Raw genomic sequence first — 57,671 nt, forward strand, 5'->3', positions numbered from 1 at the left:
TGTACCACAGCGATATTAATCTTTCTTACTTCAATGCAGATGAAGGAAGAATGCACTTTAGAGCGGATATGGGATACGGCACCTCTACGCAAAACTCTAGCTATATTCGCTCTGAGCTCAGAGAGCTATACCAAAGCAGTGATCAACCAGATTGCAGTACCAGCGATGAAGATACAAGTTGGTACTTAGACGACACCAGAACCAACACAACCAGTCACGAGTTAACCGCAACCCTGCGAATCGAGGACTATCCGAACATTAATAACCAGGCCCCGAAAGTAGTGCTTGGGCAAATACACGGCTGGAAGATCAATCAAGCCCTAGTGAAGTTACTTTGGGAGGGTGAGGGTAAACCAGTACGAGTGATTTTGAACTCAAACTTTGAACGTAACAACCAAGATTGCGATTATTGCGAACCGTTCAGTGTTGAGTTAGGTACTTATTCGGCAAGTGAAGAGTGGCGATATACGATACGTGCCAACCAAGACGGAGTGTACTTAGCAACTCATGACTTAGATGGAACCAACACTGTTTCCCATTCAATTCTTTGGGGACAAGATTATACAGACAAAGATGGCGACACGGTGTCGTTAACATCAGATTGGACATCGGCAGATATTGCTTTCTATTTCAAAGCGGGTATTTACCCTCAATTTAAACCTGATAGCGGCTATGCTGGTGAGGTGTTCGATGTGAGCTTTAGCTCTCTTAGAGCGGCACACTATTGAGTTTCCTGGGACTTGAATGCGATCACTGATGCTTGAATAGCTAGAACGGTGACTTAAAAGACCACATTGGTTTCCAACAATGTGGTCTTTTTACGTTCCGAGAGGAGGGAGGCAATCGTTGGATCTTATCGTTGAACAGAACGGATTCACTGGATTCAAAACTTGTTATTTCAGTTGGGTTATTTTGGTATTGCTAGTCTATTTCGCATTCAATTTTTTTATATATTGTTTTTATCAATAGGAAGTGTGATCCAGTTAAAGTATGGAAAAATCGGAAAGTGTTCCCAGTCTCATTTATTCAACGAAACGTTTTATTTGTATTATAAGATTACGTAATATTTTCATGTTATCGCAAATACTGAGAGGGGAATCGCCTTATAGCTCGTGTTTGCTGATTTAGCTTTCACTTACGAACGCTGTCTTTGTATTATAATAATGGATTAAATATGAAACAAATTACTCTAAAAACCTTACTCGCTTCTTCTATTCTACTTGCGGTTGGTTGTGCGAGCACCAGCACGACGACTGCTGATTTTCCAAATAACAAAGAAACGGGTGAAGCGCTTCTTACTCCGGTTGCTGCTACCGCTAGCAGCCACGATGGAAATGGCCCAGATCGCCTCATTGATCAAGATCTAACAACACGTTGGTCGTCAGCGGGTGACGGTGAGTGGGCAATGCTAGATTATGGTTCAGTACAAGAGTTTGATGCTGTTCAAGCATCCTTCAGTAAAGGTAATGAGCGCCAATCTAAGTTTGATATTCAAGTGAGTGTCGATGGTGAAAATTGGACGACGGTACTTGAGAACCAACTCAGTTCTGGTAAAGCTATCGGCTTAGAGCGCTTTCAGTTTGAGCCAGCAGTAAAAGCTCGTTACGTAAGATATGTTGGTCACGGTAACACCAAAAACGGTTGGAACAGTGTGACTGGATTAGCCGCAGTTAACTGTAGCATTAACGCATGTCCTGCTAGCCATATCATCACTTCAGATGTAGTAGCTGCAGAAGCAGTAATTATCGCTGAAATGAAAGCGGCAGAAAAAGCACGTAAAGCTGCACGTAAAGATCTACGCTCTGGTAACTTCGGCGTAGCAGCGGTTTACCCTTGTGAGACTTCTGTTAAATGTGATACGCGCAGCGCACTACCAGTTCCGACAGGCCTACCAGCAACACCCGTTGCAGGTAATGCACCGAGCCAAAACTTCGACATGACTCATTGGTACCTGTCTCAACCATTCGACCATGACAAAAACGGCAAGCCTGATGACGTGTCTGAGTGGAACCTTGCAAACGGTTACCAGCACCCTGAAATCTTCTACACAGCAGACGATGGCGGTCTAGTATTCAAGGCTTACGTCAAAGGTGTACGTACCTCTAAAAACACTAAGTACGCACGTACTGAGCTTCGTGAAATGATGCGTCGTGGTGACCAGTCTATTAGCACTAAAGGTGTTAACAAGAACAACTGGGTATTCTCAAGCGCACCTGAATCTGATTTAGAAGCAGCGGCTGGTATTGATGGCGTTCTAGAAGCGACATTGAAAATCGACCACGCGACAACAACGGGTAATGCGAATGAAGTAGGTCGCTTTATCATTGGTCAGATTCACGATCAAAACGATGAGCCGATTCGTTTGTACTACCGTAAATTGCCAAACCAACCAACGGGTGCAGTTTACTTTGCACACGAAAGCCAAGATGCAACAAAAGAGGATTTCTACCCTCTAGTGGGCGATATGACAGCAGAAGTGGGTGAAGATGGTATCGCGCTTGGCGAAGTGTTCAGCTACCGCATTGACGTTAAAGGCAACACTATGACGGTTACACTAATGCGTGAAGGCAAAGACGACGTTGTACAAGTGGTTGACATGAGCAACAGCGGCTACGACGTAGGCGGCAAGTACATGTACTTCAAAGCAGGTGTTTACAACCAAAACATCAGCGGTGACCTAGACGATTACTCACAAGCTACGTTCTACCAGTTAGACGTATCGCACGATCAATACCAAAAGTAATCGAACCGAATAACACTTAATATTTAAGTTATCGCAATAGCCTCCAGCCTCAGGGTTTGGAGGCTTTTTTGTGCCTGTCGATTGGGTATGGGAAATAACAGGTAGCTCAATGGTTCGGCTCAAGAGCTGGTGGTTAGCCTTGTTGTCAGTTCTATATTATGTATCGAAACTCTTCGCTCAGTCTTCAACAGCGCTTCTTATTCGCCCTATGTGACTGCATTTGTAAGCCTTGGCTCAAGCTGTTGTTACTGAGAACGATAGGCTTAGGTCGCTCGTACGAGCTTGTACTTACATATTAAGTATTCTCAACCACTCATGGCTAGGTGTTTAAGGTTGGTTTTATATCGTGATTAAATCCTAAGCCCTACGCAAACAGGCTAGTTTTCGTGGTTTTGATGTAGGGAGGAGCTTGAAGTTGCAACATGATTTATACAGAGCTATTTCTAGCCTGGTTAAAAGTGATATGTGTCAAAGCAATATAAATAATTGATGGCGTAGGGGAATTGAAGGGTGGATTGGTGAACTTTCGAGGTTCGAATTTGATATTGAATGAAAGTCTCTTAATGGAGAGAGTAAGTGGGCTATCTGCGAGTTAGTTTTTGCCAAATGAACGATTTGGTTAAGTCGAATAAAAATGCCGTCACTAGGACGGCATTTTTGACAGAGTTTTGGGTTAACTTTACTTACTACTCGTCGTTCAGAGGATCTTCAGCAACAACCGCAGAGAATGTACTTGAGTTGTATGGCGATGCACTTAAATCTGCGCCAATACTGTAGTTCTCGTAGTCATCAGAAAAGATCTCAGTCGTGCCTGCTGTATCGGAATAAACCTTATAGTCGTCGACGTATAAAGTTGTATCTGCTGTTCCACCGTTTGATGAGAATTTAATGGTTGTCGCAGTGACTTCCACACCTGGAGTAGTGTTTTGTGACGTATAAGGACCATACTCTGTACCATTGACCTTAACGGTGTAAGTACCAGCAGCGCTCAAGCTTGATGTGTCCCAAGACATCTCAAGGTCAATCCATGTGCCTGGAGTGAATGTCGTGACTTGAGTGCTTTCGCCACGGAGTGTGATTTTCCCTTCATCAATTTTGAATTCTCCGATCAACGAGCTGGTAGAGTTAGCTGTATCAAATAAAGAGACATACGCAGACTCGGTTTCAGCAGCGTCATAGTACATCGAAACTTTATGTGTCCCCGTCGTCATGCCTGAATCAAACTTGTAACGCAACTCTCCGGTGTCACTTGTATCTTGGTCGGTAATTGCGGCCACTTGGTTGTCGGTAGGCTCAGATGGATCTGGATCGACAGGATCCTCTCCAGTCAAACTAATAACCGTAGCTTCAGAAGTGCTACTGTTATACGGGTTGTTGTTCAAGTCATATCCAACGGAGTAGTCATTGAAAGTGTCTTTGAACTCTTCAACATACTCTCCCGTCGATTCATCAAGTGAGTATACTTTTAGGTTGTCGGCAATCAGTTCATATGGCGTTACGCCACTGTTTGTACCTAGACGAAGGGCTATAACTTGAACTTCACCTGAACTATTTGATGATACCGCTCCAGTATAGGTTTCACCATTGATGGTAAAGGTATGTGACGTTGGCGTCCAAACCACCTCGACAGTTGCATCAAACGTGCTGTTTGCATCGAAGGTACCGCCAGTCGCAGTTAGTGAACCAGAAGCGTCGCGGAATTGAATAATACCGTCACCGATCGCTATGTCACCGTGATGATAAGCGTTGCTTACTTTATCGTTCTCATCATTGGTTGAATAAAGCGAAATATAAGAGTTGTTCTGACCTTCATCAATTTGAGTGCTATCTGGATTAAGTTGATAGGTTAGATCAACAGTTAACTTACCTGAAGAAATCGTTTTGCCGACCGTAGAGCTCGTGTTTAAGATCTTCAGTCTCAACTCACCAGTATCATCGGTTAACGTATCTAAAATTTGAGCGGCATTATTAACGCCTGAAGCTTCATCTGCTGTGTCTGCAGAGCTGGTAACTTCAGTATTATCGCTGTGGTCAGTACCTGAGACCGGAATGTTACCGTCGATAGCAAGACTACCGTCAGCAGCGGAGTAGTCGCCATCTACAGATACCGTACTTACCGTACCGTCATCATTGAATAGCGTGAACGCAACTTGACCTGAAGTATCATCTTCAATTGTCTCTTCATAAGTGGTTTCAAATCGTTCGTATTCACCGAGTGTGGTATCAGCTGAATTGTCAGTGTAGTAATAAAGTGTCTCACCATCTGCTGAGAAGCGATATACGTTGGGTAAATCAGTACTACTCGATGATGAATAGGCTGCTGAGAATGCTGAAGTATCAGAAAATTCCCAATAACCATTTAATAATGCTGAGGTAGGTGTTGCAGGATCGGTAGACCCATCCGTCGGAATAGGTAAACCATCACTGTTACAACCAAATAATAAGCCTGTCGAAAGGGCGACAGCAGTAGCGACTTTAGAAATCTGCATAAAATATTCTCTTTATGATATTAAATCCATATGTAAATCACATAAGAAATAGATAATGAATAGTCGTTAAATATTTATTAGGATGAAACTAACGTTAATTAGAACATCCTATTATTGCCCCAAAAATTTACAAGAGGAGAGGGGTATTTTATAAATTGACTATTTCTAATTAGAATGAGTAAGCAACACCAACACGGTATTTTGCTTCGCGATCTTTAGAAGATGAGCTGATATCAGAAGACCAAATCTCAGCAAAAGGTTTCCAAGAACCGAACTTGTAGTTTACTTTTAAGCCAGCATCCCATTCCCAGTCATCACTATTATAAAGAAGTACGTTATCCAAAGATTTTACATAGTTTGCTTCGTAAGAAAGACCAAGCTCCGGTAGAGACTCAATTTTATATGCACCTGTTAGCGTTATTTTGGATTTTTGAGCTGATTCTAAACGTTCGCCAGTTTCTGAATCCTTATCACCAAACTGTGTATGGTTGCGGAAATCAGCATATTCATGACGGTAACGAATAGCGGTTGTTAAACCCATGTCTGCTTTGTAGCCAACGCGGAATTGTGGTTTGTAAGTGACTTTTTTCATTTTCCAGTCACCATCGTTAGAATTAGGCTCATCCCAATCCCAAGCAATAGGCATACCCACTTGTAGATACCAATTGTTATCTATTTTGTATGTCGCAGTGTTATCGATTTCCATACCATAGATGTACCAATTGCCACCGTAAAAACTCTGGCTGTTCGCTGATTTAACTTCGCCAGAATCTGCGTCGTAGTAAGAATCGTCAGTATGGAATTTAACTTCAAGGCCCGTTGAGTGCTTCCACTTATCTGACAGTTTAAAGCTTTCGCCTAGCTTCACTCGGTGTTGATGGCGAGCGTCTACGTGAGCCGTGTCGCCATTTGTTTTTGTATAATCCGTCGCAGCACGATACTCGTAACGATAATCAAGAGATGCACCAGTAGCTGTGCCCGCTAAAAGAGTACATGCAACAGCTGCAGCAATTTTTGTAACAGAATTCATACCTTTGTCTCACTATTATTTTTTTATTCTGGATACATCCAATGTACCCGTGGCTCACAAACCAATACCTTACGTGGTATTAAATTAATGTATGACAAATATGGTATTTATTATTGAGTCAGATTTCTGTGAGATCTATCAAAAAGTTCTGACTAATGGCCCAAATATATAGCTAAATGTTATGAATATCTCAATTTAGGGCTTGTGTATTAAATCAATCATGACGTACTTCTCATATTCACAAACCTTAGAAACCCACTTTTTTGCATGTGTTAAAATAATACAAATATTAAGTGTTTCTATATGTTAATAATGATGATTTTAACCATCGTGGCTTAAACATAGGGAGCATGTTGAGAGGCATAAATATAAACCATAGCCAGATGTTTAATAAAAGTTAAAAAATGGCTAAATGTAAATTCTATTTATCGGTTGGCTTATTTAAGTCGAAGAGAAAATATTTAGTACTAATTCGTGTTCAAAAGTGGTTTCTGTACTGAGTGTGTACTCGGTATCTGTTAACAATAAAGGATGAGTCATGTTTAAGAAAAACATATTAGCAGTGGCGCTATTAGCGACTGTACCAATGGTTACTTTCGCAAATAACGGTGTTTCTTACCCCGTACCTGCCGATAAATTCGATATGCACAATTGGAAAATAACTATACCTTCAGATATCAATGAAGATGGTCGTGTTGATGAAATAGAAGGGGTGGCAATGATGAGCTACTCACACAGCGATTTCTTCCATCTTGATAAAGACGGTAATCTCGTCTTTGAAGTACAAAACCAAGCGATTACCACGAAGAACTCGAAAAACGCACGCTCTGAGTTACGCCAAATGCCACGCGGTGCTGATTTCTCAATCGATACGGCGGACAAAGGAAACCAGTGGGCATTATCGAGCCACCCAGCAGCGAGTGAATACAGTGCGGTTGGTGGAACATTAGAAGCGAGGTTAAAAGTGAATCACGTTGCGATTAACGCTAAGCACCCAGAAAGGTACCCAGCTCACTCGGTGGTTGTTGGTCAGATTCATGCGAAGAAACACGATGCTTTGATCAAAGCAAAAACAGGTTACGGCCACGGTAACGAACCACTAAAGATCTTCTATAAGAAGTTTCCTGATCAAGAGATGGGCTCAGTCTTTTGGAACTATGAACGTAACTTAGAGAAGAAAGATCCTAACCGCGCAGATATTGCTTACCCAGTTTGGGGCAATACTTGGGAAAACCCAGCAGAGCCTGGTGAAGCGGGGATTGCTCTGGGTGAAGAGTTCAGCTACAAAGTGGAAGTGAAGGGTACAATGATGTACCTAACATTTGAAACGGCTCGCCACGATACTGTTAAGTATGAAATCGACTTGAGCAAGGGCATCGATGAGCTTGATTCGCCAACAGGCTATGCGGAAGATGACTTTTACTACAAAGCGGGTGCGTACGGTCAATGTAGTGTGAACGACTCTCACCCCGTCTGGGGCCCAGGTTGTGCAGGCTCTGGCGATTTCGCTGTCGACAAAAAGAACGGTGATTACAACAGTGTAACTTTCTCTGAACTTAAGCTGAACGGCAAGTAGTACATGCCATCACCAGTAGGCTAGCAGGGTTAACCAGAAGCTAACCATGGTAGATGTTTTCTTAAGACCACTTAAACGAATGTTGAGTGGTCTTTTTGTTTTATAGGAGTTTTAAATCAGCGAGGGCGTATTGAAGTTTATCAATGAAAGGTACAGTTAAAACAATACAACCTTGCCAAAGGACAAGGTTGTATTCAGAAAGCTTAGACAGATTTTAGATATCTTTTAGAGATAACTCTGACCCTTCGAGTCAGTTGGAGATGAACGACATACCATCACTAGTCATACATCAACTCATTGGCCTTGTTTGCATCAAACTCTTTAAGCGACTTGCGCGCCAAATGACGGAATGGGAAGGCTTTGACTATTTCTTCGAATGGTTGGATGGCAAACGCCCAAAAGATAGAACCGTCTAACCCAAAGATGATCAATGCACACAATGGGATTGAAATTACCCATTGGCCCGTGAAGTTTATCTTGAAGACTGCGGTCGTTTTTCCTAGTGCTCTTAATACATTCCCATGGACCGTGTTGTAGCCACGAACAATCGGCAAGAATATGTAGAGTGGGGCAATCACTGCCAGTGCTTGATAGGTAGACTCATCTAAGTTCGGATAAATATCACCAATGACCAGACTTAATCCTGCGAATAAGAGTGCACAAACGAAAGAAATGACGACTGCAATATCGATACTGGTATCAACGTTTTTGACAAGGTCATCCATTTTTTTAGAGCCGATCGCTTGGCTGATCGTAATTGCGGAAGAGTGAGCCCAAGCAGTAATAAATTGAGACACAGCCCGGATCCAAGGCATTACCAAAGTAATCGCAACATACGCGTTGATGTTAAGTTGCGAATAGAGCAGCTGATAAATGGTTGCGCCAATTAAGAGCATCGTTACGTTCGCTGCTACGGGGAATATCTCGATAAAGTGACGGCGAACGTTTGTAAAGAACTCAGATCGCTGAGTGTCTAATTTGAGTGAAATCGCTGAGCTTAAATGCACGCACAAAACCAAATACAGCAAGCGGATCGTTATTGCAATAATGCTGCCTAATGCAGCACCTTGTACTCCAATCCCTTCAAAATTAGAGAAGCCATGAATCAGCACATACGAGAGTACAGCATTGATAGGCAGTTCAATTAAGTAACCTTTGAATGGGACTTTGGTTCTGCCTAGCGCATTAAATAAAGCAATGATCACTTGCGTCAATGCTGTGAAAATGACGAGATACTTTGAGATATCAAGGTAGTGACTGATTTCTAAATAAAGGTCTTTATCGTCGGTTAAGGCTTGAATCAAAGGCTGTTCGAAAAGGGTGAGGAAAAACCAAAATATTGTCGCGATCCCCAAGTTGATGAACAGGCCTGCCCAAAACGCCTTGGATAATGAAGCGGTGATGCCAGAGCCCACTGCACGGCTTAATACTAACTGAGTGCCGTTTGCCAGCGCCATTTGAATTCCCAGTACAAATGCAACGATAGTCGTCGCAATCCCCATTGCTGCTAAAGGGATTTCACCGAGAGGAGAGACAAGCAGTGTGTCGATCATCAACATCGACTGCATCAAGATACCGTTTAAGGCTAGGGGCCAGGCGAGAGAGAAGTTTTTCCTTACGTACGATTGCGAAGACACAAACAACACCTTATGTGTATAACCGTAAGCTTTCTCTGAGACGACCCGACTTCAAGGTTTAAAGATGAAACACTACGGTATGGATGGTAAAAAATTGGACGTTAAAATGTGACTGACTCGTGTATTGAAATGCACGAGTCAGTGGGTGAATCTTGGTTATGCGATGGCGAGTTCAACCCGAGACAGCTTTTGGTTTTCATCGTCTAGTAACACTTGTGAGGCTATTCGAGCCTGCTGAGCGTTACCTGACATAATCGCATCGTATATTGCTTTATGTTCTTCTAAACAGAAGCGACCGCCTTCGGCTGAATGGTCGATGAACTGCTTGAAGATTGTCGACAGAATGTTCGCAAACGGGATGTAGAACTGATTGCCTGTCGATAAGAAAATCGTTTGGTGAAACAGGTGATCGTTGGTTGTCCACTCTTCATAATCAAAGCTGTTTGCTGCAATAGTCATCTTTTGGAACAGAATCGAAAGCTCTTTGCGTTGTTCTACCGTTGCGTTGGTTGCTGCTAGCGCACACGCTTCTGGGTCAATAGCTTTTCTTAAGCCTAAGAACTGAGACAAGAAGGGTTTGGTGTCTTCTAAGTCTTGAATCCAGTACAGCAGTTGTGGGTCTAAGAAGTGCCATTGCGTTCTTGGTTTGATACGAGTGCCGACTTTCGGTTTCGACTCAATCAACCCCTTTGCAGAAAGTAGCTTGGTTGATTCTCGGAGGGCAGTTCTGCTTACTCCAAAGATATCGCACAGCTCCATTTCGCTAGGTAACTTTTGATTTTCTTGTAACTCACCAGATAAGATCTTGCGAGCAATTTGTCGCGCCACTTGAACATGAATTCGGCGGCTTGAATCTTCCACCAATGTAAATATTGACATTTAAACCACCTGAAATTGAAACTTTGAAAACAAAAAAAGCCAGACGAATCTGGCGTTTTGATGTCAGTGTATACGTCTAATATAGCGTGAGGTTTTGCCTCATCTATTAAGGTCTTGTGACCTAATGTAATGTGTAACTTAAAGTGCTGCCTTAAAGCTAAGCTTCTGCCTTTAAGCTAGGACATTATTTGCTTAAGCTAAGGCGCTATCTGTCCGCCGTTTACATCCAAGATTTGCCCTGTGATGTAACCGCTGCAAGCATGGGATGCAAAGAAAGCAAAAGTCGGTGCAACTTCTTCGATATTGCCAAAGCGTCCCATTGGGATGTTGCTAGCAATGTTCGATTTTATCTCGTCGCTTTTACCATCGTGAAATGCAGTATCGATAGTGCCCGGAGAAACAATGTTGAAACGGATATTGTCTTTCGCAAACTCTTTCACCCAGTTACGGTGAATGTCGTGTAACCACGCTTTTGAAGCTGCATAGATGCCAGCACCCACACCGCCACCTTCACGAGCAGCAATCGAACCCGTGCTGATAACACACGATGTTTGCCCCGACTCAGCAGCAGAAGCACGTAAGTGGGGGATAGAAAACTTGGTTGTCATTAATGCAGAGCGAACGTTGAGATCCATGACTCGTTCATAAAACTCGTCATCGATGTTCTCTAGATTTGCACGACCGCCTAAGCCACCTGCGTTATTGATCAAGACATCCATGCCACCAAAATGCTCGGTGAACTCTTTAACTAATCTTTCGCACTCTGATGTGTCCATCAGGTTTGCTGGGAAAAACGCAACATCGCCACCCAATGCAGTGAGTTCTGTTAGAACGTCATCCACTTTTGGGCTGAAAGCACGACTATTGATGCCAATCTTTGCACCATACTTTGCAAAAATACGTGCGGTAGCTAAGCCCATACCAGCAGTAGAGCCGGTAATTAGAATGCGTTTGCCTTTTAAATCATTAAACATCAGAGTCGCCTATATTGTAGATTATTTGCGTTAATAAATCATACAATAACACTTGCCATATTCAAGGGTGTTCATCTCAAAACCGATCATTAACGACATAAATAGTGAGAGTAAGAGTGGTTTTGTGAGTTCGCGCATACTCAAAAAGTGTAAATAAGAACTATTTGTATGAATAAATAGATTGAAGAGGTCTAATGTGTTGAATAGGGGTAAGGTGAGTGAAATATTACTCCAGCCTTTATTGGTAGTTACCTCACGTTATTCTGATGCCGAGTTGGTGCAGATATAAATCAGTGCTATAGTCCGCGTTAAATAATACATATCTAATAAATAAGTAGACACATGGCTGGTTCTTTTAATTCGATTTCAGGCTCTAAGCGAAGCCTTCATGTGCAAGTTGCACGTGAAATCGCTCGTGGTATTTTGTCGGGCAATTTGCCTCAAGGTTCTATTATCCCTGGTGAAATGGCTTTGTGTGAGCAATTTGGTATCAGTAGAACAGCATTAAGAGAAGCCGTTAAGCTTCTGACTTCAAAAGGCCTATTAGAATCTCGTCCTAAGATTGGCACGCGTGTGGTTGACCGCGCATTCTGGAACTTCCTCGATCCACAATTGATCGAGTGGATGGATGGCCTAGCAGACACAGACCAATTTTGTCATCAGTTCTTGGGTTTACGCCGCGCGATTGAACCAGAAGCGTGTGCGTTGGCTGCTCAATCTGCGAGCGCTGAGCAACGTATTGAACTATCGGGTATTTTCCAGCAGATGGTAGAAATCTCGAGTGCCGAAGAATTCGACCAAGAGAGTTGGTTAGATATCGACATGAAGTTCCATAGCCTGATTTTTAATGCAACGGGCAACGACTTTTACCTGCCATTCGGTAATATCTTGACGACGATGTTTGTTAACTTTATTTCTCACTCTTCTGAAGAGGGGAGTACGTGTATTAATGAACACCGCCAAATTTATGAAGCAATCATGGCGGGTAACAGTGACAAAGCGCGCCAAGCGTCTGCAAGTCACTTGTTAGAAACGAACCACAGACTACCAGTCGCTAGCTGATTGTTTTAAAAAGCTTTAGTTATACAAAGCTATAGTTTTACAAAGACTTTGGTTTATAAAAAGACAGTGATTTAAAAATCTTAGTTAAAACAAACTGACACCTAAAAAGCACGTTCAACACGTGCTTTTTTTGTCTTAAAATTTGATGAAAACCTGACCAATGTCCAATATTTAATCTATTATTTACCGTTTTATTAAAATCACTAGTAACCAGTATTTTAAGTTATATAATAATACTAATTAAATTATTGTGAGTGTGATTATGCCCCAGTCTCTGCTGCCAAATATTCTTCAATTCATCGGTCAGATAGACCCTTTCGATAAGATCCCTAAACAAGCACTTCGCGAACTGGCCGCTAATGTTCAAATTACTTACCTCGGCAAAGGGGATGTGGTTGACTTATGTGAGTCGGGTAAGGAGAAGTCGCTCTATATCATTCGAACGGGCTCCATGGAGCAGAGAAAATCAGACGGCGTACTTCGTGCGCGTTTAGGCAGTGAAGATTTGTTCGGCTTTACGTTCTTAGATTCTGAAGTTAACGACGAGAAAGGCTATCGAGCCGTCGCCATCGAAAACACCTTACTTTATGTGATTCCACACTCGGCACTTCAAATGCTGTTTAAAGCATTTCCAAGTTGTGCAGAACACTTTGCATCACAGGCTCAAGTTCGCTTGAAGTCGGCGCTTGATGTGGTGTGGTCAAATAAAGAGAAGGGCTTGTTCATTCGTAAGGTTGAAGAGGTGGCAAGCGGGCAGGTGGCCATCGTTAAGTCTGAACAAACCATCCAATCGGTCGCGGTAGAAATGCTGCATCAACGCTCTCCTTGTGCGGTGATCTATGAAGGTGAAACCATTGTTGGCTTGATCACCGACCGTGATATGACCAAACGCGTGATTGCGCACGGTGTTAGCACTGAAAATTTAATCTCTGAGGTAATGACGCATTCTCCACTCACAGTAAAACCGGACGATCTTGTGTTGCATGCTGCGTCTATCATGATGCAATTCAACATTCGTAACCTTCCTGTAGTGAAAGAGAACAAAGTCGTTGGCCTTCTGACGACGTCTCACTTAGTTCAAAACCACCGTGTTCAAGCGATCTTCTTAATCGAGAAAATCAAATACGCGGGTAGTGTGAAAACCATGTCTTCCTTCACTTCAGAGCGACAAGCAATCTTTGAAGCGCTGGTGGAAGGTAAGGTTGCACCGGAAACGGTCGGCAAGGTAATGACCATGATTATGGATGCCTACACGCGCCGATTGATTCAGATAGCAATTGATAAGTTAGGTCCGCCGCCGTGTGATTTCTCATGGATTGTGGCGGGTTCGCACGCTCGTAACGAAGTTCACATGTTGTCCGATCAAGACAGTGCGATCGTACTGGCAGACGATGCAACCGACAGTGACCGTATTTACTTTAAACACTTAGCCATGATGGTGACCAATGGTCTAGCGAGCTGCGACTACCCACTCTGTCCGGGTAAATTCATGGCTGCGACGCCAAAATGGTGTCAACCGCTCAGTGTATGGAAGCATTACTACAAGAAGTGGGTGGCAAACCCGGAGTACGAACGCTTACTTAACATCAGTGTGTTCCTAGAGATTCGTACAATTTACGGCAACAGTGAATTTGAAGGCATTCTTCGTGATGAACTGCATAACAATATTCGCAGCAACCGTGAGTTCTTAAGCACGCTAGTGAAAGATGCAGTGAACACCAACCCACCGTTGGGCATCTTCAATAGCTTGGTACTTGAGAAGTCGGGTGAGAACAAGAAAACACTCAACGTGAAGAAGTACGCTATTAACTTGATCATCGATTTAGCGCGTATTTACGGTTTGGCTGTGGAGTGTGACTTGTCGGCAACGGACGAACGTTTCGCTGCTGCTAATGAAAAAGGCATGTTGAGTGACGATGCGTTCAAGAACATCCTTGGCGCGTATCAGTTCATTCTGTCTTTCCGTTTCGGTCATCAATTAGAAGCCTTGAAGAACGGGGAAGTGCCAGACAACAATATCAATCCAGACAGCTTTGGTAGCTTTGAACGCAAGCACTTGAAAGACGCCTTTAGAATCATTGCCGACCTTCAAGAAGCGGCGAAAATTCGTTTCGGAGCGCGTTAATGAAAGCCTTGTTGAACCACTTTCACCCGCTTGAGCGAATTAAACGTAAGCGTAAGCAATATCTGGGTACGGTTAAGCTGCCAGAAGCGTTGCATGATCTGGTAGAACAGCCTTGTCCTGAAATGACGGATCTGGCCAAAGACAGCGACTATATCGTGTTGGATCTCGAAACCACAGGCTTAGACAGCGAGCAAGATCTTATCTTGTCTATGGGATGGGTTGATGTGGTAAAAGGGCGAATCGATTTGGCTTCGGCCAAGCATATCTACCTGAACAATGATTCTCAGATCAACGCTGAAACCGCGGTGATTAACCACATCACACCACAAATGTTGGAAGAGGGCGCATCAATTCATGATGCGATGCTCACCTTCTTCGAAGCCGCCAAAGGCAAGATCATCGTCGCGCACGCTTGCATGGTAGAAGAGAGGTTCATTAGCCAATATCTTCTTCGTTGCTATGGTTTACGAGCGATTCCTCTGCTTTGGCTAGATACATTGTGTATCGAAAAGAGTATGGAGAAAGCGATCAGCAATCATGAAGAGGTAGACTTAACTCTGGCTGGGACGCGTGCAAGGTATGGGCTTCCGGAGTACAACAGCCACAATGCGTTAGCCGATGCGGTTTCGACAGCGGAATTGTTTTTAGCTCAGCAGAAGCGAGTTGTGCCTAACGATGACGTGACCGTTGCATTTCTCTATCGGATCAGTCACTAGGGCTAGGAGCGTTAAGTACTTGGCTCTTATTTGAATGATTTGAAAGAAGAAAAGCCAGCGATTAAGCTGGCTTTTGTTTAGGTCTTAGAAAATTAGGACAGTAATTATCTTAGATATATTCATATAGCTATCGATTAGAAGCTGTAAGTTAGACCAACACGGCTACGTAGTTCGCGAGTCGCTTTAGTCGATGAAGTGCTCACATCACCAAACTCTACATATGGTGCCCACTGACCCATCATGTGACGAATACTAGCGTTTAACTCGTAGTTGGTATCGTCGTTGTCGTAGATGTCATATCCATCCGCTTTGTAGTAGTTACCTTCTAGACCAAAGCGCCAGTTTTCCATTGAGTAGTTAACGTTTGCCGTTAGACGGTGACGACGTTGATTAGAAACGTTTTTATCAACCGTGATTGGAACACCGTCACTATCAACAATAACATCACCATTGTCATCGAATTGATACTCTGAGCTGCTAGTGTTCTGTCTCATATCGTAACGGTAACGAGCACTTAGGCTTAGACCATCAACGCTATCCACTTTGTATGTTGCACGAACTTGAGGCTTATACGTAACGCCTGATTCACGGCCTTCAATTGGCATACCGTAAGTCATTGTCCAGTTATCGTTGAGTACATGGCGGTAATTTAGACCAAGCTCCCAACCATTGTTCTTTAAATCTTCCATGAATTTACCGTCTTCTCCCTTGAATTTTGCTTCGATATCTACAAGGAAGTTGCCAATGCTATCGCCAAGTTTTACACGAGTAGCGTGTTGATCTGTATGACTTTTGTATTCGTGTCTTACATCGAAAGACGCCGCCGATACAGAGCCAGCACTTAATACAGATGCCACAGCAATCACGATTTTAGTTTTATTCATGGTATTAGTTCCATATTTATAGGTTTAGTATGGCTTTAGTCTCAAGCCAAATAGAGTATTTCTAGCTTTCATTGCATCCAGTGATTGAGGTTATTAAGTTTTTCTCAACTCTAGATTTGCATTTAAATAATACAAATATGGTAACAATCCGAGGCGTGATGATCTGTGAATTAGATCGTGTTGTAGTGACAAAACCACTATTTACAAAGGGTTACAAAGTTAAGGGTCGATATAACATTATGTTTTTATTAATTAATTTATCTTGATAAGTCTGTTTATAAAGTTCTTGTTTATCAATAAATGTGCGCTACAGCAAAAAATTGAATCTTTAGATGTTATTTTTATTTGTAATACATTATTATTTACTAACTTTATGTAGCAACGCTTATCTTTCGTATGTTGAATATATGTAGATTCAACAAAGAGCCGCTAAGTAGTGAAGTACAGTGGATAGAGGACGGATAGTTCAAAGGACGAGGCATTTGCTTGAGGTGATTAAAGCTTCAATCAGAGCAGGTTTGAAATGTAGTAGGCAAGGCAGTGACATCGCCTGCTATATAGAATCGAATTTAGTTAAGACGGTTAACGTCTCTCTAAATCGATGAAAAGAAGAAATCGTTGAAGTGCTTGCAAGAGCATTTTGATTATTGCTCCCAACTATTCTAATTATAACTTCTGCTTTCATTTAGAAAGGTAGGAGATGGTAGTCGAAGATCTGCCCTTGCGCTCATGTTGATACAGGCAACATGAGCGTTTTTTTTGCTTAAAATTTGAGTTGTCGGCTTTTTACCTAGTTACTCAGCAGGCCTAGCTTTGAGTCGGCATCCAAACTTGTTTTGACGTGATTTTCTGGTCTTTGAACGTCAGTTCTTCAACCTTGTCACCGTTAGAGTTCCAGCGAGTCAGCTTCCCGTTCGCGATTTCACCGTCACTGAACTTCGCTTGGCTCGCCTTGTTACCATTAGGGTAGTAGTCGGTGACCAGACCATCTTTTTGTCCGTCACTGTATTCTGCCGTTAGGCTTTGTTCGCCATTTGGGTACCATCGAGAGGCAACGCCCGATAGTTCGTTGTCTTTATAGTTGAGCTCGGCTTTTTTCTGACCGTTGGGATACCAGGTTTCTGCCTTGCCTTGTAATTCACCTTTGACGTAATTCACTTTAGAAGCAACTTGGCCATTTGGATACCAACTGGTTTCTAAACCAAGTTCTAGGCCGTCGGCAAATTGAGCTTGGGTCGCGACTTGGCCGTTATCGAACTTCTCTTCAAACTGACCAGTAAAGGGTTTTGAATGGTTTACTTGATAAGCCAAGCCTTTACGCATCTGTAAATAGTCGACAGCATCTTCGCGTGGTGTAGCTGCATAACTCATAGAAGACATCGTACTAAGAGCAATCAATATAGGGATGTATTTCTTCATAATGACACCTTTTTATTGGACAGGGGAAAGTGTAACCGGTGTGTTAAAAGCATTTCACTTCAGTGGCCGACTGTCAGCATCTAATAGTGGTTTTCAAGTTTTCATTATTAGCGGTCTAATGAAGGGAACTTTTCAAATCGAAATTTGACTATAAAATTTGTGATATTTGTAATACAAATGTGTCCAGTTCGTTCATTTTCATAAGCTATATTTAGCGGTGTTTCCGTTGTTCGCATGTGAAAATTTTCCGTAACGATTAACCGTTTTGAACGACTGTTATCAATGTTTTAGTGACTTTTTTTTTATTTTTTGGCGTTTTTATGGGTTTTTGACGCTGTATGCTGCGCTAAGTTGATGAAATGCGCTCGCAGGTAGTGCAAATTTGAACTCGATCACTTGTATGATTAATTGAGGTCGTGACTGTAAGATCACCGTCACGCATTTAAATTATTGTAGTACAAATGTGTTTGCCATCTATCTATAGTGACCCTAACAAAAAACATCAATAAAAAGGTCTTAAAGATGGAACTCAATACCCTGATAGTTGGCATCTATTTCCTATTCTTAATTGCGATAGGGTGGATGTTTAGAACGTTTACAAGTACGACAAGTGATTACTTCCGTGGGGGAGGTAACATGTTGTGGTGGATGGTAGGTGCTACGGCATTTATGACCCAGTTCAGTGCGTGGACATTTACCGGCGCCGCAGGTAAAGCTTTTACCGATGGTTTTGCGGTAGCGATTATCTTCATTGCTAACGCGTTCGGTTACCTAATGAACTACCTTTACTTCGCTCCGAAGTTCCGCCAACTGCGTGTTGTTACGGTAATTGAAGCGATTCGTATGCGTTTTGGTAAAGTGAATGAGCAAGTCTTCACTTGGTCTGGTATGCCAAACAGCGTTATCTCTGCAGGTATCTGGTTGAATGGTCTAGCGATCATCGCTTCGGGTATCTTCGGCTTTGATATGACAACAACGATTATCCTTACGGGTCTGGTTGTACTGATCATGTCAGTGACGGGCGGCTCTTGGGCGGTAATCGCATCAGACTTTATGCAGATGGTTATCATCATGGCAGTAACGGTGACATGTGCAGTCGTTGCTATTTACCACGGTGGCGGTGTTACGCAGATCGTTAGCGACTTCCCAACGGACTCGTTCATCACGGGTGACAACCTTAACTACATGAGCATCTTCAGCATCTGGGCTGTGTTCATCTTCTTAAAGCAGTTCAGCATCACCAACAACATGCTTAACTCTTACCGTTACCTTGCTGCGAAAGATTCAAACAACGCACGTAAAGCCGCTCTACTTGCATGTGTACTAATGACGCTTGGTCCAATCATCTGGTTCATGCCTTCTTGGTTCATGGCTGGTCAAGGTGTTGATTTAGCAGCAGCTTACCCTGAAGCTGGCAGCAAAGCCGCCGACTTCGCTTACCTTTACTTCGTTCAAGAATACATGCCTGCAGGTATGGTTGGTCTTCTGATTGCCGCTATGTTCGCAGCAACCATGTCTTCAATGGACTCTGGTCTAAACCGTAACTCAGGTATCTTCGTTAAGAACTTCTACGAGCCGATTCTTCGCCCTAAAGCGACAGAGAAAGAGCTAATGGTTGTTTCTAAACTAACGTCTACTTTCTTCGGCATTGCGATCATCTTGGTTGCTCTGTTCATCAACTCTCTTAAAGGTCTGAGCCTTTTCGACACCATGATGTACGTGGGCGCATTGATCGGCTTCCCAATGACGATTCCAGCATTCTGTGGCTTCTTCATCCGTAAAACACCGGATTGGGCAGGTTGGGGCACACTAGTTGTAGGTGGTGTGGTTTCTTACTTCGTTGGTTTCGTTATCACAGCTGACATGATCCAAAACTGGTTCGGTCTAAACGAGCTAACAGGCCGTGAGTGGGCTGACCTGAAAGTGGCTATCGGCCTTATCGGTCACATCGTATTTACTGCTGGCTTCTTCGTACTATCAACACTGTTCTACAAGCCTCTTGCTGAGCACCGCGAGAAAGACGTAGACAAGTTCTTCAACAACCTAGCGACACCATTGGTTGCTGAAAGTAACGAGCAGAAGAAACTGGATAACAAGCAACGTCGTATGTTGGGTTCACTTATCGCAGTTGCGGGTGTGGGCGTAATGACAATGTTCGTACTGCCTAACCCAATGTGGGGACGCATGGTGTTCGTTCTTTGTGGCTTGATTGTATTCTCTGTTGGTTTGCTGCTTGTTAAAGCGGTGGATGACAAAGTAGAGAAGCAAGACGAAGTAACACCAGCTGAAAGCTAAGTCCTTATCCCTCAAGAGATACGGCTTTCAAAAAGACGACAAATCTTAAGAAATTATAAGTTCAAACAAAGAAAACTTTAATAAAACGGTCACCAGTTTGGGTGGCCGTTATTTTGGTAATCCAGTATTTAATGTGAGATGCAAGATGAAGAAAAAATTAATTTCGGTAAGCATTATTAGCGCGTTTACGTTAGCTTTCGCAACAGGCTGCACGACTCAAGAAAAAGCAGCACCCGTGATCAGCTCAGCTGAGCAAGCGGTACCTTCGATCAGCGAAATTGATCGTAGTTACTTACTAACTAGTGACCGCTTAACTGAGGTTGATGGCAATACACTAGACGTTGCTTCAGAAGAACAAGTGGCTGCACTTAAAGCACAATTTGAAAACCTAAAAGATGGCGACGAAGTGGTTATCCCTAACGGTAAATACGCGAACTTAGGTCAAGTGACGATTACCGCGAATGACATCACCATCAAAGCTGAGCAAGCTGGTTCTGCGTGGATCACTGGCTTGATTCAGTTCGAATTGAAAGGTGATGACATCACGCTTGATGGCCTAGTGTTTACAGAAGGTGGTCCAAACGAACGTTTTGGCGCAGTACGTATGATGGGTAATGGCAACACGCTGCAAAACTCAACATTCTACTACTTCAACCACGATTACACGTACGAGCCAGATGAGCGTCGCTCTGAGTATCCAAAGTACCTTTGGGTTTCTCTATGGGGTAAAGACGGTAAAGTGATCAACAACCGTTTCGAAGGTAAGCAAAAGCGCGGTACTTTGATTGGTGTTCAAAAAGATGACACGTCAGACAACCACCTGATTGCGAACAACATCTTTATGGATCAAAAGCCAAACCAGTTTAATGAATTCGATATCAAAGAAGCGATTCGTTACAACGGCAACAGCTGGGAAGCAATCCGTATCGGCGATTCTAAATCTTCACAGTGGGATTCAAGCTCTAAGTTTGTAAACAACTTGATGATCGATATGGATGGTGAGCGTGAGCTTATCTCAATTAAGTCGGGCGATAACACGATCTCAGGTAATACTATTTTCCAAAGCACGGCGCTTATTTCACTGCGTCACGGAAAAGGCAACACGGTTGAGAACAACATGATTCTTGGTAATGGAAAGCGCCTAACGGGCGGCGTCCGTATCTACGATGAAGACCATGTGATTCGTAACAACTACATTGCAAACACTCGAGGCCGCGATGGCTTGATTGAAGGCAACGCTGACCTACGTGGCGGCATTGTTATTAACACGGGCATCATCGACGTAGCGAATGGTGAGCAGCTAGATCAATCGGTGAAAGGCAAAGAGCTTAACAAGCAGTGGACACCGAAAAACATCACCATCGAAAACAACTCTCTAGTCGATACTGAGTGGGGCATTGTTTACGGTAACCAAAGCCACCGTGTAAGCCTGTTTAACAACGCAGAAGTTGAAGGCATTTACGCAGGTGTGGACGTGGCGTTCAAACACAACGTGGTTGATAACTCGCAATCGCCTGAGTTTGTAAGTGTACGTGCCACTCACGATTTCCCATTAGTGGGTGCGACTTACACAGACGAAACTTACGTGGGCCAAGTAACGGATTCTGAGTTGATTGAAAGCTACTCGGTTGAACTACCAAAAGTAGCGCTAGAAAACGGCATGAACGCTTACCAAGGTGAAGGTGCAGATGTGTCTAAACTGGCAGTGGTAACGGCTGAAACAGCAGGTCCAGATTACGTACTTGAGAATACAAAAAAGTAGTTAGTATTAGTGCTCATGCTAGTAATCAGGCCAGTGTGGAGAGCGATTTGAGAACGACTCGATAGGTTATCCAAACACTAGAAACTGTAAAAGCCCCAATAGGTATATTCCTGTTGGGGCTTTTGAGTGTTCAGCTTCTAGGCTCTAAGCTAAATATCTTAGAAGCTAGGCTTGAGGCTCAAGTTAGGATTTGTACTTATGCAGCAGATCCCAAGGGATATGGCATAAGTGATGATCTTCAGGAAAGTGGCTTAAGTGATGTTGATGGATATCGTCACTGGCGACGTATTTGGTTAATGGCAAAACCTCTAGAGCGATCCGGTCTGCATCTTCACGTGATGCAATGTAGCGCTCGGCTTCTGCTAAGTGTTTAGCGTCAGTGCTGTAAACTCCGGTGCGATACTTCTCACCCACATCGATACCTTGTTTATTTACGCTGTAAGGGTCGATGATCTCAAACAGATGTTCCATCAGAACCGTGACCGATGTGATGTTTGGGTCAAACTCAATCTGCACACATTCTGCGTAGCCATCATAAGCGTTTTGGTTGTCATCGCTTTTTGATGCCTTGTTGTCTGTTGGTTGGGCGCTACCATTGGCACGGCCTGCTTCTGTGCTGAGCACACCAGGTACATACTTGATGAACTCTTGCACACCCCACAAGCATCCGCCTGCTAAATAAATTTGTTCCATACTTCTCTTTGGGCTCTCTGTGTTTGTTGCTAGCTTTTAACTGATGGCTGTTGATTACTAATAGACGGCTTAAACTGTTACAGCGTCAAGCATTCAATAGCTTGGAGCATGCTTAAATACGTGATAGAACCGTATATAAAACAGGCTTATAAAAACAAGCGCTTAAGCATTGTAAATCAGCACGACTGAACAAACGCGTCACTGAACAAACTTAAGTTGAAGGCGATAACCCGATTATATAAGTCATCGAACCTTGTCACCAACCCGAATTTCAACATCAAGTGAGCGTTAGTCTAACCATGTTTGATCAAATTAAAGACTTCATTAATCCGAGCAAGAACCCCGATCTCACTCAGGCTCATGAATATCAGCGTAAGCATCTACCGACCTTGTGGTTGTTGGGCAAAACGGGCGCGGGCAAGTCATCGTTTATTCAAGCGGTCACGGGGGATTCCTCTGTTGAAGTCGGTAACGGTTTTGCGCCATGCACCATGACGGCAATGTCGTATGCGTTCCCTCAAGACAAACCGGTCATGCGATTTCTCGATACTCGAGGCTTAGGTGAAGCCGATTACGATCCGGCAGACGATCTTAAAGAGATCGGTCAAGCGGGCAATGCGCTCGTCGTGGTGATGAAAGCTGATGAGCCTGAACAATCCGCTGTGCTTACCGCTCTGCAACAGATTAAGAAGCAAAAGAAGATTAAGCACTTACTGCTTGTTCATACCGCTGTCTTGTCTTCCAATGAAGCAGACCGCGCGAGGCAAATTCAATTCAACATCAATCAAATAGAAAAGGTGTGGGGAAAGGGATTTGAATCCGTCGCGGTGGACTTTGAAACGGATGATTCGAGCAACAACAGTGGCGCAATCTACAATTATGAAGCCTTGATTGAACAGCTGAGTAATATGCTTCCTGTTATCGGAATGATGGTGGTCGACAAAGAGCATTCCACCCAAGAAGAAGCCAACTTTGACCAAGTAGAAAACGAAGTGCTTTGGTACGCAGGAAGTGCAGCGGCCAGTGATTTGATTCCGGGTGTTGGTTTAGTGTCTGTGCCTGCAATTCAAGCGAAGATGCTCCACAGTTTGGCGAACCAGTATGGGATTGAATGGAACAAGAGAGTCTTTAGCGAGCTGATAGGCACTTTGGGAAGCAGCTTTGCAGTGCAATATGGAATGAAGCTCGGAACTCGACAGCTGATCAAGCTGATTCCGGTTTATGGCCAAACGGTCGGCGCGGTTGCCGCAGCAGCCATGAGTTTCGGCACTAGTTATGGTTTAGGTCGCGCGGCCTGTTTTTACTTCTATCATAAGAACAAAGGCGAAGAAGTGTCTGAGCAAGAGATGCAGAAGATCTACAAAGAATCCCTGAAAAAAGGAAAGGCGGCGTCGGGCTATGAAGAAAATTAGAAACCTATTTAGATTACTGGCGGTGCTATCGAGAGGTCGCTGGGGTATTGCTCTGATTTCGGCCGTCTTCCCAAGCATTATCATGATCGGCTTTGGTCTCTTCTTGGCGATCAAATACGGTTACCTACTCGAAATGTCGATAGCCATTGCAGTGAGCACTTTAATTTTCACTGTTCCTCTATACATTTCTAGTCGCTCTTCGCACAAGTCGTCCTATAGCGACTCTTCTTTGAATAAAGAGAGTGATGATGAACTTAAAGTAGAACCATTGCATAAAAAGACTGCCATCGACGATGCGCTAGTTAAAGCTTCTATTGATTGGTCTCAAAACGAATTGTCGATTTGGAATGATTCAAAACATCATGTACGTCAACAATTAATGGTCAACATAGAGTGGGGGAACTTAGACCAAACCGGTCTAGAAATTCTTGAGTTTGTCGCCAAGAAGTTTGATAAGAAATCGCTCGATTTTTCGATCCCTGAAGGGCTTAAGTTATTTGAAGAGGTCAGCCGCCGATATAAGTTGGTGGTGAAAGAACACATTCCGGGCATTGAGTATCTTAAGGTTTCTTACATCAAAGCGGGCTATGAAGCCTACGACAAATATGGTGAGCTAGGGCAGAAGATCGTTAAGGCCGCTATTTGGGGTAACCATCTTAAAAACCTGTATTTGAACCCTCTGAAAGTCATTTCGGACTTAGGCCGTGAACAAGCAACTTCTTCAATGACAAGAGGTGTGGTTGAAGACATGCAATATGCTGCCAAGCAAGCCTTGTTAGATGAGGTGGCTGCTGTGGCGATTGATCTTTATAGTGGGCGTTTTAGCATTGAAGATGAAGCACTAACAGCGTCGGATGTTTCTGAAATAGATAAACAACGCTTTGCATCAGAATTAGAGCCAGTAAGAATTGTGCTGGTGGGGCAAACAAGTTCGGGTAAATCCTCACTGATTAATGCCCTTAAGCAAGAGCTGGTTGCCGAGGTCGATGTTCTGCCATCAACCGATACTTCTACCGTCTACAACGCGTTTGTCGATGACAATGACGTTCGAGTGGTTGATCTACAAGGGCTTGATGGTAATGCCAAAACCGAAGCCTTGATGCTTAAAGAAATGACTCAAGCCGATGTGGTACTTTGGGTGCTTAAAGCCAATCAATCAGCTCGTGATTTGGATAGGCAGTTGAAAGATAGATTTGATGCTTTCTATAACGACTCTAAGAACATCTCACGCCAGAAGCCGATTGTGGTGTCGGTTGTTAATCAGGTAGATCGGTTAAAGCCTGTAGACGATTGGCAGCCACCGTATGACATAGAGAACCCAGCATCGGCCAAAGCGAAGATCATTGCTCAAGCGCTCGAATACAATCATATATTGCTGCAAACCGATATCGTGTTACCACTGGCGATTGCGCCAGAAAAGGCGCAGTTTGGTTTAGATGTTTTAAGGCAGACGTTGCTTGAGCGTATCGCTGACGCAAATAACGTGCAGAGAAACCGTCAACGTTTTGAAGCTATTAAAAGAGGGACGTCGGTTAAAGGGCAGCTGAACAAAGCGGTAAAAGCCAGTAAGAAGGTGGCACCAAGTGCATTGAAAGCCGCGACACCGAAGTTAGTTGAAATGGCGATTAAACAAGTGGTTAAGAAGACGTAACCTGATTTAATGGCAATAGCTAAGGCAAGAACAATAGTAATTAAGCTCTGATGAGGCTGAAGATGAAGTTAACTGAACTCAGTGATTATCAGAGCTTGTTTTTATCTGCCATTAGTTTTAATTAAATCCCTATTACCGCAATCCCTTATCACTACAGTTATTTTTCGACGTTTGGTTAATTCCATGAACTAGTTTAATAGTATATGAACTGACGATATTCACACTTTATATAACACGCTATCGTATTTAATTACCATTCTAAATATTGATCACACTTATACTTTCTTTCGCTGTATTTATAAAACAATTGCACTATATTTAAATTTCGGATCACCTTGATTTCAACGTAGGGATATATTGTGAACATGTATCTGAAATGGCAATCAACAACATGGCTAACCTTGTTAGCTTGGTATACTTTAGATCACCAGCTCTCGTTCCACCTTTCTTCAGAGTAGTACCCTCAAGGCGTTACGCGCCAGCAGAGCTCATGAGCTTTGCCCAATCCTATTAATTTCGTCTTTAAGACATGTCGTAACTCATGCGTTTAGTCTTTGTTTTTACGCATGGAGATCTTGTCTCTTAGTCATTATTAATTGGAAACTAATCAATACGTCATTGATTCAATAATCTATTTCTAACTATTAATTTTTATAGTAATTGTCACGAGTGTGATCGTGCATGAAATAAAATTAATGGTGATGAATCGTGACATCTAAAAATAATGAATTTGGCTTTTTCGCCTTAGGCTGAATTTGTTGAAAGGTACTATTATGGAAAATTTCAAACATCTACCAGAACCGTTTCGTATTCGCGTTGTAGAGCCAGTAAAAAGAACAACTCGCGCTTATCGTGAGCAAGCCATTGTCGAAGCGGGTATGAATCCGTTTCTACTCGACAGTGATGATGTGTTCATCGATTTGCTGACCGACAGTGGTACGGGTTCTATTACCCAACGTATGCAAGCTGCGATGTTGATGGGTGATGAAGCCTACAGTGGCAGTCGCAGTTACTATGCATTGTCGAACGCGGTGAAAGATATCTTCGGCTATGAGCTGACTATTCCTACCCACCAAGGGCGTGGCGCAGAGCAGATTTATATCCCAGTGCTGATCAAAAAGCGTGAGATGGAAAAGGGACTCGATCGCAGCAAAATGGTCGCTTTGTCGAATTACTTCTTCGATACCACGCAAGGCCACACTCAAGTGAATTGCTGCGTGGCGAAGAACGTTTATACCAAAGAAGCGTTTGATACCTCAGTGAATGCCGACTTTAAAGGCAACTTCGATATCGTGAAGTTGGAAGAGGCGATCTTAGAAGCAGGCGCTGCCAACGTTCCTTACATCGTGAGCACCATTACCTGTAACTCAGCTGGTGGGCAACCTGTCTCTATCGCTAACCTTAAAGCGGTGTATGAAATCGCACAGAAGTACGATATTCCGGTGATCATGGACTCTGCACGCTACGCTGAAAATGCTTACTTCATTCAGCAGCGTGAAGCCGGTTATCAAGATTGGACTATCGAACAGATCACTCGTGAGTCTTATAAATACGCGGATGGTTTGGCTATGTCGGCTAAGAAAGACGCGATGGTACAAATGGGCGGCTTGTTGTGCTTTAAAGACGACTCTTTCATGGATGTGTACACAGAATGTCGAACCCTGTGCGTCGTGCAAGAAGGCTTCCCAACCTATGGTGGCTTAGAGGGAGGTGCAATGGAGCGCCTTGCGGTTGGCCTTTATGACGGCATGCGTCAGGATTGGTTGGAGTATCGCATCGGTCAGGTTCAATATCTCGTTGATGGCTTAGAGGCGATAGGTATCGTGTGTCAGCAAGCGGGCGGTCATGCTGCGTTTGTGGATGCGGGTAAACTGCTTCCTCATATTCCAGCCGGTCAATTCCCCGCACATGCGTTGGCGTGTGAACTGTACAAAGTGGCGGGCATAAGAGCGGTTGAGATTGGCTCGTTATTGCAAGGTCGTGACCCCGTAACGGGAGAGCAGCATCCATGTCCTGCAGAGCTATTGCGTTTAACCATTCCACGTGCGACTTACACACAAACACACATGGATTTCATTATTGAAGCGTTCGAAAAAGTGAAAGAGAACGCAAGCAAAGTGAAAGGGCTCGACTTTACGTATGAACCGCCAGTGTTAAGACACTTTACGGCGCGCTTGAAAGAGGTAGAAATAAGCGAGAAACAAGCAGGAAAAAAGAATGAACAAACGCTCGAAGAAGCATTTTAGAATAAAAATATAAGCGAATAGTCACTATTACCGAGGCTCTTGCGGGAGCCTTTCTTTTTTGTTGGTTAGATCAATTAGAAGCAGGTTACTTGTTGTTTTGTAATACTGACTTGAGGATCTTCAAAAGTCATTGGTTCCCCATCTCACAAGTGCATAGTGAGCATGTGGTGCGTCTTGGCTGAGTGCGAAGTAGAGCTTAGATCCCAAACGCTCCCAGAACAGGGTATTAGCGTAGATTTTGATGTCACCTTGATAAGACAGCACAGCGTCAGAGCTTCGCTAATCCCTTGATTTCCATTTGGTAAATCTTGCTTTTCCTCGAATGGCTCATGTTCGATTGTTAAAGTGCTTAGTTGACGTTGTTGGTTCATTTTTCGTTCCTGATTTTAAATATAAACTCCTTCTTCCCAACGGCTTTATAGGAAGTCTATATGCAACACACTAATGCCATGTGTTGCGAATCAAGATTGGGAGAGCGTGTGGAATTATGGCAAGTTTTTCAGGAAGATTAAATTTTATAGTATGTAATTCAAAATTTACAAAAACACTTATTGATCAAGTTGTTTTTATAAAATCTAATTTTATTATTTATCGTAAACGTATGAAGGGGAGGGAGTTATTAAAATCCGCTTTGTTTGAATTTATAGAATGAAAATTCCCAAGTTGAATTCGATATTTTTCTGATTTTATCTTAATTATAAATGAGTAAATAACCGGGTTTTGGAAGTGGGAGTATTGTCTTTATTGTCAATAGTAAACTTGTTTTAACAATACCACTAAGTACAGAGCTCACCTTTTTTAACACTTAGTCTCGTTAGACAGGAAAAAATCTACATTTTGTTGTTCAATCACAAACTAAGAACGATAAGTCATTGTTATGGTTGGAGTCAGTAGTTTAAGATAGGCTACATAAGAAACTAGACAGAAACTCTGAATTTAAATACAGAATTTCTCTGTCTAATAGCTGTTATAGCTAAATATTAATTTCGGAGATAATTTGAACGTTTCTAAACATTTAAACAAAACAAACATCATGTGGTGTTGTTTGTTAGTTCTAGTGTATTTTGTGACTCATGGCTTTGTTAAATATGGGCTAGAGCACTATACCGATAACCTATTACCAGAGTTTACAGGCGTGTTTTTTGAGCTTTTTGTCGTTTTACTGGTTTTCAATAAATGGCAAGAGCGGGAAGCATCAAAACAAAAAATAGCCAAAGAAAAGCGCCTTAGAGAGTTTTTAATCTTCATAATAAATGAATTCTCCAATTTTAAATCAATGCCAGAATCATTTAGTTTTTATGGTCTTTCTCATACTGAAAATCAAACTGTTCTAAATCGATTAAAGTCAGAATTTACAAGTGAGAAAAGTACTCCAAGCTCATTTCGCCATAGTTTTATCTATCATTGCCAAGTTGATGTAGATGCTTTAACTGCGCTTTTGCCAGTGGCTGCTGATTTATCTGAAGAACACTTCAAGTCATGGGCGCGTATAGTTTACTACATCAAAAAATCAGCCATGCTTGATATTAGTGTTCGTGAAGACTTTGAGCAGTTTGATGAGTATATAATTAAATTAATTGATTACATTAGACGTTTTGATAAAGCTTCATTTGACAATAAAATTTATCACGGTGCGATTTAGCTATAACAAGAGACTAAGAAAGATTCCCAACGCATGGCATTTTTCATTCCATCGTTGGGTTTTGTGCTTACGGTGGTATGGTTAAGTTCTGTTGTGGCGTTGCTCATCACTTAATGCAGTGTTATGGCATCAATAGTTCATTGTAACAATAACTTTCCCCTAGGTTTAACGTCCACTAACTCAACGCATTTGTTGAATTGAACACAATTTGTGGGCGTTTAGTCAACACCATATTTTCACTTCCATAGCTCAATTAAAACTAATAGTATCAGTGCTTTAATACGCATGATTTTATGAGAGCAAGAACATGAAACACACTCCAAGTTCTTTTGTGGAAATGAAAGGGAAACAACGTATTCCGATGTTGACCGCTTATACATTCCCTGTGGCTGCAAGTATCGAATCTGCTGGGATACCTATTATTCTCGTTGGTGATACTGTCGGCATGGTTGAAATGGGCTTTAGCAGTACGCGAGATGTGACCATTGAACACATGGAATATCATGTAGGGGCAGTGCGTCGCGGTGCTCCAAATACGCACATTATTGGCGACCTCCCATACTTAACCGATCGTTCTCCTGAAGTAGCGTTAGTTAATGCAAAAAGGCTGATGCAAGCTGGTGCCGACAGCATTAAGCTAGGAGGTGCGAAACTCGATGTTATTGCTCACCTTGTCGCAAACAATATCCCAGTTGTTGGCCATACGGGGTTAACTCCGCAAACGGCAACAAACTTTAAGAAAGTAGGGCAATCTGCTGAAGATGCTCAAACCGTAAGCGAAGAAGCAAAAGCGATTCAAGAAGCGGGTGCGTTTATGTTGGTGCTTGAGCACATACCTTCTTCACTTGGCGAATCGATTACTCAAGAGATTAGCATCCCTACGATTGGGATTGGCGCGGGTGCCGATTGTGATGGTCAGGTATTAGTGATCAATGATGCGCTTGGGCTTGGTAACCGATGGCCTCCATTTTCAAAACAGTATGCCCATTGCAGCCAAACTATCTTTGACGCAGCAAATGAGTTTGCTACGGAAGTGAAAACGAACGTATTTCCGAACAACCTGAGCAAATAATCCACTTAGATAACTGCTTTAGGTTGAATCGTAATGCATGGCATTTTTCCGTGCATTACGATAAGCATATGATTTGTATTTGGACGTTCGGTGTTGAGCAGTCTCGATTCTCTCATCAAACGTCAGTTTCACGGAGGAAACATGACAAGCGACCAACTATTGGAAAAGGCACTTTATAGCAGTGCCAGCATCCATCAACCTCACTCTCTAAAAGCTTATTTGGCTGCGAATTATCTGAATGGGTATTTCGCTAAATCAGACAATGTCTGGCTTAAAACGAGTGAGCTGATAAACCAAACTGAGATTGAAGTTTTAGGCGAGTACTCTGCAACGGTGCAGGCCTCAAAGTTCTCAGAATTTCGTATTCACAGGATATTGGAAAACGGAGTATACCCAGCGGCGTATGCTGCTTTAATGCAGTGGCATGAGAATAAGAGCTTTCAAGATATTTTCTCGCATTACGTTTCGCAGGCTTCTCAAACAAGCGAATATCTTTCCCACAATGTGACTATCTTATTGGCGCTGAATCGTGTTTACCGTGAGCTAGAGTCGTCTCAAGTTCCAGCATTCCTTAACCGCTTCACCGAATTTGTCACATCGACCCGTTCTGATGACGACCGAAGCACTGACACAAGCGGAGTCGTAGAGCTCAATAGCGTATTACAAGCATGCTTCAAACAGTTTGGTTTCTTTGGGCACAACCTCATTACGCTTACGTGGATATTGCGTTGCAAGGAAGATCTGTCGAAAGAGCAATATGACGCAATGCTTTCTAATCTTTATCGACAGGCCAATAGCCCATTGGAAGATCCTGACGATGAGATTGATCAAGCTATCTTGGCACAGTGTGAAAGCTCAGATAATTCAGATGAGTTCTATGACAATGTCCACCGATTGGTTTTTGGGTATACGTCGAATCTACATCAGATAACCCTAGCGGATGCATTGTGTTTTCTTCAGGAACGATTCCCTGAGCATACAGCAGAGCTAAAATGTGTCGCAGAGTATCAGTGTCGTTTGTTAGAACAGTAAATTTAATTGCAACAATAAATGACATACAAACGTAGAGGTAGCGCACAGAATCGAAAAAGGGGATATCGTGATCACGTAATCATTGATCTAGCCGATAGTGAGATAGTGATAAGAGGTCGATAATTCGTTGTCGGACTAAATTAGAACTCTAAATCTAATTTCTAAGTAGTTGTTATCTCAGGAAGAGTTTTTGTGTTATGCGCCCCTATATTAAATACATTATCCCTATTTTAATTCCTTTCATTATCCTCGTAATGCCGCTATCTGCATTTCCATTTGAAGGCCTTACGATTATTCAACAACGCGTTATCGCGATCTTTTTATTAGCGGCATTGTGCTGGGTGTTCGAGCCTATCCCGATCTACGCGACGTCTGTTGTTATTATCGTTCTGCAATTATTGATGTTGTCGGATAAAGGGCTGATCTTTTTAAGGTTTGAGCATGGGGAGGAGCATTTTGGTGAGCTGTTAAAATACAGCGATATCATGGCGACATTCGCTAGCCCAATCATCATGCTGTTTTTAGGTGGTTTCTTCCTAGCGATGGCGGCCACTAAATATCGATTAGACGTAAACTTAGCTCGCGTGTTGTTGAAGCCATTTGGACAAGACCCAAAGTTCGTGATGCTCGGCTTAATGTTGATCACTGGTATCTTTTCGATGTTTATGTCTAACACGGCAACAACGGCAATGATGCTATCTATTTTAACGCCGGTACTGGCTGTGTTTGGTCCGAAAGACCCCGGTCGTGTAGCGTTTGCGCTTTGTATTCCTGTTGCCGCTAACATCGGTGGCATTGGTACCCCGATCGGTACCCCTCCGAATGCTATCGCACTTAAATATTTAGTTGGCGATAACCTCATTACGTTCGGCGAATGGATGGCATTTGGTGTGCCGTTTGTCGTTATTATGATGGCGTTAGCGTGGTTTTTAATCGGCTTTATGTACAAAGCTGACCAAAAGAAAATCGAATTAAGTATTAAAGGTAAATTCCTTAAAACGCCCAAAGCCATTGCGGTGTACGTCACTTTTGCGCTCACCATCATTCTTTGGTTAATGGGTTCAAGCCATGGCATGAACTCTTATACCGTCGCTCTGATTCCTGTTGCTGTATTCTCTCTTACTGGGATCATCAATAAAGAAGACCTGAAGAAAATTTCTTGGGACGTATTGTGGCTTGTATCAGGTGGTATTGCGCTTGGTTTAGCGCTCGATAAAACTGGCTTAGCAAAGCTGGTGGTACACAGTATTCCGTTTGATGCTTACTCACCCTATGTGGTGTTGTTCGGAGCGGCGTTCTTGTGTTTGGTAATGGCAAACTTTATGTCTCATACCGCAACGGCTAACTTGTTAATGCCAATTATGGCTGCATTAGGTTCGTCTATGGCTTCACTCACGCCACTAGGCGGTGAGTTAACGTTAATTCTGGTTGTGACTTTTGCCGCTTCATTAGGTATGTCGCTACCAATCAGTACGCCACCGAATGCGTTGGCTCATGCCACTGGTCATGTGCAAAGTAATCAAATGGCCAGAATCGGTATTATTTTGGGTGTGGTTGGTGTGCTATTGAGCTTTGTTATGGTGTGGCTGCTACATTCAATTGGTCACATAGGATAACGATACGTGTATCAACAAAAGCTAGAAGCACTGATCGATCGCTATTTTAATCACACAGAACGTCGGGTGACGTGCTGTGCAGGTAACACCATTATTGAACAATCAGCGTTAAACACTCGTTTATATTATGTGTTGAGTGGGGAACTGGAAGGGTTTTATTCCGAAGCGAATACACCGCAAGTGCGAGTGTTTAGCGCGGGTAGTGGGGCTTTTATAGGCGTTCATAGCTTCTTTTCTGGTAATTGGACAGCATCTTCAACGGTTGTTGCTAAAACCGATGTTGAGTTAGCGTGGATCGATAAAGACACGCCGGCAGAAGATGAGCGTAAATTTGGCCCTCTTACCGCACAGTTTACACCTGTGATTGTCAATGAGTTGTCGCGTCGTCAACGCCGTGCAACACAAGAAGCGATAGCGAAACAAAAAGCGCTAGAGAAGTTACATACTGCTGAGCAAATGACGACCTTGGGTCAATTGGCTGCAGGGATTGCTCATGAACTTAACAACGCTATTGGTGTAGTAAATAGTAAATCTGGTCGACTTGAAACGGTCATCATGGAGCTGCTTGAAGAAGTGCATCCAGAAGCCAGTCAATTTTTCGATTTTGGCTTAATGCATGGTCAGAAAACGTCGTCGTTAGAAGCACGAACACGTGGGCGACAATTTGAAAGAAAATATGGTTTAGACAAAAGCATTGCTCGCTCTCTTGCAAAGGCGATTCCAATTGACGCTTCATATGCAACAGACGTTATTTCAAAACATTGGCTGAAAAAACCAGAAGAAGCGATTCGTTTTTGGCAGATGGGCTGTGATTTACATGATTTACGTTTGGCATCTAGACACACCGTTGGCATCGTAAAATCGGTTAAACAACTTGGCAGAGTTGATATCGACACGGAAGAAGCAGTCGATATTAACGACTCCATTAACCATGCCTTATCGTTGTTACAAAGTGAGTTACGTCGAGTGTCTGTGCGATTGAGCCCTGCGGATTTACCGTCTTTTAAAGGCTCAAAAACTGAGCTCGTTCAGATTTGGGTCAACATTGTAAAGAATGCTTGTGATGCAATGTCGAATTCAGACGATGCCGCAATAGAGATTCAAACCAGATTAAGTAAGAAAAGAATATTAGTTACGATCGCGAATAACGGCCCTGAGATAGACGAGGCGACTCGAAGAAAGGTATTCCAGCCCAACTTCACCACTAAAAAAGGTGGTTTATCGTTTGGATTGGGCTTGGGTTTATCAGTAGTTAAGCGGATTGTGGCAGGTTATGGCGGAAGTATTATTGTGAAAAGTGATGCTTCTAAAACGGTATTTAGAATCAAGTTACCAATAGAGGGTGAACATGGAGAAGCTTAATTTAATCTGTGTCGATGACCAGAGAGAAGTACTGAGCGCAGTGGTACAAGATTTAGAGCCGCTGGCGAGTTGGCTGAATATTGAAGATTGTGAATCAGCGCAAGAAGTGCTTGATCTCATTGATGAACTTGACGCAGAAGGCGAACACATTACCGTTATTGTGTCTGATCATGTGATGCCAGGGAAAACGGGTGTGGAGTTACTCACTGACGTGTCCCATGACAGCCGCTTTCCGAATACAAAGAAAATTCTTCTTACGGGGCAGGCCACTCATACTGATACCATCAATGCGATTAATGCAGCAGGCATCGACCGTTACTTTGAAAAGCCTTGGCAAGCAAGCACATTAGTTGAGTGCATTCGTACTCTTGTTACTGAGTACATATTTGATCAAGGGCTTGATTACACGGACTATCAGAATGAGCTTGACCAGCAGGTTGTGTTAAGACGCTTACGCTAGTCTCTTATGTTAGCGACTTACGCTAGTCATTGATGTCAGTCGCTTGAAATTGTATGCACCGAAGGATGCTTTCTGAAGGATTTTTTCTTTGAAAGATCTAATATTTCGGTGCATATATTACCTATCTCTTTTAGCCGTTCAGGTTTTAGTTCTCAGTTATTAACACACAGGTTGCTGGCTAAGTCTAAAACTCATACGCCAGACCAAGACCAACGGATGCCTTGTGTTTTCTTCACGAACGATTCCCTGAACATGCAGCAGAGCTAAAATGTGTCGCAGAGTATCAGTGTCGTTTTGTAGAAAAGTAAACTCGGAAACCTCACCAGAGTTATTCAAACAGTCTGATATCTAACACTTGGCAGGCAATCTATAAACTAGGCTTTGTGTTCATATCTTAATGGGTTAAGTTTATTGTCTGCGTTGTTCTAATTGTTTAGTCGCGCAGTATTCTTTTTCGAAAACAGGAGACTTCATGGTTGGCAATGCAGTAGAGCAAGCAATCGAAAATATCCGATTGAAATCACAAGGCACGGATTGTTTAACGAGTTGCGCGGTGACGATCAACTTCCACCCCGATCGTTATACGTCTGACAATATACCTTTGCTCGAAGCGATGGCTGACGATGGATGTTTGAAGTCTCAATTTGAAACGGGCACCAGCAATGGCGGGATTACGGCTTACCCCGGTGGTGACCGTTGGTTATGGGAAAAGCGAGTGTTCGACGGCGCGTATGACAATGCTCCGAACACGCTTAGGCCAAAATATGGCGCACTGAACTACCGTAACTATGAGACTGGCGCTTCATCCCGCTTTGGATCCTCTTATTTCCAGCTGAAAGCCGACACCTTGGCACGAACCACGTTTTGTTATCCAGACAGTTTCTTTGAGCCAGAAGACTTCGCGGTTTCTAGCCGAGTAAAAGCGTTAATTGATAAAGCATCTTCGTCGGATGTCGATTTACTCGATGATTATATCGAGGCGCATGTTCATGGGGTTATCTCTCTGAAAGACGATATTGAATGTCTTGTATTAGACCCTATTTACCGCTCGACGATTATTGAAGAACGCGCGGTGAAATTGGGCGTTCCGATAAAGTGGCACAATGGCTACGAGTTAAGCCTAGAAGAGATGAGCCGCTATCCAGATTATCGTGGCCAGTCGTTTATCGAACTCGCAAAAAAGTTAGCGGTAAACGGCAAGATCAATGCGAGAATACTGGGGCTAGCCGTGACAGAGCAAGGTTATGACCAACAAGACGTAAAGAAGGTCTGGCATTACTTGGCTCGGTTTGGTTATCAATCAGAATGAGCCTCTCTAATAGGAGAGTAGGCTATTGGGAGGTTTTAATCGTAACTCCCTGCATTTAGCGGAAACCCGCAGTAATATATAATCGGTAGGATTTTAAATGAGTGAGATCGCTCGCTTTATCTCTGGTGAAGTGCCAGACAAATTTGGTCGTAATATTGAACAGTTGTTAGCTTATAATCACTTTTGGTTGGAGCACGACCATAAGTATATTCAAGTGTTTTTCCCAATCGATGAAGGGACTAAGTTTAATCAACATGCACCGTTGGTTACCCAAGAAGACAGGGCGATTTTTGCTAACTCAGAAGACCTTCGCACAGCTCATCTACAAGTGCTTGACCTGATGCTTGAGTTTTGGGGCATGCAGAGAGATGGAAGTGAGATATCGTCATTGTTGCCACTTAGCCCAGCAAACCATGTATGGTTGAAGAATCATGATCATAACCAGCTTCGACTAATACGAGCCATTCGCAGTTTATACTTGTTAGGCAATGAAGAAGTTGCGACTAAATTATGTGACTTCTTGGTCGCAGCAGCGAATGAAACCGGTTCTGTGTCTGATAAAACGGTGCAATATTGGCGTAATGCCCTAGAAGGTTAGGTTTTTCTGTGCAGAGCTTTCAGCACTGCACATATTGATTCTCAATGCGCGGCATTTTCGCACGATGCCGCTTTCTCTATATTCAACATTTGAATGCAATTTGTGGAATATATCAAAATTAATTAAATTGATAGTAAGTTATTACTTTTCATTATGTTAGGGTTCTTCTGATTTTTATAAGAAGGCGACTAGATTATGAAAAAGGGATTTGTCATCGCTGTATCAATTGGCTTTGTTGTCTTCTTCCTCGCTGGTGGCGAATTTCAATGGTTCGGGTCCAGTAATTCCGAGTCGTTCCCTAAACTTCCCGATAGTCCCCAATTTGTACCATCTACTGACTTTGACGGTGAGTGGCTAGGCCGTCGTATAAACACCACTGGCAATAACATGTGTGAACGCACAACCATCACCGGATCCATTCATGAAGGTAAAGCCACACTAAGGCTTACTTACAACGGTACACCATTAGAAGGCTGGGTGACGGAAAGCGGCGACTTACGTTTATATGCCAAACATCGCCAATGGGACTATCGCTTTTCAGCAACTGGCAACAGCAAGCGATTTGATGGTCGTTGGCACTTAACCAACGGCCCATGCCAAGGGACTTGGTTTATAGAAAAGCTGGGTGACAATCTTGGCGTTGACAAATAAAGGACAATTTTCATGACACCCAACATTTGGCACTTTCGGTACGCATTTGCAGAAGGTAATTACGTTAGGGAACTCTGCCTTTTTCCGTTCTCAATTAAAGTTGGTCTGCGCTGATGAATAATGAAGTAATGAAAAAGCTAGGTTGGTTCATGGTACGGTTAGTCATTGCGTACTTATCTATCGGAGTTTTACTGGGCGTTGTCATACTTAACAATACCTACGCTCCGCGCTTTTTCTCAATGAACTGGGACATTATGGCGTGGTTTGCCGTCTTGGTGACCATACTAAGTTATGTCCTATTTCGGATAAAGAGGACGACTAACATCGGCAAACTTATGTTTACGAGTATTTTGGGAACCGTTGTTTTGTTTATGTATGCTGAAGAAAGTTATTGGATTGCCAATATTAACGTGCGCTCTTGGAGTCTGTTTCTTAGTGTATTGTATGTGTCCATGCTTTTATATTTCTTATTTCCTCACCGATGGTTAAAGCCGTTTCTGTTTTTATCACCTGTTGCTGCTGGCTCATGGGTTTTATTCTGGATAGGTTATACGCCGATTAACGTCACCTTGAGCATCATGGAAGTGCAAGGGACAATTCCAGACGGAAAATATCACAAGGCAATCGCTATGCTCCCAGATATTTATAGTACTTGTCTGATATCGGCTTTGCTTTGGACTTCACAGGTACTAGGTGTTTACGCCTTGGCGTATTGGGGAAACAACCCACGAGTGAGTTACCAAAACGCGGTGCGATCGTTAAAATCAATGGTTAGCTCTTCAAGTTAGCCACTCTTAATTTTGCTTTGTGGGTTTCAGTATACGGTGGTTTATCTTTGTTTATGGGAAGGGCAAAGACATTCTGACTAAAATGAGTAAAGTTAAGAGTCCATCGAGTAATTTGCCCCCATATTAAGCTGTCATAATGTAATCTGCATATTGTTGGTGATATTAGTCAAGAGTTGAAAGCGGTTTGAAGAAGGAATAGCTATGAATGGAAAAATTGTTCGCTGGGTTGATGAGAAAGGCTTCGGGTTCATTAACTCAGATGAATTAGAGGGCGATGTTTTTGTTCATATATCGAAGTTTACGGACGGTTATCGTCGTCCTCAAATTGGGGATGAAGTTGAATTTCAATTGTCGAATAGTGGCTCTAAACTTAGCGCTTCGAGTGCGCAACTCGTTGGTATAGAACCATCCAAATCTAACCCTCTTTCAATTATTTTGTCTGCACTTTTCGTCGGTCTCATTGGCGCAGGTTTATATCTTTTGGTATTGGAGCCCAAGTTAAATCCCGCATTTGAGAACATGGGGTTTAATTGCCAAGGTAAAACGCACTGTAGTGAGATGCTATCTTGTGATGAAGCAAAGTTTTATTTGGCAAACTGTCCAAATGTGAAAATAGACGGTGATCGTGATGGTATTCCTTGCGAGAGTCAGCTCTGCAGTCACTATTGATGCCTGCTTATTAGTCATTCAAAATAGACAACAAAAAGGACATTACATGGAAATCAGAGTAGGGACATTACCTGATATGGCCGGCATCACCGATATCTTCAACTTTTATATTGAACATACTAATGCACGCTTTGAAGAAGAGAAGTTTACGTTGGAAAATCGACAGCAATGGTTCTCTCAATTCTCGAGCAATAGTAAATATCAACTTTACGTCGCAACCGAAAACGATTCGCTACTTGGTTTCGCATGCTCTCAACAATACAGAGCTACATCAGCATTTGAAGATACAGCTGAAGTCACCATTTATTTAACTGAAGATGCAAAAGGTAAAGGGATAGGCTCTAAGTTGTATTCTCAGCTCTTCGCATCAATCATTGATTTCGGTGTTCATCGAGTTCTTTCCGGTGTGGCATTACCTAATGAGGCATCTATCGCTCTGCATAAGCATTTTGGCTTTCGAGAAGTTGGTGTGTTCAATGAATATGCAAAGAAAAATGGCCAATACATCAGTTCAATGTGGTTGGAAAAGGCGTTAGACGCAGATATGTCTCTTAAATCTTCTTAACGTTTTCGATTCAATACTTATGGCATTTTTGGATGCAGTATTAGGGAGCAACTTGAAGGTAAGGAAAACAATATGGAAGTAAAGCAGGTCAAAGGTTCAGACCCTCACTTCGCTGAGCTAATCACCAAAACGAATATGGCGAGTTACTATCAGGCTCGTGGCATCGCTTGGGGTCATAGTCAGTTTTTACGAAGCTGGGATGAGCTGGATAACTATGAAGTCTATGTTGATGGGAGCCGTATTGGTGTCATCCGCTTCAGCTATACCCGCGGCACCACGTTTCTCAGAGACTTTCAGATATTAGCTGAATACCAAGGCAGAGGCTTTGGTGCTAAGTGTTTAGATTTAGTGATCGAACATGCGAACAACCAAGCATCGACTCAGTTAGTGCTACGTGTGTTCAGTGAGAACCCCGCTATTAAACTTTATCAATCAAAAGGCTTCACCAAACTTTCCGAGGTTAAAGGCTTGGTAGAAATGGAGCTACGTTTGGATTCACTACAAGGAAGGCACCATGGTTAGCCGCATACAATTAAATTTTGTTAAATATACTCTGCTTGAGTTCGCACTCGCTGCGTTTTTGTTAGTGTCTATTTATTGGTTGTTTGATGGTAACCCTCAATCACTACCTACTATTGGGTTGATGTTCAGTTCTGTTTCGGTATTAAAAGTCGTAATGTTGTGGTGGAAGTTTCGCAATCGCTCTTTTGAAATAGCCAACGGTCATGTTTGTTTCGATGGTTACGCTTGCGATGTCAAGTTACAGGGAAATATTCTTCCTTTTGGTATGGGGTCTGTTATTAAGCTTTCATACACGAAAGGTGCGATGCAAAAGCGCAATATCTACCTTCCGAAAGGGGCAATGAACCAAGATGAATGGCAGCGTGTATTAGCTTGTCGTGCATAGTTTGGCTGTTTTAAGTGGTGTTGTGTCCCAGTCCGTATTTCAGATTTTGTTGGTGTGCTAGTATCCCTTTTTTGCACCGAGCTAATCGATGACTAACGACCATTTTCAGGGTAAATACGAAGTAGAGCTTAAATATCGCCTCGATTCTAAATCAGAATTCTTGAAGACATTGAGTCTTATTCCCCATGAAGTGATGCTCCAAGATAATCTTGAGTGCGATTGGTATTTCGATAGCCCAGACAGAAGCTTACAAGCTCAAAACAAAAGCTTGTGCATTCGCACTATGGAACCGTCGGGCATTAAGCTATGGATTGTAAAAGGCCCAGAGTCTGACAGATGCGAAGCGACAAACATCACCGATGCGTCGAATGCTAAGAGTATGCTTAAAAACTTGGGTTACGAAGTGATTCTAAAAGCGCAGAAGACACGCAGTATTTACTTTGTGGGTGAATTTCATATTACTGTCGACTCACTAAAGGGTATCGGTGATTTTGCAGAGTTCGCTATCATGACGGACGATGAGTCTAAGTTATCGGTTTATAAAGATGAATTGGAGTTATTAGCTAGTCGATTTGGGCTGACTCAATCAGCACTACAAACTCAATCTTATAAACAGATGTTTGAGGAAATGAACGCATAGCACAGCGATTAAGCGTTAGGGAGAGTTATGAACACCATTATCAAACAAGCCGTTGAGTTGCGTAAAGAAGCAAAGTATCAAGAGTCACGAGACTTGCTGGCGACACTGCTTGATGATCAAAAGTATGCTGCGAAAGCGCACTTGCAGATAGCTTGGTCTTACGACAACCAAGGTAAAGAACAGGAGGCTATCGAGCATTATTTACTGTCTCTTTTGGGCGAACTTACTTCAACAGAACGCTTTGACGCGCTTTTCGGGTTGGCGAGTACTTATCGAAGCCTAGGCCTTTATGTAGAGGCTTTAAGCTATTTCGAACAGACGATGGCTGAGTATCCTGAATCCCTTGAAGTTCAGCCTTTCTACGCGATGTGTTTGTATAATTTAGGTCGCCATAAAGAAGCGACATCTCTGTTACTTGAGTTGTTGGTTTCTACGACCAATAGCGAGGCGATAAAAGAGTACCAACGCGCGATCTCTTTGTATGCTCAAGACTTGGATAAAACTTGGTAAGCGAGCTGCGAGTAACACGCTTAACTTAATATGAGAAAAGCCTAAGCATCATTCGATACTTAGGCTTCAAGATTTAGTTTTTCTATTCAGATCAGCCGTTACGCTGAAAGCTCTTTACGAACGATCTCTGCGCCAGCGCTGAGTGCATTCAGCTTAGCTGAGGCAATGTCGCGAGGTAGGGGAGCCATACCGCAGTTAGTGCAAGGGTAGAGCTTGTCTGCATCAACATACTTAAGTGTTTCTCTTAACGTGCTAGCCACTTCTTCCGGTGTTTCAATAGAGTCTGTCGCAACATCAATTGCGCCAACCATCACTTTCTTGCCGCGAACTAGCTCAAGCAGTTCAAGTGGTACATGAGAGTTGTGACACTCTAAAGAGATGATATCGATATTGGATTGCTGCAGTTTAGGGAAGACTTCTTCATATTGGCGCCACTCAGTGCCTAATGTCTTTTTCCAATCTGTGTTTGCTTTGATGCCGTAGCCATAGCAAATATGTACTGCGGTTTCGCATTTAAGCCCTTCGATGGCTCTTTCCAAACAAGCGATACCCCAATCATTAACTTCATCAAAGAACACGTTAAATGCGGGCTCATCGAACTGAATAATATCAACACCCGCAGCTTCAAGTTCTTTCGCTTCTTCGTTGAGGATCTTCGCAAACTCCCACGCCAGTTTTTCACGGCTTTGGTAATGCGCATCGTAAAGTGTATCAATCATGGTCACAGGCCCCGGCAAAGCCCATTTGATCGGTTGGTCGGTTTGCTGGCGTAAGAATTTAGCATCTTCAACAAACACCGATTTCTGACGAGAAACTGGGCCAACGACGGTTGGGACACTTGCATCGTAGCGGTCGCGGATTTTAACGGTTTCACGCTTCTCGAAATCGACACCATTCAGGTGTTCAATGAAGGTCGTCACAAAGTGCTGGCGGGTTTGTTCGCCATCACTCACGATATCGATGCCGGCTTGTTGTTGTTCATGAAGCGATACGCGCAGTGCGTCCTGTTTACCATCCGTTAATTCGTCGCCTTCCAGTTTCCATGGAGACCAAAGTGTTTCTGGTTGTGCTAGCCAAGACGGTTTCGGCAAGCTACCTGCTGTTGAAGTCGGTAATAGTGTTTTCATAATAATTCTGCCTGTCCTTAGATTCCCAAAGTGGATCGTACGTTTCCTAATGCGCGTAAAATAGCTCGATTACAGCGCGTAGTTGGCAGACCAGTTTTCTAGTACCGACTGGTATGGCTTAATGAAGTGTTCTTCTGCGAACTTACCTTGTTCAACAGCTAGCTTGCTTCGTTCTTCTCGGTCATACACGATTTGAGTCAGTGAGTGATCCAAGTTTTTCAAGTTTGGTTGGTAGCAGTTGCCCGCAACAGCGTTCGCGTTGTAGATCTCAGGGCGGTAGATCTTCTGGAAAGTACCCATGGTACTGATGGTGCTGATAAGTTCTAGGTTAGAGTAATCGTTCAGCAGATCACCAAAGAAATAGAAGGCCAAAGGTGCAACACTGTTTGGCGGCATGAAATAACGAACCTGTAAGCCCATCTTCTTAAAATATTGTTCAGTTAAAGAAGACTCATTCGGTTGGTATTCAAAACCTAATACTGGATGTTGGTTTTCTGTGCGGTAATAAGTTTTATTATCTGAAACACTCAAACAAATAACCGGTGGTTTCTTAAAGTTCTCTTTGTACGCTTGAGAGTTAACGAAATATTTAAAAAGCTTGCCGTGTAAATCACCAAAATCAGCTGGAATACTGAATTTATCTTGGCCTTTATTATGATCTAAAAGTAATACGCTGAAATCATAATCACGAACATAAGAAGAGAAGTTATTCCCGATAATACCTTCAATACGCTCATTCGTTTTGTGGTCCAGAATGTTGGTTTTTAGCACTTCAATTGAAGGGAAGGCTTCGCCGTTGCTTTCAATGTCCATATCAACAGAAATGATTTCAAGCTCAACAGAGTAGCGGTCGCCCTTCGGGTTGTCCCAGTGTGCTAACGCATTGAAACTGTTATCAATCATCTGTAGTGCGTTACGTAAGTTCGCTTGACGGCTATCGCCACGAGCCAAGTTAGCAAAGTTAGTTGTGATACGCGTGCTGTCTGCAGGCTCGTAGTTTTCGTCGAGGCTAATGCTCTTAATCGTAAAGTTAAATTCATTATTCATGTTGATCTGGTATTCCAATTCGTTGTCTGATTCTCTCGGTCTTTAATATTTAAATGCTTTATTTTTGCGTCTGACCGGATTAAGAATCGAGGCTGTCTTCACTAAAAGTGTCGTATTAAATTTATTTGCTTAAGGTTTTTATACGTGGATGGGAGTGGGATTAATAATGGTATTACTTCACATTCATCATGAAGAATCTTCATGATCTATATGTTTGAATATTTAAGTCAGTGTCAGTTATATTAATTAGCTTAATGGAAATATAACCACATTAATATTGTGTTATTTAAGATAATTAATTGAATAAGAGATGGATGAAATGAGTGAATTGCTGTTGTTGATTTTCTACTGTGCGTTACTGGGCAGTGGTGTTGGTTTTCTTGCCGGGCTTTTGGGCATTGGTGGAGGGCTGATTATAGTTCCAGTGTTAAGCAGCATTTTACTTTATTTAGACGTTCTACCATCTGACCAAGTGGTTGTCGCTGCGATTGCGACCTCGTTGGCATCGATTCTATTTACTTCAACGTCTTCTGCGCTCGCTCACCACAAGAATGGAAACGTGCCTTGGGATCTGGCACCTTGGATTATGTTAGGTGTTGCCCTTGGTGCTTTGGTTAGCGGCTTTATGGCGGCGTTATTACCTGAAAAGGTGGTTCGTATCGTGTTTGCTGCGAGCGTGGTTCTTATCGCGATTAAGATGTTCTTAAGCAGTAAAAGCGACGTGCCTAAAGATAGAAAGCTACCGAATAAAGGTGTATTAACGGTTCTGACAACCATTACTGGCGGCTTGTCTGCAATGATAGGGATTGGTGGCGGTGCGTTACTCGTTCCATTGCTTACGTTCTTTTCGGTCGATATGAAAAAGGCGATCGGTTGTGCATCTGCGTGTGGCATTGTCATCGCGTTATTTGGCTCTATCGGTTACATCACCTCGGGCAGTAGACAATTTGCTCTAAATGATGGCTTTGCTGGTTTTGTTTATTTGCCAGCACTTCTAGGTATTGTGTGCACGTCTTGGTTCACCGCACCTTTAGGCGCAAAAGCAACAAACCATTTACCCGTTCCAACCATCAAGAAGCTCTTCTCAGTACTGTTGGTTGTTATCGCGGCAAGCATGGTGGCTCGTTAATGATGGTTAGTTACCTTTACCCGTTCGTAAACATGAACACTTGATGATGTTTCCATAAACGAACAAAGAGCAGTCATTAGGCGGCTCTTTTTTGTTTGTCAGTCTACATTTATACGATTATGTCTATGAGTATGTTGACAAAATCTTGTTGTTTAACTGGATTCACTGCTATAGCTAAATGTACTTGTTCAGTTCAAAGGAATGCTAAAAGTGAGTGATTTATGGATCCGTTAACGCAGGGCGTGCTAGGCGCTGCTTTGTCACAATCGGCGAGTAAAAAACAACATTTGGTGGTCGCTGGGGTTTTAGGTTTGCTCTCTGGAATGGCGCCAGATTTAGATGCGTTTATTCGATCGGAGAGTGATCCTTTACTCGCATTGGAGTTCCATCGACAGTTTACCCATTCACTCCTGTTTATCCCCATTGGCAGCCTGATTTGCGCTCTGGTTTTGTATCCTTTGATTGCCAAAAGGCGTGGTCTCTCGTTTAAACAGAGTTGGCTGTATTGCGCGTTAGGCTATGGCACACATGCTTTACTCGATTCTTGTACTACGTATGGCACTCAACTGTTCTGGCCGCTCACCAATGAGCGTTATGCTTGGAATACCATTTCGATTATCGACCCTGTCTATACACTCCCTATCTTGATATTACTTGTGTTTGCAACATGGAAGCGAACCCCTTGGTTAGCTCGTATTGCGTTTCTGTGGGCTTTGATTTATCCAACGTTAGGCATGATACAAAGGGATAGGGCAGAAGCGATAGGATGGCAATTAGCACAAGAACGACAACATGCACCCATTCGGTTAGAGGCCAAGCCGAGCTTTGCCAATATCTTAGTGTGGAAAGTGGTTTACGAAACAGAATCTCGATACTACGTAGATGCTGTTCGAGCCGGCATATCCGTTAAAACTTATCCTGGAGACTCAATAGCTAAACTGAATGTGAGTCAAGATTTCCCTTGGCTCGATCCTAATTCACAACAAGCTAAAGACATTGAACGTTTTCGCTGGTTCTCAAATGGTTATGTGGCGCAAGATCCAATGGATGATCTGCGTGTTATCGATGTTCGATATTCAATTGTACCGAACCAATTGATAGCACTTTGGAGTATCAAATTATCTCAGTCTGCCGATGCCGAGACACATATCAAGTACGAAACCCACAGAGACAACACACCCGAGTCGAGACAGGTTTTTTTAGATATGTTGAAAGGCGACTGAGGTCTATGAAGTTTTGAATCGATATTACGTTGCTGATTTCTAGCTGTCGTCAAAAAGGCTGAGTCAGTAACCTGCTCAGCCTTCTTTCTATTCATTCACTTTAGGTAATGAGTTTTAGATGGTCTTTAAATTATCTGCTCATTATATCGAAAGGCCGCGCCCAATTGAGGTAATAGGGCCAGTTGGTCGACCTGTAGAAGAGCCTGTCTCTTGCTCTAAAGTTAGTTCGAACAATTGGTTTTCTGTTAGTGGCGGTAGTTCACTAATATTTAGATTAAGCGTTTCGCCTTCTCTGACTAATCCTAGTGAGACAGGTGCATCCCAATCGTCGGCTTTTGTCCAAAATTGTAATGCTTTGCCTTCTGGTATTTTCACTGCACCCAGGGGAACTAGTTGCATCTGATTGGCATGAGTGGTTTGTATTACCCAACTTGGGCTTTTGTTTTCTGGTTGCACTAATACCGCGATATAAGTGGGTGTGCTTTGCATTGGTTCAAGGGTTTGTAATTTAAAACCTAGTACCATCGCTAGTACAAGACAAGCCATTGAAATAGCCCGCCATAAACCGAGACTTTGCCAGAAATGGCTTTGTGGTTCAGGTCTTGATTGCGTTGCCGGTTTAGAAAATTCTTCAAGTTCATCTAGGCTGCGCTCAATACGTGCAGATAAAGGTTGAGAGGCGACTTTTGGCTCTAATCTATCAGTAATAGACAAAAAATGGGTTTGCCATTGATTAACCGCTTGTTGTAATTCGCTACTGTGAGCTAAACGTTTTTCAAAATTATATCGTTCTTCTTCTGTCAGTGTGCCAAGCACATATTGGCCGGCTAAATTATCATCGTTGATAGGAATTTGTTGCGTATCTTTTTTCATTGCAGACACCCCTTTAAAGCATTCAAGCTGCGCTTAATCCATGATTTTACGATACCAAGGGGTTTGTTAAGCAATTGAGAAATTTCGTCTTGGGTGTAGCCATCAACATAAGCGTGCAATATACACAATTTGCGTTCCGGTTCTAAATATTCCAAACATGTTTGTAGAGACGTTTGTGCCAAAGGATCTTCTGAAAGTTCAGAAATACCATCTGGCTGCTCTGCTAAGTCCAATACTTGACTATCACATAGAGCGAGTAACAAATCTGGTTCTGATAAGATTTGGCGGTTGGAGTGTTTAAGTGCATTTAACGCTAAATTACGGGTTAACGTATATATCCAACCACGTGCGGACCCTAGCTCTTGATGGTAGGAGTTTGCATTTTTCCAAATTTTTATAAAGGCGTCATGCACAACGTCTTCGGATAAAGCACGGTTTTGCAAAATCCTCAGCACTACAGTGAGTAATCTTGATGCTTCCTGTTCATATAACTGTCTTAAGGCTTGGCGATCACCTTGAGCGCAGTGCATTAGAACACTTTCATAGTCGAACTCTGTCGATATTGACACACGATATACCTGTTTATAAAACGTCCAGTATACGTAACTGGACGTTTTAAGTCATTATTTAGTCAGTGTTTATTATCGTGTATGGTGGCGGTAATGCGCTCACTTTTGTTTCCAGAATAGATACTCACCAGAGTAGTTAACCACGACTTTATGACCAAGTTTATCCATAGTACAACCTGTCATTGGAGCAGCGCCGCCCTTTAAATTAATACGCTGTATATAAGTGACATCTTTTAATGTACCAGAACGCATAGACTCATTTGCTTTGACTAACTGCATCGGAATACTGCCTTTTTCTGAAGGTGAAACGGCTAGTTGTCTACCGGTAATAGATGAACCATCAAGAGATTCCCATGTTGCAGGAGGACCAAAATAAGAGACTAAATGGTTGCCTTTGTTATCACTTAAAATGGCTCGAGGACCAGCAAATGCCCATTTTGCATTCTTGTCATCTGAACTGTCTACTTTGCACTCCCATGTGATATTACCTTCTGCAACAGTAAACATGGCGACTTTGTTACCGTCCGGTACACGTACTTCACTTGGTAGGTTGTCTTGAGAAAAAGTACCAGCGTAGGATTGAGCAGCCATAGCCATTAGAGCTGATGTTGCTGTGATTTTTAATGTTTTCAATATGTATTGTTTTTTCACTGTCGTATCCCTTTTTATCAGTCGATTTTGAAGTTGAAAAACAGCTTTTTCCTGCTGTTACTAGGTACTACAATCGAACAAGGTATTTGGATGCAGAAAAGTAAAATAAATTGAAATTATTTTTATGAAAGGTATTTGAAAAAGGAAGATTTTTACGTAAGTAACTATATTATAATGACTTTATCCCACAACTTAAGTTTGATGAAAATTACAAATAATCGGCGGCAATTACCATTGGGACAAAGCTCTATATCAGTGAAGACTAAGCCTTCCTTCAAATAACAATAGGAAGGCTTAGTATCAAGTGATTATAGATAGCGCTCTTCTAGGTGCTTTTTAAAGTATGCAGCGTTAAGTGTTTCTCCTGTCGCACCTCTCACTAAATCATCAGTGGTCAGCAGGCTGCCTTTGCTCCAAATATTCGATTCAAGCCAGGTGAAGATAGGTGATAAGTCACCGCTTTCAATCACTGAGTTCACATCCACCGTTTTCTTCATTGCCGCCATGAACTGAGCTGCGTACATCGCACCTAGTGTGTACGATGGGAAATAACCGAATGCGCCGTCTGTCCAGTGAATGTCTTGCATACAGCCATTAGTGAAGTTGCCTTGAGTGCTTAAACCAAGGTAAGACTGCATCTTAGTGTTCCAAAGTTCAGGAACATCAGTGTGCTTGATTTTGCCGTTAATCAGGTCACGCTCAATCTCGTAACGTAAAATCACGTGCGCTGGGTAGGTTAGCTCGTCGGCATCAACACGGATGAAGTCTTTCTTCACGCGAGTGTAGATCTTCTGGAAGTTATCTTTCTCAAACTCAGAACCAGAGAACTGTTGTCCTGCTAGGTTGGCTAAGTGTCCGATGAATGGGTCGCTGCGGCCAACTTGCATTTCGAAGAACAGAGACTGAGATTCATGGATACCCATAGAGCGAGCTTCACCTGCTGGTTGGCCTGCTAGGTGTTTAGGTAAGCCTTGCTCATAACGTGCGTGACCTGTTTCGTGGACGATGCCCATTAAGCTTTGAACGAATTCAGCTTCGTCGTAGCGCGTTGTGATACGCACGTCTGAAGGGACGCCGCCACAGAATGGGTGAACACTTTCATCTAATCGCCCGTGTTCGAAATCGAATTGAAGCAGCTTCATCACTTCTAGGCCAAGTGCTTTCTGTTTCTCTGTCGAGTAGGTACCCGATGGCGCGTTAAATTGCTCGCTTGATTGCTTTTCGATCACTTCGTCAATCAGGCTTGGTAGCCATGTTTTAACGTCTGCAAATAAGGTATCCAGTGAAGCAGAGCTGGTGCCCGGTTCATAGATATCCAGCATCGCATCATAAGGGGTTAAGTTAGCGGCATCTGCGCGGATTTGTGCTTCTTCACGCGATAGTTCAACCACTTCACGCCAGTTCTTTTCAAAACCAACCCAGTCGTTTTCTCCACGTTGGCTACGCCATGCATGTTCACATTTTGAACCTGCTAGAGATTTCGCTTCAATCAGTTTCTCTGGAAGTAGGTTAGCTTGTTGCCATTGGCGTTTTATTTCACGAAGTGACGATTGTTGCTCATTGTTTAATGCTTCGTTTTCAGCGTCTGCAATCCAATCGCCAAGCTGTGGCTGAGTCATTAAGCCGTGAATATGAACAGAAAGCTCGGCCATCGCTTCACTACGAGCTTGGTTACCGCCAGCAGGCATTATGGAAGCTTGGTCCCAACCACAAATCGAGGCTAGGTGTTGAAAGCGTGAACATTTTTGAGAGTGTTCGACTAGTTTTTTGAATGCGCTCATTTGACTACTCTTAATTTGGTTTCTTTAAATGACCCATAAGGCTGCATCAGTTTAAGGGGCATCTCGATGTTTAGTACTTTGAAGTTGGTCACTTCACTTTGTTCTGAGGCTTTTCTTCTCAGTAGAAGATATAGCCTAAACAAGGTAGGGCAGTGATATGCCAGTAATTTACTATTTGTTAACAAATCAAACTGTACCATTGTGCACAAAATCAGTGAGTTGTATAGCTGATGGCAATTGTTGCTTGCGAATTGTTCAGATACACGGTATTGATGATAGATCGCTGAACAAGAATGACAATAATATGGATATTTTGAACTTTGAGGCATTTCTGATTGCCATCACTATTTTAACGCTAACGCCGGGTTTAGATACGGCATTGGTAATTCGCAATACGAGCCGTTCTGGCTTATCTGACGGTGTGATGACCAGCTTTGGTATCTGTAGCGGTCTTTATGTGCACGCCTTTTTCTCTGCGGTGGGTATCTCTGCGATTCTTGCTCAATCAGCTGAACTCTTTCAAGCCGTTAAAATGGTGGGTGCGGTTTACCTGATTTGGCTTGGTTTAAGCAGTTTACGCGCCTTGATGAAAAATGGTGGCGGGTTGAAGGTGGGCGAGCAAACTCATCAAGCCTACAGTGCAAAACGTTCTTTGCGTGAAGGTTTCTTATCTAATGTGCTTAACCCGAAAACAGCGGTTTTCTATTTAGCTTTTCTTCCTCAGTTCGTAAACCCTGAAGGCTCGCCGTTATTACAATCTATGCTGATGGCTTCGGTCCACTTTATGATTGCGATGGTGTGGCAATGTGGCCTAGCTGGCGCGCTTAACTCGGCTAAAAACTTGCTAAAGAATGCGAGCTTTATGAAGTGGATGGAAGGTGTGACTGGCATGGTGCTGGTGGGGCTGGGTGTTAAGCTTCTGATGGAAGAACCTGTGTAGTTCACCGTTTCCTAACTGAATGTATGAAAGCCCACGACGTGTCGTGGGCTTTTGCGTTTTATTGCTTGTAGAACTTTGTCCCGCTCTTATTAAACAACGTAGTTCTTCATAGCGTATTTCTTCACAGCGTAGTTATTTACAACCTAGCGATTCACAGCATGCTATTCAACAACGCTGATGTTCATCTCAGCACCTTCGAAACCTAAGTCACTCAACTCGTCAGCATTGAAGTTGGTGGTGACTTCAATATCGCCAATACGTTCAGTAGTTTCGTTGACGGAATCAACACTTCTTTTGCTACGTAGGTTATTGGTAATCGGTGTTGCTTGGCCAATCTCAATGGTGCCTGCAAATTGAGATTCAGCATAGAAATCGCCCGACACATATGAGTGGAATGGGCGTAAGCTTCCGCCTGTTGCGTATTGCATGCTTGATAAGCCCGCTTCTTTGATTGCCCATCCCCAGTCCCACCATTTGGTTTCACCTGGAATGTATCGGTGATCCCATTGATAGCGAATGTCTGCAGACTTATCACTGCCACGACCCATAGTAAAGGTGTGAGCCTTGTACGGGCGGTTATCTGGATGGGTGTGCCACGCGTTACCACCCCAACGGAGGAAACCGTTAAACTCAACATCGTAACTAATATCAGCGTTGAATCGGTAAGGGTAGGAGATGCTTGAACGATACAACTCAACTCGAATCGGCAACTCTGAGTTGGCTGGAACCATAGGACGAGCTTGAAGTGTTACCTGTTCGCTAGTGGAGTTGCCATTTGTTTCAGCGAAACTTTGGTTGGCTTCGAACTTAACGGTGAGCTTGGTTTCGCCAACAAGAGGCCACTTAAACGTATTCTCTGTTTGAACGCTTTGTGAGAACCCGTAGCTGTTCGTTTTTGACCAGTTTGTTGATTCATCCACTTTCAGGTCGACAACCACTTGTTGTGCGATATTGCTGTTGTTTCTTGCTGTCGCGTAAACGGTCTTCACTAACTCACGATCTGATTCGACAACATCACCATGCCAAAAGTTGTCATCATTAACGGTATAAGCAAAGTTGTCGACGGTGATTTTGGTTTTTTCACCACAGCGATAACCGCTACAAGAACCACTATTGTTTCCTTGTATCACCCAGCTGTTGCCAGAACGCTTTATCGTCATGTCTTCTCCGACATACTGGCTATTATTGCCGCCAACCCATGCATAACCTAGGTTGTGAGCCAAATAGCTTAGTGGGCGAACAAAGTCGTTACGGTTATTCACCAAGTCATACTGAACATCGATTTCACTGCCTTCTGGAACCGATTTAGCGGAATAGTTAGGGATTTCAGATTGGTCATTGTTCGGATAACAGAACGTTGACCCGCTGTTTGATTGTTTAATTTCGCCATGATAGCCAGGCCCCATGATCACCCAGTTTCCTTTTAAGCCTGTGATCTGCCAGGTGCCCATTCTAGCCTGTAAAGCGCTCTTTTGCTCTTCGGCTTCAAAACGGTCTAACGGCCGATAACCGGAGCGACACACATCCTCACCAAGTTGGTCATGGACTATTTGGTCTGGGTAAATTTTTGCGTTTACGCCAGTAGATAGAACAGACAGCACAGCGGTTGCTAAGAGACTTCTGTTTATTCGGATCATTAACAATTCCCTCGTTTGTAATTTTTCTATTTTGATAATGTTTTTGTGTCGTGCAGTTAACAAGACAAGTTCACTCTTCCATGTTGATAAATAGATAGATACTGAAAAGGGTTGAATTAATTTACCCTTTTAATTCAATTGCTTGTATTGTTTGATTTGTTGGTTTAATGAAAGGGAGTGCAACTGAAAATAAAATACTTGATAAGGCTCAAACCGTTTTTAGAAAAATGAAGCATTATTATCGGCACGTTGACGTCAAATTGTTTTGACGTGGTTTATTGCGTGCGAAATGAATGGTTAAGTACGAAAGGAGACATATTATTCACATCGTTTTTATTTGATGTAAATATCAACAGGAAAGCGACAAATGATACTTGGATGTTTAAATTTAATCCAGTGTTTTAAACGTTCGATTAATTTAGTTCTCAAAATACAAGAGATGTTTATTGATGCCGTGATAAATGTAACCATCCGTTTTTTATGTGTAATATTCAGAACGGTGTTAATTAAAACGAAGTGAATCCAGCTGGTGGCCAAACGGAGATAAATTATCGTTTAGCCAAAAGTTGTGTTCTTCCTGTATTACATGTTCGAATGATGGCAAATAAATCATTTGAACTTAATATATCAACCTTCAATGTTAAAGGGTCATTGTTGATAAGTAGGTAGGGCGACAATAAGCTGTCATTCATGGTTTTATTTATTTTTTGCACGGAGACTAAGTCGATAGTGCCAGCTATTGAAAAGAACAGGGATTGCGAAGAACCAGCTTCTCCTCTAAATCGTAGAACAATCGGGTCGGGCATGTTGTCATCTTGAACGGACATAAGGTGCAGAACCTTGTTATCACTTATCTTGGTGAGTCCATCGGTTCGTAATACATTTCCATCTAACACAAGATCTACCACGCTATGTTGGTAACGGTGCTCTTTTTGGGAAGGAGAAGAAGGAATACTCCATATACCAATCAATAACGCTAGCGAGGAAAACAGAGCTACAAATGGCATCATAATTGGCCTCTCCCTAGGAATAATGCTATCTCTTCACTCGCCCGATCTAATTGCGTGGCGGTGTAGAAGATATTGATGGACTGACGTGTTGTCTTGTTGAGCATGGAGAGTTCTGAATAGCCGGGTTCATCGCTGATGTATGCCACGCAATTGCATTGGTATTTGTAGAGAATGGCCTCGAGTTCTGGGCTCAAGGACATCTCTGTTTCCTGAAAAACTTGTACCTCCCCAACCCATTGTTCATTAAGTCGGTTAAAGGGGGCGATATCACCAAGGCTTTTATCGTGAACCTTAACAAAAGCCAACAGCGCCGAGGAGAGCAGCAAACAACCTGTCATGAAGTAACACAGCCTGTTTTTGTATAAGCTGACTTGAGAGTAGGAAAGTGAAGCCGATTTGGATTCAGGTGTATCGTTGCTCGCAATAGAGGCAGCAATATTACTTTGACCGAGCGGGACTTGGTCACTCACAGGAGTGAGAGAAATAGTGGTTTCGCTTTGTGGTTGCGAGTCAATGAAGACGCATTCATCAATAAGGCGGTAGCCGACCTTTGGCACCGTGACGATGGGTGTTTCTCTGATGCCAAGCTTTACGAACCCTTGGCGAAGTAAGCTGATACACTTCGCCAGTGATGTATCCCCAATGAACTCGCTTCCCCATGCGAAACTAATAATATCTTGCTTGTTCACAATCTCGGGCGAGTTTTTAAGTAATAGCTCTAAAACGCGAGTCTCACGATATCCTATTTTGATGGAACGTTCGTCGTTATAAATACGGTTTTTAATCGGGTCGAATCTGATCATATAGCCAACGTTTTATTTTTATTATAATTCTCTCAACAATTAGATGACTATAAACTGACTATTATATGAATTAAAGTCACATGTTTTATTCTGGTGTGTTTTTGAGTGGTCAAAACAAAAGCGTTCTTTGTTTTTAATGAAAGAAACTCTGCCATTTAGTCACAATCTGTTAAATATAAGTAATATCTAATTAAGTGTTGGTTTTATTAGCGAGCTTTTAATTAGAGAGTTTTAAATTAATCTTCACCCGCAAATTAATTAAAACAGTGGTCTAATTAAAATCTTATTTTATTTGTATCTTATTTTAATTTGTGAGTATACGATAGTAATAATTTAGTCAGTTTAAGTATCGAATGGATATAAAAAAGCCCGCATTTGAATGCGGGCTTTGGTTCAATCAATTCTGATTATGCTTTTACAGCGTCACAATCGTTTGAAGACGTCAAAGGTTTGAAGAAAAGCTTTGTTTCTTCGATAACCACGTGGCGTAGCAAGATAAGGCCGATTAGGTTTGGAATTGCCATTAGGCCGTTCACGATATCTGCCATTATCCAGATCATGTCGAGCTTCAAGAATGCACCAGAAGCCACCAACGCAATGAAGATGATCTTATAAGGTAGGACAGCTTTAGTACCTAGCAAGAAAACAACACAGCGCTCGCCGTAGTAGTTCCAACCTAAAATCGTAGTAAACGCAAAGAAGATTAGGCCAACAGAAACCAGCATAGGGCCAAGAGTGTCGGCATTCAGGCCAACAGCAAATGCATGCGTGGTCATCGCAGCACCCGAAAGGTCAGTCTGCCAAGCGCCAGTTAAGATAAGCGCCAAACCTGTCATCGTACAAATGATGATGGTGTCGAAGAACGTACCTGTCATAGAGACAAGACCTTGCTTCACACATGAATCTGTTTTTGCAGCCGCCGCAGCCATGGGTGCACTACCTAAACCTGACTCATTAGAGAATACACCACGAGCAATACCCGATTGGATAGCAAGCATGATGCTCGCACCAAAGAAACCGCCTGTTGCAGCTGTGTTGGTAAATGCAGAGGTAACAACAAGGGTAATGGCATTCAGTAGTTGGTCTGCATTTGAAACCAGAACGCTCAAACACGCAACGATGTACATAACCGCCATGGTCGGAACCACTTTTCCTGCAACCTTAGCGATAGATTGAATACCACCAAGCGTTACCACTGCCACTAATATCGTTAGAACAACAGCAGACATCTCACGTGAAGCGCCAAATGAGATTTCAGTAGCGTCCAAGATAGCGTTAACTTGTGGGAAGGTACCAATACCGAAGCAGGCAACACCCAAAGCGAACACGGCGAACATCACCGCCAAGATTCTTGAGCCAACACCGTATTGGAGGTAGTACATAGGGCCGCCAACCATTTCGCCATTGCTATCGGTTCTGCGGTACTTAACAGCAAGTAGACATTCTGCGTATTTGGTCGCCATGCCAAATACAGCGGCAAGCCACATCCAGAATAGGGCTCCAGGGCCACCAATCTTGATTGCGGTCGCTACACCAACGATGTTACCTGTACCAATGGTTGCTGAAAGTGCGGTACACAAAGCGGCAAAACTTGATACGTCACCCGTACCGGATTTGTCTTTGCTGAATACCATTTTTAGCGCGGTTGGGAGGTGTCTAAACTGGAGTAAGCCTAAGCGAAAAGTAAAGTAGATACCTGTACCCACTAGCAGAATAAGCAGTGGTGGTCCCCAAACGAATTGGTTGATGGTTTGTAGTGTAGCTTGTAGGTGGTTCATAGATTCCCCTTAATAAATTAAAAAATTTAAGGAGAAGAGGGAAGGCAGTGCAGATCACAGGGATCGGTAGCACTACTTAATACATACGGATTTCTAGATAGAATTCTTTTGTTAATTAAGGCTTGTTGCTTTCCACTCCTCTGTCCTTTTGCCTGAGAGTTTCACTTAGCGAATCACTTATAGATAAGTAACGGGCACTAAGCTTGCTCCTTCGGCGACCGATCTAACGGTTCTCTCCAGAGGTTCCTCCAACGACAGTCCTCACTTTTCTGGATTTCTCCAGCATAAAGCACCTGAAAGATTTACTTCTTCGGCGGGTCAATCTAACTAAATGTTAAAATTTAGTTAAAAACCACTCTCCTGCAGTCTTCATCGGAACAATTACCTAAATAATTAGGTAATCTGTAGGCGTATCCTAGATCATATAAAATGTGATGTCAGCTACAAAATATCTGTTTGCACAAATGTTGTTCAACTAAATGATCAAACAACGCGACTCTGACGTAACTTGCTTATTTAAATGGTATAAAATAGGGAAACAAGGAGGAGTTATGACTCGACTAATAGCGATTGTTTTTTTATTGGCTTTGGCATTTGTATTGTTTCGTTACCGGACCAACGAAAAACTGCAAAAATGGGTAGTGATAGTTATCGTTAGCAGCTTCCTTTTGTATACTGCCAGCTTGATGATTTCGGAGTTAACTCGTTAAACTGTCTGTGAACAGATGGGATGAACGTGTTAGTAAAGCTCAAGTGTTTCTGACTTGAGCGATAGGTTTAACTGAACCTGCATAATCAGTATTGGTATTAGTACCAGTGACCGCGTAACGTTAAACATATTTTTGGGAGTACCCGCTAGTGAACCAGCAATCTGGACAAAGCGAACAAGATGAAGTGGTTGTTATTGAAGAACGCGATAAGCGCAGTCAGCTTTATATCGGCATTGCTGCGGTTATAGGTTTAGCTCTGGGCGGCTTAATCGGTTCGACAGTGACGGCTTCGAAGTGGGAGTCCACTTATCAGGTACTTGAAACCCGTTATCAAGAAGTGCGCGACAGTAAAACAGAACTGATGACGTCGGTTGAAGCTAAGGTGGCAAAAGTCGATACCGAGATCGACGCTAAAGTAGAAGTTGCGCTAGCTAAGCAGGCTGAAGAGCATCAAAAAGAGCTCCAAGAGTTAGCGAAACAATCTGCGGTTTTAGAGAAGGCGAACTACTCGTTAGAGCAACAGTTAAATGAACAAAAGCAAACGCTAGATAAAACAGAGCAAGATAACCAGAAGCTAAACCGTCAGGCGGATATGCAGTCGACCCTGTTTGAACGCTCTCGTGAGCTGTTCCGTAAAGAATTACAAATATCTCAAGAGCTTGAAAAGCTTGAGAAAGAAAGAGATGAACTCGAACAGAACCTTGGCTCACTTAAGAAAGCGTGTGATGTTTTCTTAGACGGCACCTCATGGGATGCGAAATCTGACGCGTGTGAGAAGCAAGACAACGCGAACTCTCGTCTAAGTGATATAAGACAAATGATTGAAGTCTACACCATGGATCTCAAGCAAATCAAAACGCTAACCGAAGAGATGGGTTTATAGGCCCAAACCTTTAATTCATTCGTCTTTAGCTGTAGCTATTAAAACGCCCACATCATGAAAATGGTGTGGGCGTTTTTCGTTGTACCACCGGTTCTT

General features: G+C 42.8%; 49 protein-coding genes, 1 pseudogene and 1 riboswitch (1 of these 51 only partly in view). Of the genes and pseudogenes, 31 read left to right on the plus strand and 19 right to left on the minus strand.

The window, feature by feature from the left end; all coding sequences use genetic code 11:
* Both L1D22_RS13355 and L1D22_RS13360 read left to right on the plus strand, forming a co-directional pair.
* On the plus strand, positions 1-728 hold the 3' portion of the coding sequence (locus L1D22_RS13355; protein ID WP_239830150.1) for a polysaccharide lyase family 7 protein. 1,024 nt of this gene lie to the left of the window's left edge; only the last 728 of its 1,752 coding nucleotides appear in the window; its start codon lies off the left edge, out of view; its stop codon occupies positions 726-728.
* Positions 729-1,174: 446 nt separating this feature from the next.
* Positions 1,175-2,743, plus strand: coding sequence for a polysaccharide lyase family 7 protein (locus L1D22_RS13360; RefSeq protein WP_239830151.1), 1,569 nt, complete (start codon positions 1,175-1,177; stop codon positions 2,741-2,743).
* Positions 2,744-3,429: 686 nt separating this feature from the next.
* On the opposite strand, the gene L1D22_RS13365 is transcribed toward L1D22_RS13360, so the two are convergent.
* Together L1D22_RS13365 and L1D22_RS13370 are read right to left on the minus strand one after the other, a co-directional pair.
* Entirely contained in the window at positions 3,430-5,232 is a 1,803-nt protein-coding gene (locus L1D22_RS13365) for a hypothetical protein (RefSeq protein WP_239830152.1), read from the minus strand.
* Between the two features lie 169 nt (positions 5,233-5,401).
* Positions 5,402-6,262 carry an oligogalacturonate-specific porin KdgM family protein gene (locus L1D22_RS13370; protein ID WP_239830153.1) on the minus strand — a complete coding sequence of 287 codons (861 nt, stop codon included), beginning with the start codon at positions 6,260-6,262 and terminating at the stop codon, positions 5,402-5,404.
* A 538-nt stretch (positions 6,263-6,800) separates the two neighbouring features.
* On the opposite strand from L1D22_RS13370, the gene L1D22_RS13375 reads away from it, so the two are divergent.
* On the plus strand, positions 6,801-7,838 hold the full coding sequence (locus L1D22_RS13375) for a polysaccharide lyase family 7 protein (protein ID WP_239830154.1): 1,038 nt from the start codon (positions 6,801-6,803) through the stop codon (positions 7,836-7,838).
* Between the two features lie 278 nt (positions 7,839-8,116).
* On the opposite strand, the gene L1D22_RS13380 is transcribed toward L1D22_RS13375, so the two are convergent.
* From L1D22_RS13380 to L1D22_RS13390, 3 genes are all read right to left on the minus strand, one after another.
* Positions 8,117-9,484 carry an MATE family efflux transporter gene (locus L1D22_RS13380; protein ID WP_345772810.1) on the minus strand — a complete coding sequence of 456 codons (1,368 nt, stop codon included), beginning with the start codon at positions 9,482-9,484 and terminating at the stop codon, positions 8,117-8,119.
* 147 nt (positions 9,485-9,631) lie between these two features.
* Positions 9,632-10,354 carry a FadR/GntR family transcriptional regulator gene (locus L1D22_RS13385; protein ID WP_017632465.1) on the minus strand — a complete coding sequence of 241 codons (723 nt, stop codon included), beginning with the start codon at positions 10,352-10,354 and terminating at the stop codon, positions 9,632-9,634.
* A gap of 197 nt (positions 10,355-10,551) precedes the next feature.
* A complete protein-coding gene (locus L1D22_RS13390) occupies positions 10,552-11,328 on the minus strand; it encodes an SDR family NAD(P)-dependent oxidoreductase (protein ID WP_239830155.1) in 777 nt (258 codons plus the stop codon).
* 342 nt (positions 11,329-11,670) lie between these two features.
* Here L1D22_RS13390 and L1D22_RS13395 point away from each other — a divergent pair, with 342 nt between their 5' ends.
* The 3 genes from L1D22_RS13395 (at position 11,671) to L1D22_RS13405 (ending at position 15,231) form a co-directional block, all read left to right on the plus strand.
* Complete coding sequence (locus L1D22_RS13395) at positions 11,671-12,390, plus strand: FadR/GntR family transcriptional regulator (protein ID WP_239830156.1); 720 nt, start codon at positions 11,671-11,673, stop codon at positions 12,388-12,390.
* A 262-nt stretch (positions 12,391-12,652) separates the two neighbouring features.
* Positions 12,653-14,515 (plus strand): DUF294 nucleotidyltransferase-like domain-containing protein, encoded by a 1,863-nt coding sequence (locus tag L1D22_RS13400; RefSeq protein ID WP_239830157.1) that lies wholly within the window; start codon positions 12,653-12,655, stop codon positions 14,513-14,515.
* Positions 14,515-15,231: a 3'-5' exonuclease gene (locus tag L1D22_RS13405; protein ID WP_239830158.1), complete on the plus strand. Its 717-nt coding sequence runs from the start codon at positions 14,515-14,517 to the stop codon at positions 15,229-15,231. The genes L1D22_RS13400 and L1D22_RS13405 overlap by 1 nt, the downstream gene beginning before the upstream one ends.
* A gap of 134 nt (positions 15,232-15,365) precedes the next feature.
* Here the strand turns inward: L1D22_RS13405 and L1D22_RS13410 are convergent, their stop codons facing one another.
* Together L1D22_RS13410 and L1D22_RS13415 are read right to left on the minus strand one after the other, a co-directional pair.
* Complete coding sequence (locus L1D22_RS13410) at positions 15,366-16,115, minus strand: oligogalacturonate-specific porin KdgM family protein (RefSeq protein ID WP_239830159.1); 750 nt, start codon at positions 16,113-16,115, stop codon at positions 15,366-15,368.
* 807 nt (positions 16,116-16,922) lie between these two features.
* Entirely contained in the window at positions 16,923-17,534 is a 612-nt protein-coding gene (locus tag L1D22_RS13415; protein WP_239830160.1) for a toxin-antitoxin system YwqK family antitoxin, read from the minus strand.
* A gap of 522 nt (positions 17,535-18,056) precedes the next feature.
* On the opposite strand from L1D22_RS13415, the gene L1D22_RS13420 reads away from it, so the two are divergent.
* Together L1D22_RS13420 and L1D22_RS13425 are read left to right on the plus strand one after the other, a co-directional pair.
* The gene (locus L1D22_RS13420; RefSeq protein WP_026084408.1) at positions 18,057-19,829 is read left to right on the plus strand and encodes a transporter; all 1,773 of its coding nucleotides are present in this window, start codon (positions 18,057-18,059) and stop codon (positions 19,827-19,829) included.
* 145 nt (positions 19,830-19,974) lie between these two features.
* Complete coding sequence (locus L1D22_RS13425; protein ID WP_239830161.1) at positions 19,975-21,591, plus strand: polysaccharide lyase 6 family protein; 1,617 nt, start codon at positions 19,975-19,977, stop codon at positions 21,589-21,591.
* A 183-nt stretch (positions 21,592-21,774) separates the two neighbouring features.
* Here the strand turns inward: L1D22_RS13425 and L1D22_RS13430 are convergent, their stop codons facing one another.
* Entirely contained in the window at positions 21,775-22,284 is a 510-nt protein-coding gene (locus L1D22_RS13430; protein ID WP_239830162.1) for a peptide-methionine (S)-S-oxide reductase, read from the minus strand.
* A gap of 299 nt (positions 22,285-22,583) precedes the next feature.
* Between L1D22_RS13430 and L1D22_RS13435 the strand changes: the two genes are divergently transcribed.
* The 3 genes from L1D22_RS13435 (at position 22,584) to tnaA (ending at position 27,593) form a co-directional block, all read left to right on the plus strand.
* Positions 22,584-23,696 carry a GTPase gene (locus tag L1D22_RS13435; RefSeq protein WP_239830163.1) on the plus strand — a complete coding sequence of 371 codons (1,113 nt, stop codon included), beginning with the start codon at positions 22,584-22,586 and terminating at the stop codon, positions 23,694-23,696.
* Positions 23,683-25,347, plus strand: a complete 1,665-nt coding sequence (locus L1D22_RS13440) for a GTPase (RefSeq protein WP_239830164.1) — start codon at positions 23,683-23,685, stop codon at positions 25,345-25,347. The genes L1D22_RS13435 and L1D22_RS13440 overlap by 14 nt, the downstream gene beginning before the upstream one ends.
* 773 nt (positions 25,348-26,120) lie before the next feature.
* On the plus strand, positions 26,121-27,593 hold the full coding sequence (gene tnaA / locus L1D22_RS13445; protein WP_239830165.1) for a tryptophanase: 1,473 nt from the start codon (positions 26,121-26,123) through the stop codon (positions 27,591-27,593).
* Positions 27,594-27,722: 129 nt separating this feature from the next.
* On the opposite strand, the pseudogene L1D22_RS13450 reads toward tnaA, so the two are convergent.
* Positions 27,723-27,851: pseudogene (locus L1D22_RS13450) on the minus strand (LysR family transcriptional regulator); the annotation flags it as partial.
* 739 nt (positions 27,852-28,590) lie between these two features.
* On the opposite strand from L1D22_RS13450, the gene L1D22_RS13455 reads away from it, so the two are divergent.
* The 16 genes from L1D22_RS13455 (at position 28,591) to L1D22_RS13530 (ending at position 41,414) form a co-directional block, all read left to right on the plus strand.
* Positions 28,591-29,235 (plus strand): hypothetical protein, encoded by a 645-nt coding sequence (locus L1D22_RS13455; protein WP_102279961.1) that lies wholly within the window; start codon positions 28,591-28,593, stop codon positions 29,233-29,235.
* A 307-nt stretch (positions 29,236-29,542) separates the two neighbouring features.
* The gene (panB, locus tag L1D22_RS13460) at positions 29,543-30,307 is read left to right on the plus strand and encodes a 3-methyl-2-oxobutanoate hydroxymethyltransferase (RefSeq protein WP_239830166.1); all 765 of its coding nucleotides are present in this window, start codon (positions 29,543-29,545) and stop codon (positions 30,305-30,307) included.
* 141 nt (positions 30,308-30,448) lie between these two features.
* The gene (locus tag L1D22_RS13465) at positions 30,449-31,339 is read left to right on the plus strand and encodes a hypothetical protein (protein ID WP_239830167.1); all 891 of its coding nucleotides are present in this window, start codon (positions 30,449-30,451) and stop codon (positions 31,337-31,339) included.
* A 197-nt stretch (positions 31,340-31,536) separates the two neighbouring features.
* Entirely contained in the window at positions 31,537-32,955 is a 1,419-nt protein-coding gene (locus tag L1D22_RS13470; RefSeq protein ID WP_016791670.1) for an SLC13 family permease, read from the plus strand.
* A gap of 6 nt (positions 32,956-32,961) precedes the next feature.
* A complete protein-coding gene (locus L1D22_RS13475) occupies positions 32,962-34,317 on the plus strand; it encodes an ATP-binding protein (RefSeq protein ID WP_239830168.1) in 1,356 nt (451 codons plus the stop codon).
* Positions 34,304-34,777: a response regulator gene (locus tag L1D22_RS13480; RefSeq protein WP_171308718.1), complete on the plus strand. Its 474-nt coding sequence runs from the start codon at positions 34,304-34,306 to the stop codon at positions 34,775-34,777. The genes L1D22_RS13475 and L1D22_RS13480 overlap by 14 nt, the downstream gene beginning before the upstream one ends.
* A 472-nt stretch (positions 34,778-35,249) precedes the next feature.
* Positions 35,250-36,086, plus strand: a complete 837-nt coding sequence (locus tag L1D22_RS13485; RefSeq protein ID WP_239830169.1) for a DUF3626 domain-containing protein — start codon at positions 35,250-35,252, stop codon at positions 36,084-36,086.
* A gap of 97 nt (positions 36,087-36,183) precedes the next feature.
* Positions 36,184-36,684, plus strand: a complete 501-nt coding sequence (locus tag L1D22_RS13490) for an opioid growth factor receptor-related protein (RefSeq protein WP_239830170.1) — start codon at positions 36,184-36,186, stop codon at positions 36,682-36,684.
* Between the two features lie 195 nt (positions 36,685-36,879).
* On the plus strand, positions 36,880-37,335 hold the full coding sequence (locus tag L1D22_RS13495; protein ID WP_239830171.1) for a hypothetical protein: 456 nt from the start codon (positions 36,880-36,882) through the stop codon (positions 37,333-37,335).
* Between the two features lie 113 nt (positions 37,336-37,448).
* Positions 37,449-38,123: a hypothetical protein gene (locus L1D22_RS13500; RefSeq protein WP_239830172.1), complete on the plus strand. Its 675-nt coding sequence runs from the start codon at positions 37,449-37,451 to the stop codon at positions 38,121-38,123.
* A 201-nt stretch (positions 38,124-38,324) separates the two neighbouring features.
* Entirely contained in the window at positions 38,325-38,792 is a 468-nt protein-coding gene (locus L1D22_RS13505) for a cold shock domain-containing protein (protein ID WP_048669383.1), read from the plus strand.
* Positions 38,793-38,838: 46 nt separating this feature from the next.
* Positions 38,839-39,357, plus strand: a complete 519-nt coding sequence (locus L1D22_RS13510) for a GNAT family N-acetyltransferase (RefSeq protein ID WP_239830173.1) — start codon at positions 38,839-38,841, stop codon at positions 39,355-39,357.
* Between the two features lie 72 nt (positions 39,358-39,429).
* Entirely contained in the window at positions 39,430-39,879 is a 450-nt protein-coding gene (locus tag L1D22_RS13515) for a GNAT family N-acetyltransferase (protein ID WP_239830174.1), read from the plus strand.
* The gene (locus L1D22_RS13520; protein WP_239830175.1) at positions 39,872-40,264 is read left to right on the plus strand and encodes a hypothetical protein; all 393 of its coding nucleotides are present in this window, start codon (positions 39,872-39,874) and stop codon (positions 40,262-40,264) included. Before L1D22_RS13515 ends, L1D22_RS13520 begins: the two co-directional genes overlap by 8 nt.
* An 88-nt stretch (positions 40,265-40,352) precedes the next feature.
* Complete coding sequence (gene cyaB / locus L1D22_RS13525; RefSeq protein ID WP_239830176.1) at positions 40,353-40,904, plus strand: class IV adenylate cyclase; 552 nt, start codon at positions 40,353-40,355, stop codon at positions 40,902-40,904.
* Between the two features lie 27 nt (positions 40,905-40,931).
* Entirely contained in the window at positions 40,932-41,414 is a 483-nt protein-coding gene (locus L1D22_RS13530; protein ID WP_239830177.1) for a tetratricopeptide repeat protein, read from the plus strand.
* 98 nt (positions 41,415-41,512) lie between these two features.
* Here the strand turns inward: L1D22_RS13530 and L1D22_RS13535 are convergent, their stop codons facing one another.
* Together L1D22_RS13535 and L1D22_RS13540 are read right to left on the minus strand one after the other, a co-directional pair.
* On the minus strand, positions 41,513-42,541 hold the full coding sequence (locus L1D22_RS13535; RefSeq protein ID WP_239830178.1) for a methionine synthase: 1,029 nt from the start codon (positions 42,539-42,541) through the stop codon (positions 41,513-41,515).
* A gap of 69 nt (positions 42,542-42,610) precedes the next feature.
* The gene (locus L1D22_RS13540; RefSeq protein WP_239830179.1) at positions 42,611-43,588 is read right to left on the minus strand and encodes a DUF1852 domain-containing protein; all 978 of its coding nucleotides are present in this window, start codon (positions 43,586-43,588) and stop codon (positions 42,611-42,613) included.
* Between the two features lie 319 nt (positions 43,589-43,907).
* Here L1D22_RS13540 and L1D22_RS13545 point away from each other — a divergent pair, with 319 nt between their 5' ends.
* Both L1D22_RS13545 and L1D22_RS13550 read left to right on the plus strand, forming a co-directional pair.
* Positions 43,908-44,717, plus strand: coding sequence for a sulfite exporter TauE/SafE family protein (locus L1D22_RS13545; protein WP_239830180.1), 810 nt, complete (start codon positions 43,908-43,910; stop codon positions 44,715-44,717).
* 221 nt (positions 44,718-44,938) lie between these two features.
* A complete protein-coding gene (locus tag L1D22_RS13550) occupies positions 44,939-45,940 on the plus strand; it encodes a metal-dependent hydrolase (protein WP_239830181.1) in 1,002 nt (333 codons plus the stop codon).
* Between the two features lie 141 nt (positions 45,941-46,081).
* On the opposite strand, the gene L1D22_RS13555 is transcribed toward L1D22_RS13550, so the two are convergent.
* The 4 genes from L1D22_RS13555 to L1D22_RS13570 form a co-directional block, all read right to left on the minus strand.
* On the minus strand, positions 46,082-46,813 hold the full coding sequence (locus tag L1D22_RS13555) for an anti-sigma factor (protein WP_239830182.1): 732 nt from the start codon (positions 46,811-46,813) through the stop codon (positions 46,082-46,084).
* Positions 46,810-47,343, minus strand: a complete 534-nt coding sequence (locus L1D22_RS13560) for a sigma-70 family RNA polymerase sigma factor (protein WP_239830183.1) — start codon at positions 47,341-47,343, stop codon at positions 46,810-46,812. Before L1D22_RS13560 ends, L1D22_RS13555 begins: the two co-directional genes overlap by 4 nt.
* A gap of 138 nt (positions 47,344-47,481) precedes the next feature.
* Complete coding sequence (locus L1D22_RS13565; RefSeq protein WP_239830184.1) at positions 47,482-48,033, minus strand: DUF3455 domain-containing protein; 552 nt, start codon at positions 48,031-48,033, stop codon at positions 47,482-47,484.
* Positions 48,034-48,341: 308 nt separating this feature from the next.
* A complete protein-coding gene (locus L1D22_RS13570; protein ID WP_239830185.1) occupies positions 48,342-49,814 on the minus strand; it encodes a carboxypeptidase M32 in 1,473 nt (490 codons plus the stop codon).
* A 304-nt stretch (positions 49,815-50,118) separates the two neighbouring features.
* Between L1D22_RS13570 and L1D22_RS13575 the strand changes: the two genes are divergently transcribed.
* Positions 50,119-50,754, plus strand: a complete 636-nt coding sequence (locus L1D22_RS13575; protein WP_239830186.1) for a LysE family translocator — start codon at positions 50,119-50,121, stop codon at positions 50,752-50,754.
* Positions 50,755-50,915: 161 nt separating this feature from the next.
* Here the strand turns inward: L1D22_RS13575 and L1D22_RS13580 are convergent, their stop codons facing one another.
* The 4 genes from L1D22_RS13580 to L1D22_RS13595 all read right to left on the minus strand — a co-directional run bounded on the left by L1D22_RS13580 (position 50,916) and on the right by L1D22_RS13595 (position 55,982).
* Positions 50,916-52,391, minus strand: coding sequence for an aerolysin family beta-barrel pore-forming toxin (locus tag L1D22_RS13580; protein WP_239830187.1), 1,476 nt, complete (start codon positions 52,389-52,391; stop codon positions 50,916-50,918).
* Positions 52,392-52,939: 548 nt separating this feature from the next.
* Entirely contained in the window at positions 52,940-53,401 is a 462-nt protein-coding gene (locus tag L1D22_RS13585; protein ID WP_239830188.1) for a hypothetical protein, read from the minus strand.
* Positions 53,398-54,204: a winged helix-turn-helix domain-containing protein gene (locus L1D22_RS13590; RefSeq protein WP_239830189.1), complete on the minus strand. Its 807-nt coding sequence runs from the start codon at positions 54,202-54,204 to the stop codon at positions 53,398-53,400. The genes L1D22_RS13585 and L1D22_RS13590 overlap by 4 nt, the downstream gene beginning before the upstream one ends.
* Before the next feature lie 407 nt (positions 54,205-54,611).
* Positions 54,612-55,982 carry a sodium:alanine symporter family protein gene (locus L1D22_RS13595; protein WP_239830190.1) on the minus strand — a complete coding sequence of 457 codons (1,371 nt, stop codon included), beginning with the start codon at positions 55,980-55,982 and terminating at the stop codon, positions 54,612-54,614.
* A 130-nt stretch (positions 55,983-56,112) separates the two neighbouring features.
* Positions 56,113-56,232, minus strand: a riboswitch (glycine riboswitch).
* Positions 56,233-56,840: 608 nt separating this feature from the next.
* On the opposite strand from L1D22_RS13595, the gene L1D22_RS13600 reads away from it, so the two are divergent.
* Positions 56,841-57,575 carry a chromosome partitioning protein ParA gene (locus tag L1D22_RS13600; protein ID WP_239830191.1) on the plus strand — a complete coding sequence of 245 codons (735 nt, stop codon included), beginning with the start codon at positions 56,841-56,843 and terminating at the stop codon, positions 57,573-57,575.
* Positions 57,576-57,671: the final 96 nt, after the last annotated feature.

Origin of the sequence: Vibrio sp. Isolate34, from assembly GCF_022397915.1 — a bacterium.
Taxonomy (GTDB): Bacteria; Pseudomonadota; Gammaproteobacteria; order Enterobacterales; family Vibrionaceae; genus Vibrio.

Bases quoted from the DNA above. Each gene is read 5' to 3' on its own strand.
- L1D22_RS13555 (WP_239830182.1), bottom strand. From the start codon at position 46,813: ATGAAAAAAGATACGCAACAAATTCCTATCAACGATGATAATTTAGCC.
- L1D22_RS13385 (WP_017632465.1), bottom strand. From the start codon at position 10,354: ATGTCAATATTTACATTGGTGGAAGATTCAAGCCGCCGAATTCATGTT.
- L1D22_RS13540 (WP_239830179.1), bottom strand. From the start codon at position 43,588: ATGAATAATGAATTTAACTTTACGATTAAGAGCATTAGCCTCGACGAA.
- L1D22_RS13590 (WP_239830189.1), bottom strand. From the start codon at position 54,204: ATGATCAGATTCGACCCGATTAAAAACCGTATTTATAACGACGAACGT.
- L1D22_RS13430 (WP_239830162.1), bottom strand. From the start codon at position 22,284: ATGGAACAAATTTATTTAGCAGGCGGATGCTTGTGGGGTGTGCAAGAG.
- L1D22_RS13470 (WP_016791670.1), top strand. From the start codon at position 31,537: ATGCGCCCCTATATTAAATACATTATCCCTATTTTAATTCCTTTCATT.
- panB (WP_239830166.1), top strand. From the start codon at position 29,543: ATGAAACACACTCCAAGTTCTTTTGTGGAAATGAAAGGGAAACAACGT.
- L1D22_RS13485 (WP_239830169.1), top strand. From the start codon at position 35,250: ATGGTTGGCAATGCAGTAGAGCAAGCAATCGAAAATATCCGATTGAAA.
- L1D22_RS13510 (WP_239830173.1), top strand. From the start codon at position 38,839: ATGGAAATCAGAGTAGGGACATTACCTGATATGGCCGGCATCACCGAT.
- L1D22_RS13360 (WP_239830151.1), top strand. From the start codon at position 1,175: ATGAAACAAATTACTCTAAAAACCTTACTCGCTTCTTCTATTCTACTT.
- cyaB (WP_239830176.1), top strand. From the start codon at position 40,353: ATGACTAACGACCATTTTCAGGGTAAATACGAAGTAGAGCTTAAATAT.
- L1D22_RS13365 (WP_239830152.1), bottom strand. From the start codon at position 5,232: ATGCAGATTTCTAAAGTCGCTACTGCTGTCGCCCTTTCGACAGGCTTA.
- L1D22_RS13480 (WP_171308718.1), top strand. From the start codon at position 34,304: ATGGAGAAGCTTAATTTAATCTGTGTCGATGACCAGAGAGAAGTACTG.
- L1D22_RS13395 (WP_239830156.1), top strand. From the start codon at position 11,671: ATGGCTGGTTCTTTTAATTCGATTTCAGGCTCTAAGCGAAGCCTTCAT.
- L1D22_RS13370 (WP_239830153.1), bottom strand. From the start codon at position 6,262: ATGAATTCTGTTACAAAAATTGCTGCAGCTGTTGCATGTACTCTTTTA.
- L1D22_RS13440 (WP_239830164.1), top strand. From the start codon at position 23,683: ATGAAGAAAATTAGAAACCTATTTAGATTACTGGCGGTGCTATCGAGA.
- L1D22_RS13530 (WP_239830177.1), top strand. From the start codon at position 40,932: ATGAACACCATTATCAAACAAGCCGTTGAGTTGCGTAAAGAAGCAAAG.
- tnaA (WP_239830165.1), top strand. From the start codon at position 26,121: ATGGAAAATTTCAAACATCTACCAGAACCGTTTCGTATTCGCGTTGTA.
- L1D22_RS13425 (WP_239830161.1), top strand. From the start codon at position 19,975: ATGAAGAAAAAATTAATTTCGGTAAGCATTATTAGCGCGTTTACGTTA.
- L1D22_RS13490 (WP_239830170.1), top strand. From the start codon at position 36,184: ATGAGTGAGATCGCTCGCTTTATCTCTGGTGAAGTGCCAGACAAATTT.
- L1D22_RS13550 (WP_239830181.1), top strand. From the start codon at position 44,939: ATGGATCCGTTAACGCAGGGCGTGCTAGGCGCTGCTTTGTCACAATCG.
- L1D22_RS13520 (WP_239830175.1), top strand. From the start codon at position 39,872: ATGGTTAGCCGCATACAATTAAATTTTGTTAAATATACTCTGCTTGAG.
- L1D22_RS13390 (WP_239830155.1), bottom strand. From the start codon at position 11,328: ATGTTTAATGATTTAAAAGGCAAACGCATTCTAATTACCGGCTCTACT.
- L1D22_RS13410 (WP_239830159.1), bottom strand. From the start codon at position 16,115: ATGAATAAAACTAAAATCGTGATTGCTGTGGCATCTGTATTAAGTGCT.
- L1D22_RS13375 (WP_239830154.1), top strand. From the start codon at position 6,801: ATGTTTAAGAAAAACATATTAGCAGTGGCGCTATTAGCGACTGTACCA.
- L1D22_RS13500 (WP_239830172.1), top strand. From the start codon at position 37,449: ATGAATAATGAAGTAATGAAAAAGCTAGGTTGGTTCATGGTACGGTTA.
- L1D22_RS13580 (WP_239830187.1), bottom strand. From the start codon at position 52,391: ATGATCCGAATAAACAGAAGTCTCTTAGCAACCGCTGTGCTGTCTGTT.
- L1D22_RS13420 (WP_026084408.1), top strand. From the start codon at position 18,057: ATGGAACTCAATACCCTGATAGTTGGCATCTATTTCCTATTCTTAATT.
- L1D22_RS13415 (WP_239830160.1), bottom strand. From the start codon at position 17,534: ATGAAGAAATACATCCCTATATTGATTGCTCTTAGTACGATGTCTTCT.
- L1D22_RS13405 (WP_239830158.1), top strand. From the start codon at position 14,515: ATGAAAGCCTTGTTGAACCACTTTCACCCGCTTGAGCGAATTAAACGT.
- L1D22_RS13495 (WP_239830171.1), top strand. From the start codon at position 36,880: ATGAAAAAGGGATTTGTCATCGCTGTATCAATTGGCTTTGTTGTCTTC.
- L1D22_RS13400 (WP_239830157.1), top strand. From the start codon at position 12,653: ATGCCCCAGTCTCTGCTGCCAAATATTCTTCAATTCATCGGTCAGATA.
- L1D22_RS13585 (WP_239830188.1), bottom strand. From the start codon at position 53,401: ATGATGCCATTTGTAGCTCTGTTTTCCTCGCTAGCGTTATTGATTGGT.
- L1D22_RS13515 (WP_239830174.1), top strand. From the start codon at position 39,430: ATGGAAGTAAAGCAGGTCAAAGGTTCAGACCCTCACTTCGCTGAGCTA.
- L1D22_RS13465 (WP_239830167.1), top strand. From the start codon at position 30,449: ATGACAAGCGACCAACTATTGGAAAAGGCACTTTATAGCAGTGCCAGC.
- L1D22_RS13435 (WP_239830163.1), top strand. From the start codon at position 22,584: ATGTTTGATCAAATTAAAGACTTCATTAATCCGAGCAAGAACCCCGAT.
- L1D22_RS13595 (WP_239830190.1), bottom strand. From the start codon at position 55,982: ATGAACCACCTACAAGCTACACTACAAACCATCAACCAATTCGTTTGG.
- L1D22_RS13545 (WP_239830180.1), top strand. From the start codon at position 43,908: ATGAGTGAATTGCTGTTGTTGATTTTCTACTGTGCGTTACTGGGCAGT.
- L1D22_RS13575 (WP_239830186.1), top strand. From the start codon at position 50,119: ATGGATATTTTGAACTTTGAGGCATTTCTGATTGCCATCACTATTTTA.
- L1D22_RS13535 (WP_239830178.1), bottom strand. From the start codon at position 42,541: ATGAAAACACTATTACCGACTTCAACAGCAGGTAGCTTGCCGAAACCG.
- L1D22_RS13505 (WP_048669383.1), top strand. From the start codon at position 38,325: ATGAATGGAAAAATTGTTCGCTGGGTTGATGAGAAAGGCTTCGGGTTC.
- L1D22_RS13570 (WP_239830185.1), bottom strand. From the start codon at position 49,814: ATGAGCGCATTCAAAAAACTAGTCGAACACTCTCAAAAATGTTCACGC.
- L1D22_RS13560 (WP_239830183.1), bottom strand. From the start codon at position 47,343: ATGCACTGCGCTCAAGGTGATCGCCAAGCCTTAAGACAGTTATATGAA.